This is a genomic window from Stenotrophomonas sp. AR029 (assembly GCF_047520695.2).
GTDB lineage: Bacteria > Pseudomonadota > Gammaproteobacteria > Xanthomonadales > Xanthomonadaceae > Stenotrophomonas > Stenotrophomonas sepilia.
This window is the reverse complement of the sequence record NZ_JAXBQQ020000004.1, coordinates 1-56607: the sequence shown is the minus strand read 5'-3', so window position 1 is coordinate 56607 and position 56607 is coordinate 1. Positions and strand designations below refer to the sequence as shown.

Sequence of the window (56607 nt, the reverse complement as noted above, 5' to 3'; positions counted from 1 at the left end):
GACAGCTGACTTCCACCGTGGTGTTGGCGGTGGGCTGCACCTGTAACGCCCCCCCGCACTTCGGCAGGCGCAGCGCATCGGCCACCTGGGCCTCGCCCTCGCTGCCCGCCGGCAGCGTCGACAAGGCCGCCGCGCGGATGCTTGCCACCGGCTGCCAGTCGGCGGCAGCCGCCCACGGCGAGGCCACGGCCAGCGCGATGGCGAATAGAGATGTGACCCGGCACATGGCGCCTCCTTCAATCGGCAAGAGCTGGCCCAGGTGCGTGCAAGGGGTGTGCCAGAGGGGCACTTGTAGAGTCAGGCCATGCTCGACCGCTTTGCGCCCAACAGCCAGCCGAGCATCGCTCGACGCTACAAGAGCCCCGGTCGAACATGGGGCGACGCCACAATTGCGGTGCGGAGCGCGCAGTGGCAGAGCGCCCTCAAGTTTGGCGCCCAACGCGCCGATACAGCAGCCATGTCCCATGACCTGCTCAACCGGATCGACCAGCGGACCCGCCTGGCCGGCCACAACCGCCTGGCGCTGCTGCTGTTCCGTCTCGGCGGACGTCAGCTTTTTGGCGTCAATGTCTTCAAGGTGCAGGAAGTCCTGCGGCGCCCGGAGCTGTTCCAGGTACCCGGCCTGCCCAGCCAGTTCGCCGGCGTGGCCGACGTGCGCGGCCGCTCGGTGCCGGTGCTGGACCTGGGCCTGGCCATCGGCCACCCCGAACGTGAGCCCGATGCCGATACCTCGCCGGGTTACCTGGTCGTCACCGAATTCAACCGCTCGATCCAGGGGTTCCTGGTCAGCGGCGTCGAACGCATCGTCAACATCGCAGTGGAAGACATCCACCCGCCGCCGGAGCTTGGCGCCGAGTCGAGCTACCTGACCGCGGTAACCCGCTTCCAGGGTGAGCTGATCCAGGTGATCGACGTTGAAAGCGTGCTGGCCGATATCGCCCAGGTCCGCGGTGACGCCGTACTCGATCCGGCGATGGCAATGCCCGCCGATGGCCCCCAGCTGCAGGTGCTGGTGGTGGACGACTCGCGCGTGGCCCGCCAGCAGATCCGCAGCGTGCTGGATCAGCTGGGCGTGGGTGCCACCCTGCTTTCCGACGGCAAGCAGGCTCTCGACCACCTCTTGCAGATCCAAGCCTCGGGCGAAAACCCCGCCGAACGCTATGCCATGGTCATCTCCGACATCGAGATGCCGGCCATGGATGGGTACACGCTGACGACGGAAATCCGGCGCCACCCGGGCCTGGCCGGCCTCTACGTGCTGCTGCACACCTCGCTGTCGGGTGTCTTCAACAACGCCATGGTCGAGCGTGTCGGCGCCAACGCCTTCGTCGCCAAGTACTCGCCGCACGAGCTGGCTGACTTCGTGCTGGACCGCCTGCGCAAGGTGGCGATGGCGGCCTGACGGCCACTGATCCGGTAGTGCCGGCCGCTGGCCGGCAACCGCAGATCCATCGGGGAGCCGGCCAGCGGCCGGCACTACCCTCTCGAATTTGGCACACCCCTTGCAGCTTCCCGGGCAACGTTCCCGTGGGAGTGCACCGTGCGCAACCTGATTACCGACTACCTGGGCGTCCACGCCCAGGCCATGCCGTTGCGCGAACAGCGGATGAAGCTGATCGCCAGCAACCTCGGCAATGCCGACACGCCCCGCTACAAGGCCCAGGACCTGGACTTCGATGCCGCCCTGCGCCATGCCCAGGGGCAGGATGCCAACGGCCTGATGGCCACCACCCATGAGCAGCACTACGAAATCAGTAGTGGCCTGAACCCGTTCCAGATCGCGCGCGAGGGCGTGCAGCCCAGCCTGGACGGCAACACCGTCGATCCCGATGCCGAGCGTGCCGCCTATGGCCGAGCCGCGCTCGAGTACCGCGCCTCGCTCAGCTTCGTCGAGAGCAAGGTGCGTTCCATGCTGACCGCGATCACGGGGCAATAAGCCATGAGCAACCTGCCGATCTTCGATATCGCCGGCTCCGCGCTGCAGGCCCAGTCGGTGCGCATGAGCACCATCGCCTCCAACCTCTCCAATGCCGACACCGTCGCCGGTTCTGCCGACGCCGTGTACAAGCCGCTGGAGCCGATCTTCCAGGCCGTCACCAGCAAGAACGATCCCAACATCACCTCGGTGAAGGTGAAGGAGATCACCCAGAGCGAGGCGGCGCCGATCAAGCGCTACGAGCCGGGCCACCCGCTGGCAGACGCCGATGGCTACATCTACCAGCCCGACGTCGATCCGGTGGCGCAGATGGTCAACCTGATCTCGACCTCGCGCAATTACCAGGCCGGCGTGGAGATGTTGACCACCGCCAAGGAACTGGCCCTGGCCACCTTGACCATGGGCCGCTGAGGCCCGCAGCACCGGATACCGCCATGACCACCGCCGTCAACAACCAGACCAGCCAGGACGTCTATTCCGCGCTGGGCCTGAACGCCCCCAACAGCAACGCCACGAAAAAGAAGAATACGCTCGACCAGGCCGACTTCCTGCGCCTGATGACCGAGCAGCTGCAGCACCAGGATCCGCTGAAGCCGATGGACAACACGCAGATGGTCGCGCAGATGGCGCAGATGTCCACCGTGCAGGGCATCACCGATCTGAACAAGACGGTGAAGGGCTTCCAGGAATCGATGGCCAGCGACCAGGTGCTGCGTGGCGCGGCGCTGGTCGGCCACCAGGTGCTGGTGCCATCGGAAAAGCTGGTGCTGGAGAAGGAAGGCAGCGTCGAGGGCACGGTGGCCGCGCCGTCGGCCGGCATCATCACCGTGGATATCACCGATGCCACCGGCGCCAAGGTCACCTCGCTGAGCGTGGAAGCCAAGGCAGCAGGCGAAACCGCCTTCCAGTGGGACGGCAAGGACGCCAACGGCAAGCGCATGGAGCCGGGCAAGTATTCCATCGTTGCCAACCATGTCGATACCGCCGGCAAGAGCACCAAGCTGTCCACCTATGTGCAGGCGCCGGTGGAAAGCGTGACCGTCGGATCCGACGGCCTGTACCTGAACCTCAAGGGCCTGGGCACGGCCCCGATCGACTACGTGCTCCGCGTCAGCTGAGCCGCACATCCCGCATCAACCAGGAGCATCCCATGGGCTTCAATGTCTCGCTGTCCGGCATCAATGCTGCCAACACCGACCTGAGCGTCACCGCCAACAACGTCGCCAACGTCAACACCACCGGCTTCAAGCAGTCGCGCGCCGAGTTCGCCGATCTGTTCGCCTCCACCAGCTATGGCCTGTCGAAGAACCAGACCGGCTCGGGCGTGCGCGTCTCCAACGTCGCCCAGCAGTTCATCCAGGGCCACAACGAGCAGACCGGGCGCAGCCTGGACATGGCCATTTCCGGTGAGGGCTTCTTCACCATGAACATGAACGGTTCGCGTGTGTACTCGCGTGCCGGCAACTTCCAGACCGATTCGGCCGGCTATGTGGTCAATCCGCAGGGCGCGCGCCTGCAGGTGTTCGCGCCGAATGCCGATGGCACCAACTTCGATGCCGGCCGCCTGGTCGACCTGCAGCTGTTGACCACCGACAGCCCGCCGAAGCAGACCAGCGAAGTGAAGGTGGGCTTCACCCTGCCGGCCAACGCCAAGCAGCCGACCGTGGCCACGTTCGACCCGACCGACTCCAACAGCTACAACCACTCCAGCGGCGGCATCACCGTGTACGACTCGCTGGGCGTGAGCCACATCCAGGTCTCGTACTTCGTGAAGGGCGCCAACCCCAACGAATGGACCGTGCACAACTATGTCGATGGCCAGCCCGCTGGCACCCCGACCGCGGTCACCTTCGACAACAGCGGCAAGCTGACCGCCCCGGCCAACGGCAAGGTTGGCCTCGGCACCTTCACCCCGACCACGGGCGCTGGCCAGCTGAACATGACGCTGGACATCAGCGGTTCGACCCAGTACGGCGAGAAGTTCGCCCTGCGCAACACCCAGCAGGACGGCTATGCCGCCGGCAAGCTCAACGAGATCACTGTGTCCGAGTCGGGCGTGGTCTATGCGCGCTACTCCAACGGCGACGACAAGCCGCTGGGCCAGGTCGCACTGACCACCTTCAACAACACCCAGGGACTGGAATCGAAGGGCAACAACCTGTGGGTGGAGACCTTCGAGTCAGGCACGCCGCGCACCGGAATGCCGGACACCTCCAATCTCGGCAAGATCCAGGCCGGCTCGCTGGAAGCGTCCACCGTCGATCTCACCGAGCAGCTGGTCAACATGATCACCGCGCAGCGCAACTTCCAGGCCAACGCGCAGATGATCACCACGCAGGACCAGATCACCCAGACCGTCATCAACATCCGTTGATGAGCTGCTGACCCTGTCACGGAACTCCCCCCATGGATAAAGCCCTTTACGTGGCGATGACCGGTGCCCGCGCCTCCCTGCAGGCGCAGGGAACGCTCAGCCACAACCTCGCCAACTCGGACACTCCTGGCTTCAAGGAAGCGCTGGCCAACACCGAAGCCTTCCCGATCAAGGGTCCGGGCTTTGCCTCGCGGGTGGATGCGCTGCACGTCGACGCCGGCTTCAACCGCCGGCCCGGCGCGCAGCACATCACCGGCAAACCGCTGGACCTTGCACTGCAGAGCGGCACCTGGCTGGCGGTGCAGGCGAGCGATGGCAGCGAAGCGTATACGCGTGGCGCAGCCCTGTCGGTGACGCCGAACGGCCAGCTGGTGACCTCTGGCGGCCGCACGGTGCTGGATGACAACAACAACCCGATCGCCATTCCGCCCTACCAGGCGATGGAGATCGGCGCCGACGGCACGATCTCGATCATCCCGCAGGGCGAAGGCCCGCAGACGATGGCGCAGATCGGCCGGATCAAGGTGGTGCAGGCGCCGGACGAGCGCCTCGAGCGCGGCCTGGATGGCCTGTTCCGCAACACCGACCCGCGCCAGCCGTTCGCACCGGCACAGGGCACTGCCGTGCACAGCGGGCAACTGGAGGGCAGCAACGTCGATGCCGCCGGTGCGCTGGTGCAGATGATCCAGCTGCAGCGCCAGTACGAAATGCAGGTTCAGGTGATCAAGCACGGCGACGACAACGCGCGCAGCGCCAACAGCCTGCTCCGCCTGGGCAGCTGACGGATTTCCGGCGCCGCCCGGGCGCGGCGCTGGCACACCGCTTGCACACCCGCTACCAAGGGCCGCATTGCGCGGCCGGCTTCACCCAGACAGGACTCCGAAGATGAACCAGGCATTGTGGATCGCGAAAACCGGACTGGATGCGCAGCAGATGCGCATGTCGGTGGTTTCCAACAACCTCGCCAACACCAACACCACCGGCTTCAAGCAGGACCGCGCCAGCTTCGAGGACCTGCTGTACCAGCAGGTGCGCCAGCCGGGCGGCTCTTCGTCGGCGCAGACGCAGCTGCCGACCGGCCTGCAGCTGGGTACCGGCGTGCGCGTGGTCGCCACCGCCAAGAACTTCGAGCAGGGTGGCCAGCAGCAGACCGGCCGCGCACTGGACGTGATGGTCAACGGACGCGGCTTCTTCGAAGTGCAGATGCCCGACGGCAGCTCGGCCTACACCCGTGATGGCTCGTTCAAGATCAACCAGGACAGCGAGCTGGTTACCAACAGCGGCTACCCGGTGCAGCCGGGCATCCAGATTCCCGAGGGCGCGCAGTCGGTCACCATCGGCAGCGACGGCACCATCAGCGTGAAGATGGCCGACAACGCCGCCTCGGTGGAAGTCGGTGCGCTGACCCTGACCGACTTCGTCAATCCGGCCGGCCTGCAGGCGCGTGGCGAGAACCTGTTCCTGGAGACCACGGCCTCGGGCCCGGCACAGAACGGCAATCCCGGCCTGAACGGCCTCGGCACCGTGGTGCAGGGTGCGCTGGAAGGCAGCAACGTCAATGTGGTGGAAGAGCTGGTGTCGATGATCGAAACCCAGCGCGCCTACGAAATGAATGCCAAGGCGATCTCCACCACCGACTCGATGCTCGGCTATCTCAACAACAAGATCTGACCGGCCCAACCGGGAAACCGCCATGTCGCCCATTTCCAACCTCGCCCGTACTGCCCTCGCCTGCACCGTGGTCGCCCTGCTCGGTGGCTGCGTGATCGCGGGCGACGTGCGCCCCTATCCGGCGATGGCACCGATCCAGCCGATCATGCCGCCGCAGGCCGCGCCCACCGCCGGTGCGATCTACGCCGCTGGCCCGACCCTGCAGCTGTATTCGGACCGCCGCGCACGCGATGTCGGCGACCTGCTGACGATCACCCTGCTGGAAAACACCACCGCGCAGACCAGCGCCAACACAGCCACCAACAAGGAATCCAACCTGAGCCTGGGCACGCCGTCCATCCTTGGTGCGCCGGTCACCCTGGGCGGCAAGGACATCCTCAGTGCGACGGCCAAGGGCGCGCGTGACTTCACCGGCAAGGGCAACAGCGCGCAGAGCAACCGCCTGCAGGGCAGCGTCACGGTCACGGTGATCCAGCGCCTGCCCAACGGCAACCTGGTGGTGCAGGGGCAGAAGAACCTGCGGCTGAACCAGGGCGATGAACTGGTGCAGGTGCAGGGCATCGTGCGCCCGGGCGACATCAGCCAGGACAACACCATTCCGTCCAGCCGCGTGGCCGAGGCCCGCATCGTCTACGGCGGCCGCGGCCCGGTCGCGCAGTCCAACGCGATGGGCTGGCTGAGCCGCTTCTTCAATTCCGGCCTGACGCCGTTCTGAGTATGGCCATGAAAGCTCTCTTCTCTTCTACGTGGCAGCGACGCATGGCGTCGCTCTACGGATCATTCTTCCTTCTGCTGGCAATGGCTGCGCCTGCCAGCGCCGAGCGCATCAAGGACCTGGCCCAGGTCGGCGGCGTGCGCGGCAATGCGCTGGTGGGCTATGGCCTGGTGGTCGGCCTGGATGGCAGCGGCGACCGTACCAGCCAGGCACCCTTTACAGTGCAGAGCCTGAAAAACCTGCTTGGCGAGCTGGGCGTGAACGTGCCGCCGAACGTCAATCCGCAGCTGAAGAACGTGGCCGCCGTGGCGATCCACGCCGAACTGCCGCCGTTCGCCAAGCCGGGCCAGCCGATCGACATCACGGTGTCTTCGATCGGCAACGCGGTGTCGCTGCGCGGCGGCTCGCTGCTGATGGCCCCGCTGCGCGGCGCCGATGGCCAGATCTATGCCATCGCCCAGGGCAATCTGATCGTGGGTGGCTTTGGCGCGCAGGGCAAGGACGGCTCCCGTGTCTCGGTGAACGTGCCCAGCGTCGGCCGTATTCCCAACGGCGCCACCGTGGAGCGTGCCCTGCCCGATCCGCTGGCCAACGGCGGCGACATCACCCTGAACCTGCACAACAACGATTTCACCACGGTCTCGCGCATGGTCGCCGCGCTGAACAACGCATTCGGCGAAGGCGCGGCGCGCGCGATCGATGGCGTGACCGTCGCCGTCACCGCACCGACCGATCCGGGCGCACGCATCGGCCTGCTGGCGCGCATCGAGAACCTGGAACTGACCGCGGGCAGCGCCCCGGCCAAGGTGGTGGTCAATTCACGCACCGGCACCGTGGTCATCGGCCAGCAGGTGCGCGTGGGGCCGGCCGCGATATCGCATGGTTCGCTGACCGTGACCATCCAGGAAAACACCAACGTCAGCCAGCCCAATGCGCTGTCGGGCGGCCGTACCGTTGCCAGCCCGCAGTCCACCATCACCGCCACCAACGACGGCAGCCGCATGTTCAAGTTCAGCGGCGGCACCACCCTGGACGAGATCGTGCATGCGGTGAACGCCGTAGGCGCGGCACCGGGCGACCTGATCGCGATCCTGGAAGCCCTGAAGCAGGCCGGCGCACTGAGTGCCGAGCTTGAGGTGATCTGACATGCGCATCAATCCCGCATTCGACCTGCACCCGGCGCAGCAGAACGATCCGGCGAAGATCGACAAGGTCGCTCGCCAGCTGGAAGGCCAGTTCGCACAGATGCTGGTCAAGAGCATGCGCGATGCCAGCTTCGGCGACTCGCTGTTTCCCGGCGAGAACAAGATGTTCCGCGACATGTACGACCAGAAGATTGCCGAGGCGATGACCCGCGGCAAGGGCCTGGGCCTGTCCGGCATGATCACCCGCCAGCTGTCCGGCCAGGCCGCCGAAGGTCCGGCACTGGATACCCGCGTGGATCCGGCCAAGGCCAGCCGCGCTTACCAGCTCAACGCGCCGGCCAGGCCGGCACCGTCGCTGCCCCTGGAAGATGGCAGCCAGGCCGTGCGCATGCTGCAGCAGATGGCCGCAGGCGCGCAGCACGGTGCGCAGGCCGCGCTGGCACCGATGGAGCAGGCACTGGACCTGATCGCCGGCCGTGAGAGCAGCGGCCTGCACCGCTCGCTGGGCACCGAGGATCCGTACATCGGCAGCCTGCAGGGCGAGGACTGGGCCGCCAACAGCGACCAGTGGACGGCGACGGCCAGCAATCGCGGCACGGCCGTGAGCCCGGCCGATGCCCTGGCCACGCGCACCGCGGTCGCCCAGCTCGGCGAGCATACCCCGGAGGGCTTCGTCGCCAGTATCTGGCAGCACGCACAGAGCGCGGCCAGGGAACTGGGCGTGGATGCCCGCGCCCTGGTCGCGCAGGCCGCGCTGGAGACCGGCTGGGGCAAGCGCCACATCAAGCATGCCGATGGCAGCACCTCGCACAACCTGTTCGGCATCAAGGCCACTGGCTGGAACGGCCAGCGCGCCACGGCCGGCACCCATGAATATGTCGATGGCGTGCGCCGCAACGAAACCGCCAGCTTCCGCGCCTACGGTTCAGCGGCCGAGAGCTTTGCCGACTACGTGCGCCTGCTGAAGACCAGCCCGCGCTACCAGCAGGCCCTGCAGGCCGGCACCGACGTGCAGGGCTTCGCCCGTGGCCTCCAGCGCGCCGGTTACGCCACCGATCCGCGCTACGCCGCCAAGATCGCTGCGATCGCCGGCGGCCCGACCATCGAGCGCGCCGTAGCCGCCGTGGCCGACGCCGGCTCGCGCCTTGGCCAGACCTTCGCCAGCACCGCGACCGCGGCGCTGGGTATCACCCGTCGTTGAGGAACACCATGTCCAGCGTACTTTCCACCGGTACCGGTGCCCTGCTCGCCTTCCAGCGAGCGTTGGCGACCACCAGCCACAACGTGGCCAACCTCAATACACCCGGCTACAGCCGGCAGAAGGTCAACTTCGCCACCGCCGATCCACAGAACTATGGCTACGGCACGGTCGGCAACGGCACCCGCATCACCGACATCCGTCGCACGGCCGACCAGCTGGCGATCTCGCGCCTGCTCGACAGCAGCGGTGAGCTGGCGCGCCTGAAGCAGCTTTCGGGCATGGCCGACCGGGTCAACGCCCTGTTCTCCGATGCTGCCACCAACGTGGCCGGCGTCTGGTCGAACTTCTTCGACTCGGTCAGTGGCCTGTCGTCCAACGCGGCCGGCACCGCCGACCGCCAGAACATGCTCGACGGTGGCAAGGCGCTGGCCAACCGATTCGTGCAGCTCAACACGCACCTGAACAATCTCAACAGCGAGGTCAACAACGGCCTGCTGGCCGGTGCGACCGAGGTCAACCGCCTTGCGCAGGAGATCGCGCAGATCAACGGTGCCATCGGCACCAACATTGCCTCGGCTGCACCGGACCTGCTCGACCGCCGCGATCAGCTGATCACCCAGCTGATCGGCTACACCGGTGGCACCGCGGTGATCCAGGACGGCGGCATCATGAATGTCTACACTGCCGGCGGCAACGCGCTGGTGGTGGGTACCACGGCCACCAAGGTCACCACCGTGGCCGATCCTTACCAGCCCGAGCGCCTGCAGTTGGCACTGGAGACCCAGGGCAACACCATCCGTCTCGACCCGAAGGCGGTCGGTGGCCAGATCGGTGGCCTGCTGGAATTCCGCGACACCGTGCTGACGCCTGCGCAGGCCGAACTGGGCAAGCTGGCGGTGGGCCTGGCCGAAAGCTTCAACCAGGTCCACCACCAGGGTGTGGATCTGTATGGCCAGATGGGCGGGGACTTCTTCAACATCGGCAGCCCGCGCGTGACCGGCAACAACAGCAATACCGGAACCGCCAGCCTCAGCGCCACCTATGGCGACCTGGGCAAACTGGACGCGCAGAACGTGGTGCTGCAGTTCGATGGCACCACCTGGAAGGCCAGCCGCGCCGACACCGGCGCCAGCATTCCCCTGACCGGTACCGGCACCGCCGCCGATCCGCTGGTGATCAACGGCGTGAACCTGGTCGTCGGCGGCACCCCGGCGGCCAATGACCGCTTCCTGCTGCAGCCCACCGCCGGCGTGGCCGGCAGCCTGGAGATGGCCATCACCGATCCGTCGCGCATTGCCGCGGCCGCCGCAGTCAAGGGCGCAGCCGCCACCGCCAACACCGGTACCGGCAAACTGAGCGGCGTCACCGTCACCGATTCGGCCAACGCGAACCTGCGCAATCCGTCGGCGATCGTGTTCACCTCGGCGACCACCTACACCATCGACGGTGGCCCGCCCCAGACCTATACGCCTGGCCAGACCATCAGTGCCAACGGCTGGAGCTTCGTACTGGACGGTGCGCCGAAGGTGGGCGATACCTTCAACATCACCCCGACCCCGGCTGGTTCGTCGGACAACAGCAACGCCTCCAGGTTGGTCAAGGTGGAAAGCACGAAGGCCTTCAACGCCGGAACGGTGACACTGAACGGTGCACTGGGTGGCCTGACCACCCAGGTCGGCGCCGCCGCCCGCTCGGCCGAGTACTCGCTCGATGCGCAGCTGGTGATCAATGACAAGGCACAGGAAGCCCGCGACGAGGTCTCCGGCGTGAATCTGGACGAAGAGGCCGCCGACATGCTGCGCCTGCAGCAGGCCTACCAGGCCGCCTCGCAGCTGATCTCCACCGCCGACAGCATGTTCCAGACCATCCTGGGAGCCGTCCGCCGATGAGCAGCCGAATCTCCACCAGCATGATGTTCAACCAGTCGGTGTCGCTGATGATGGCCAAGCAGGCCAAGCTCAGCCACCTGGAGCAGCAGATTGCTACTGGCAGCAAGATCGTCAGCGCCAAGGACGATCCGGTTGCCGCCGGCACTGCAGTCGGCCTTGACCGCAGCCTGGCCGCACTGGACCGCATGAAGCTCAACGCCGGCAATGTGCAGAACCGCCTGGGCGTGCAGGAAAACACCCTGGCGCAGGTCAACGACCTGATGGCGCGCGTCAATGATCTGACCATCCAGGCCAGCAATCCGGCGCTGAGCGCGGCGGACAAGAAGACGCTGATCACCGAAGTCAACCAGATCCGCGATGGCCTGCTTTCGCTGGCCAACGCCGACGATGGTACCGGCCGCTATGTGTTCGGTGGCACCAACGACGGTGACCCGCCGTTTGCCAAGATCAACGGCAAGGTCGTCTATCGCGGCGACCAGACCCAGCGCCAGGTTGAAGTCGGCCCCGATACCTATGTGCGCGACGCCCTGCCCGGCAGCGAGATCTTCATGCGTATTCCCACCGGCGACGGCTTCGTTGACGGCAGCGCCGCGGCCGGCAACACCGGCAACGGCGTGCTGACCAACATCACCCGCGACGGCAGCGACAGCTGGAACGGCCAGGGCTTCAGCGTGCGCTTCACCACCGGCACCCAGTACGAGGTGGTGGATGGTGCGGGCAACGTGACCGGCACCGGCACCTACAAGGCTGGCGACGACCTGGAAGTGAACGGTGTACGCCTGCGCATCACGGGTGCACCCGCAGCGGGCGACAGCTTCAGCGTACAGGCCGCCAGCAGCCGCGACATCTTCGCCACCATGGACAACCTGGTCGCCGCGCTGGGTGCCGACACCGGTACCACCGCGCAGATGACTGCGCAGCAGAATCAGCTGCAGAGCGCACTGCGCGACGTGGCGCGCGCCTCGGAGCGGATGATCGATTCGCGCGCTGCGGGAGGCGCGCAGCTGAAGGCACTGGACAACGCGGCGGACATGCGCGAGGCCAATGGCGTGACCCTGAAAACCACGCTGTCGCAGATGCGCGACCTGGATTACGCCGATGCGCTGAGCCAGTACCAGCTGCAGAGCACCGCACTGCAGGCGGCGCAGACGATCTTCTCGCAGATGCAGTCGATGTCGCTGTTCAACAAGCTGCGCTGACGCCACGCCCGAGTCACTCCCGAAAGGCCGCGATGCCCTGCATCGCGGCCTTTTTGGTTTGCGCGCCTGCCCGCCGCCACGCGGCCCTCTGGCCATCTCCGGCCGATTTTCCGTGATTGCCCATCAAGCCGGGTCGCACCTCGCCGATACCTTCATCAGCGCTGGTCAGGCCCTGCCCGACCGCCCCTCCCGGGGTCGCTTCCATCCTGGCAACAGGGCTGAAAACCCCGGGAAAACAGCTTCAGGCAACGAATTCCGGCTTCAGCGGAATTCACGGCTAAAGGTTGTTGACAAAGCGCCGTTATTCATTTGGCAACGGCGAAGCACACAGCCACACAAAAAAACAGGCGGCGCTTCGTTTCATTCACCAACGGGTTCCATATAAGAGGAGACGACCCCATGGCACAGGTAATCAACACCAATACGATGTCGCTCAACGCTCAGCGCAACCTGAGCACCAGCGGCAGCTCGCTCGCTACCACCATCCAGCGCCTCTCGTCCGGCCTGCGCATCAACAGCGCGAAGGACGACGCGGCCGGCCTGGCCATCAGCGAGCGCTTCACCACCCAGATCCGCGGTCTGGACGTGGCCATCCGCAACGCCAACGACGGCATCTCGCTGGCCCAGGTCGCCGAGGGTTCGCTGAACGAAGTCGGCAACAACCTGCAGCGCATCCGCGAACTGGGTGTGCAGGCCTCCAACGCCACCAACTCGGCCAGCGACCGCAAGGCCCTACAGGCGGAAGTGACCCAGCTGGTCTCGGAAATCGATCGTGTGGCCAAGCAGGCCGACTTCAACGGTACCAAGCTGCTGGACGGCAGCTTCACCAGCCAGCTGTTCCAGGTGGGCGCCAACGCCGGCCAGGCCATTGCCATCAACAGCGTGGTCAACGCCAAGGCCGATTCGCTGGGGGCTGCCACCTTCGCCAACGGCTACACCGGCACCGCGCTGGCGGTGGACAAGGCCACGGCCGACACCACCTACTCCGGTCTGCAGGTCTCGGTCACCCCGCCGGGCGGCACCGCCACCACGGTCACCATCAGCGACTTCACCGTGAAGGCCGGCGAGTCGATCACCTCGGCCACCGCTGCGGCGATCAACAACAAGCTGGGTGAAACCGGCGTGGTGGCCTCGGTCAATGCCGGCGTCATCAGCCTGGCTTCGGTCAAGGATGGCCAGACCTTCGCCCTGGGCGTCAGCGCGGCAACCCCGCCGGCCGGCGTCACCGCCGCGACCATCGCCGGCCTGGGCCTGACCGAGACCAGCACCAACGGCGGCACCCTGACCGGTGCAGCAGCCAGCTTCGTCAAGGACCTGAACGTCACCACCGCCGAAGGCGCACAGAAGGCGATGTCGATCGTCGACAAGGCCCTGGAATCGGTCAACAGCGTCCGCGCCGACCTCGGCGCGATCCAGAACCGCTTCACCTCGGTGGTCGCCAACCTGCAGACCTCCTCGGAGAACCTGTCCGCATCGCGCAGCCGCATCCGCGATACCGACTTCGCCAAGGAAACCGCCGAACTGACCCGCACCCAGATCCTGCAGCAGGCCGGTACGGCCATGCTGGCCCAGGCCAACCAGGTACCGCAGAACGTGCTCAGCCTGTTGCAGCGCTGACATGAGCCGCCCCCGGGGCACGTCGGGGGCGTCTGACCCAACTCACGTGCAACCGCTCAAGGACCTCTCCTCATGGCACAAGTCATCAACACCAATACGATGTCGTTGAATGCTCAGCGTAACCTGAGCACCAGCGGCAGCTCGCTGGCTACCACCATCCAGCGCCTGTCCTCCGGTTCGCGCATCAACAGCGCCAAGGACGACGCCGCCGGCCTGGCGATCTCCGAGCGCTTCGGCACGCAGATCCGCGGTACCGACGTCGCCATCCGCAATGCCAACGACGGCATCTCGCTGGCCCAGGTCGCCGAAGGCTCGCTGACCGAGATCGGCAACAACCTGCAGCGCGTCCGCGAGCTGTCGGTGCAGGCCGCCAACGCCACCAACTCGGCCAGCGACCGCAAGGCCCTGCAGGCCGAAGTGACCCAGCTCGTCTCGGAAATCGACCGCGTCGCCAAGCAGTCCGACTTCAACGGCACCAAGCTGCTGGACGGTTCGTTCTCCAGCCAGCTGTTCCAGGTCGGTGCCAACGCCGGCCAGGCCATCGCCATCGACAAGACCATCGATGCCAAGGCCAACGCCCTGGGCGGCGCCAAGTTCGACACCAACTCGCTGGCCCTGGCCGACCCGGGCACCAACGCCGACCTCAAGGTCACTGGCCTGCAGATCAATGGCGTGACCATCGCCGACGTCGATGTCAAGCAGGGTGCCGACGCCGCTGCCACCGGCAAGGCCTCCCGCGAGGCGCTGGTGACTGCCATCAACGCCAAGATCGGTGAGACCGGTGTCTACGCCGAAGTGAACGGCACCGCTGGCGTCACCCTGACCTCGGTCAAGGACAGCGTCAACGCCGATGGTTCGTTCAAGGCCATCACCGCATCGGTGGGCACCTGGACCGGCGCTACCGCACCGACCTTCACCGCCACGCTGGCGACCGCCGCACCGGCGTCCAAGTTCGCCAGTGACCTGGACGTCAGCACGGTCAAGGGCGCACAGCAGGCGATGGAAGTGGTCGACAAGGCCCTGAGTGCGATCAACAGCACTCGTGCCGACCTGGGCGCCGTGCAGAACCGCTTCACCTCGGTGGTGGCCAACCTGCAGACCTCGTCGGAAAACCTGTCGGCTTCGCGTAGCCGCATCAAGGACACCGACTTCGCCAAGGAAACCGCAGAGCTGACCCGCACCCAGATCCTGCAGCAGGCCGGTACGGCCATGCTGGCCCAGGCCAACCAGGTGCCGCAGGGCGTGCTCAGCCTGCTGCGCTGATCCGCTCCCTGATCGACCGCCGGGTGGCATCTGAACCGCCGCCCGGCTTCTGAAACACGTTCCACCTTCGCCAAAGGAAAAGCACCATGGCACAAGTCATCAACACCAACACCATGTCCCTGAATGCTCAGCGTAACCTGAGCACCAGCGGCAGCTCGCTGGCCACCACCATCCAGCGCCTGTCCTCCGGTTCGCGCATCAACAGCGCCAAGGACGACGCCGCCGGCCTGGCGATCTCCGAGCGCTTCGGCACGCAGATCCGCGGTACCGACGTCGCCATCCGCAACGCCAACGACGGCATCTCGCTGGCCCAGGTCGCCGAAGGTTCGCTGACCGAAATCGGCAACAACCTGCAGCGCGTCCGCGAGCTGTCGGTGCAGGCCGCCAACGCCACCAACTCGGCCAGCGACCGCAAGGCGCTGCAGGCCGAAGTGACCCAGCTGGTCTCGGAAATCGACCGCGTTGCCAAGCAGTCGGACTTCAACGGCACCAAGCTGCTGGACGGCTCGTTCTCCAGCCAGCTGTTCCAGGTCGGTGCCAACGCCGGCCAGGCCATCGCCATCGACAAGACCATCGACGCCAAGGCCAACGCCCTGGGCGGTGCCCAGTTCGCCACGGCCACTGCTGCCGTCACCGGTGCCGACAACGTTGATACCGCTGTTGCCGCGTTCACCATCACCGACAGCAAGGGCACCGTCGTCAACTTCGACGCGATGACCGTGAAGAGCGTCGGCGATGCGGCCGCCAACACCGCGGCAGCCGGCAAGGCCGTCGCAACCGCGATCAATGCCAAGATCGGCGAGACCGGCGTCTATGCCGAAGCCGACGCGGCCGGCGCGCTCACGCTGACCTCGGTCAAGGACAGCGTCAACAATGCCGGTGCTTTCACGGCCTTCAGCAGCACCATCGCTGGGTTCACCGCAGGTGCCGCGCCGACCGCCAAGTTCGCCGACAAGATCGACGTGTCCACCGTGAAGGGTGCACAGCAGGCGATGGAAGTGGTCGACAAGGCCCTGGGTGCGATCAACAGCACCCGTGCCGACCTCGGTGCGATCCAGAACCGCTTCACCTCGGTGGTGGCCAACCTGCAGACCTCGTCGGAAAACCTGTCGGCTTCGCGTAGCCGCATCAAGGACACCGACTTCGCCAAGGAAACCGCAGAGCTGACCCGCACCCAGATCCTGCAGCAGGCCGGTACGGCCATGCTGGCCCAGGCCAACCAGGTGCCGCAGGGCGTGCTCAGCCTGCTGCGCTGATCCACGGCAAGAGGGCGCCGCTACCGTCGGGTCGAACCGACGGTAGCGGCAACCGGGAAGCCACGATGCACGAAGGCGCGGGCCATGCCCGGCCCGGGATGAGTCCCGAACCGGCTTGGCATCGCCCGCTCCTGCGGACCTCTCTTTCAGCGCTGTACCTTTGACTGTACGTACCGGGCGGCTTCGTCTCCCCCCGATTGTCAGTAGTCTGATCCCTCCCCTGCATTGGGGGAGGGCTTTTTGCAGACTCCCGGCAGCCCGCGGTGAACCCACCCGCACCCTGCCCCAGCCCACCTGCAACCCGCGTGCCAGAACCCGCGCCAGGCGATTGGCACGGCACGTGCATCAACGAAGTCCTCAAGACCCAGCGGCGCAGGCCGCTATTTTCGTTGACGACGGGCCACCGCACGACGGCCGGGCCCGGATACCAGGAGAAACGACGTGGCAGACTTTGGATACGGTGGCATTGGCTCGGGGCTCAACATCTCGGACATCGTCAACCAGCTGGTCGCAGCCGACCGCAAGCCCGCCGACAATGCGCTGAACCTGCAGCAGTCCAAGGCCAAGATGCAGCTGTCGTCGATCGGCACCATCACCTCGGCCTTCGACAAGCTGAAGACGGCGCTGACCGCACTGAAGGCCACCACGGCGTTCGACACGCGCACCGTGACCGCAAGCAAAGGCGGCGACAAGGGCACCGACGAGATCCTGACGGCGTCGGTCGCGCTGTATGACGTCGGCACAACCAAGGCTGCCGCCTCCAATGGCACGCACGTGGTCAATGTCACCTCGCTGGCCACCGCGCACAAACTGATCGCCGATACCTCGGTACCCAAGACCGACACGTTTGCTGCCGGAACCTTGACGCTGACCGTTGGCGTGGGCGACAAGGCCAAGACCATGAACGTGGAGGTGGAGGACGGCGACACGCTGACCACCATCCGCAACAAGATCGATGCGGCTGGCCGCAAGGAAGGCGTGCAGGCCACCCTGATCAGCTCCGGCGACAACCAGTACCTGTCGATCGCCCAGGAGAAGACCGGTGCCGCCAACGCGATCAAGCTCGAATACGCAGGCAGCGACGCCAAGCTGGGGGGACTGGTCAACAGCCTCAAGCAGAACACCGCCGCCGCCGACGCCGAGCTGACCATCGATGGCGTGAAGGTCGTAAGCGCCAGCAATACGGTGGCCGATGCGGTTCCGGGCCTGACCCTGAACCTGAAGATGCCGGGCACCAGCACGGTGACCATCAGCACCGACACTGCGGCAGCCACCAAGGTGATGCAGGAGTTCGTCACCGCCTACAACGCCGCACTGGCGGCGATCAACACCGAAACCAAGTACGACGCCAAGACCAAAGAAGCCTCCACGCTGACCGGTGATGCGCAGATGCGCGGCGCCACCAGCCAGCTGCGCTCGGTGATGTCGAGCGTGCTCAAGGACCTGGCTGGTGACAAGCTCGATGCCAAGGCGATCGGTCTGGATACCCGCGGCTACCCCAATGCCGACGGCACGCTGATCCTGGACACCACCAAGTTCGCCGCCGCACTGGCCAGCCAGCCGGAGAAGATGCGCCAGGCGATCACCGGAGATACCGGCGGTGCCGGCAAGCTGTACACGCTGGTCGACGGCTATGTCAGCACCACGGTCGGCAAGGAAGGCGCGTTCGTCGCGCGGACCAAGGGACTGAACACCACGCTGGACAACATCGACAAGCGCCGCAAGGATCTCGACACGCGGATGAAGAGCGTGGAAGAGCGCTACAAGAAGCAGTTCATCGCGCTGGACAGCCTGATGGGCAAGTTGCAGCAGAGCAACACGGCGCTGCAGCAGCAGCTGGCACAGTTGAACCGCTGACGATGCGTGCGTGGCACTCAAGTTTGCCGCGCAATGCACCGATAACGGACGCAACAGCAATCATCGCCGCGCCGCCGGCACCGATCCCCACAATCGCCCGGCGGCACCCCGCGCAAGGAGAATCACGAATGTACGGTTCCAGCCGTCAATATGCCGAGCAGTACCGCCAGGTGGGAGTGACCAGTGCGGTCGCCGATGCCGATCCGCACAAGCTGGTGGCGATGCTGCTGGCCGGCGCGCTGGAGCGCGTGCGTCGCGCCCTGGCCAGCCTCGAGCGCGGCGACCAGGCCGGCAAGGGCAAGGCGATCGGCGAAGTCTGCGCGATCGTCGGCCACCTCAACGGCTCGCTGGACCATGAGGCCGGCGGCGAGATCGCCGGCAACCTGTCGGCCCTGTACGATTACGTGCTGCAGCGCCTGACCGAAGCCAACCTGCACAACGACCGCGCCGCGCTGGATGAATCGCTGCAGCTGCTGGGCGAGATCGACAGCGCCTGGAACGCGATCCCGCACGAACAGCGCCGCCCGGCCGCGGTGGCGCCATGAGCCTGCCCGAACTGCACGCGCAGCTGGATGCCTTCGAGAAGGCACTGGGCGATGACGCCCTGGACCAGGCCGACAGCCTGCTCGACGGGCACGACAGCACCCTGCATGCCCTGCTCAGCCAGCCGCTGACCGCTGCGGACCACGCGCCGCTGAGCGCCCTGTTCGAGCGCCAGCAGAGCCTTCTGGGCCTGCTGCGCCAGCGCCGCGATGCAGCAGCCGCACTGATGAATGACGGTCAGCGCTCTCTTCGCGCCGCCCATGCCTACCTGCAGGCAGAATCGCTGGCATGACCCAGCTGCCGACCATGTCGCTGCACCATCCTGCCGAAAGCGAGCTGTTCGACGAAACGCTCAGCTGCGAGCTGGCCCTGCCGGCCGAGTTCCAGGCGGGCAGCGCGGCCGGACGCACCAGCGGTGCCGAAGGCCTGCTGCGCAGCTTGGCACTGGTCGAAGACAGCCGTGTTGACGAGCACGACGAGCGCAACGAGGCCACCCTGCAGCTGCAACGCCTTGAAGCCAAGCTGGACCTGGCGATGGTGCTGCTCGGCCGCCTGGTGCGCCAGCAGGGCCTGGAACTGCCCCTGCGCCCGGTGCGCTGGTCGCGCCGTGGCATCCGCCTGCAGCTGGGCCCGCGCAGTGGTGCCAGGCCCGGACAGGCCGGCGTGGTCCGCCTGCAGCCCAGCGACTGGCTGCCCGACCACATCGACCTGCCGGTGGAAGTGATCGCCGAGGCAGCCGACGGCAGCGGCGGCCACTTCCTGTGGCTGCGCTTCCAGCGCCTGGGCGACGGCCTGGAAATGGCAATGGAACGGCACCTGTTCCGACTGCACCGCCGCCAGGTGGCCGAGGCGCGCCGGGCGCGCTGAAAGCTGCCACCATCACGCTTGGCGGGCAAGCCTTGGCGCGCCCGTTCAGCTAAGTTAAGGTGGACTCCCCTACTCGGATCTGTTGCGTGCCTGTGCGAGTTCTCATCGTCGACGATCACACCCTCGTCCGCGCCGGCCTGGCGCGGCTGCTGCACGGGTTTGCCGACGTGCAGCTCGTCGCCGAGGCCAGCAACGCCGAACAGGCACTGCAGCTGGCCCTGCAGCATGCGCCGGATGTGGTGCTGATGGATCTCTCGTTGCCGGGCCGCACCGGCCTGGAAGCGCTCAGCGACATCCGCCTGCGCGCCCCGGGCACCCGGGTGGTGATGATGACCATGCACGACGATGCCGCCCATGTGCGCGACGCCCTGGATCGCGGTGCGGTCGGGTTCGTGGTGAAGGATGCAGCACCGCAGGAGCTGGAACTGGCGCTGCGCGCCGCGCATGCCGGCCAGGTGTTCCTGAGTCCCCAGATCTCGGCCAAGATGCTGGCACCCATGCTGGGCCGCGAGAAGCCTACCGGCATTGCCGCGCTGTCGCCGCGTCAGCGCGAGATCCTGCGCCGCATCGGCAAGGGCGAAAGCAACAAGGAAATCGCCGCGGACCTCGGCATCAGCGTGAAGACGGTGGAAACCCATCGCGCACGCATGATGGAGTCGTTGGGCTGCCGCCGCGCCAATGACCTGTTGCTGCTGGCCGCGCGCCACCAGCACGAGCTGGAGTGATTGCCTGCGAATGGGGTCAGATCCCTTTCCGCAGGAAAGGGATCTGACCCCTGCCCGGCACTGCACCGGCGACGAATTCCCGTCACCCCGACCTTCCCTGACAGGAATCCGTACACCGGCCGCTGCAAAACCCGCTGCGTCGGCACGACGAATCAATGACTTGGCGGCCCGTTTCGTCAATATCCCGAGCCAATGTAGGGATAACCCCTACATCCTGTCGGGACAACCACGAATCCCCTCAGGAACCCCCCGATTCCGCCCACGCCGGATCAAAAGCAAGATGCGTTCCACAAGGCGCCGGGGAGCGGCGCCGGGGAACCACGATGAAGGCTGCACTCTCGACCCAGCTGGGCCAACAACTTCACCTCACCCCGCAGCTGCTGCAGTCGATACGGCTGTTGCAGCTTGATGGCCTGCACCTGGAACAGGAAATCCAGCGCCTGCTGGACTCCAACCCGCTGCTGGAGATCGAAGAGGCCGAAGCGCCTGCCGCTGATGCCACCGAGGTCAGCGCCACCACGCTGGAAACCGCCGCGTTCGACGAGCTGCCGGAGTCTTCGATGTGGGACGTGGCCGGCGCCAGCTGGCAGGACGGCGACGACGACCGCATGGCGCGCATTGCCGCCGGTGAGTCGACCGACCCTCAGCTGCGCGTGCTGCAGCGCCTGGCGCTGGACATGGACGACAGCGAACTGGCGGTGGCCGCGTTCTGGCTCGACCACTGCGACGAGGCAGGCTACCTGCAGGCGCCACTGGCGCAGCTGCAGCTGCTGGCCAGCGCCCAGTTCGACATCGCCGCCGAAGGCGTCGAGGCCATCCGCCAGCAGCTGCTGCACGGTGAACCGGCTGGCATGGCTGCGCAGGACCTGCGCGAAGGCCTGCAGGCACAACTGCGCAGCCTGCACGGCGTGGTCCCCGCGCGTCACCTGGCCGCCCGCATCCTCGATGGCGCGCTCGAGGCACTGGCCGCGCACGACTACCCCGCCCTCGCCCGCCAGCACGACGCCGAGATCGACGACGTGCGCGAGGCGGTGTGCCTGATCCTCTCGCTGCAGCCGCGCCCCGGCGACAGCCTGCTGCCCGAACGCAACGCTGTGGTAGTGCCGGACGTCGTCGCCTGGCACGCCGATGGGCAATGGAAGGTGGCACTGAACCCGGCCACCAGCCGCCGCGTCTCGATCAACAGCCAGTACGAACAGGCGCTGGCCGAAACCAGCGAAGCCGCGCCGGCACTGCGCGAGATGCTGCAGGAGGCGCGCTGGTTCAGCCGCGGCCTGTCGATGCGCTACGACACCCTGCTGCGCACCGCGCGCGTGATCGTCGAGCGCCAGGCCGCCTTCCTGGTGAGTGGCGAAGAGGCGATGGCGCCGCTGACCCTGAAGGAAGTGGCCGAGGAAATCGGCATGCACGAGTCCACCGTCTCGCGCATCACCACCGGCAAGTTCCTGCAGACCCCGCGCGGCACCTTCGAACTGAAGCACTTCTTCGCCGTGCGCCTGGAAGGCGCCAGCGTCTCCGGCCAGGCGGTGAAAGCCATGGTCCGCCGCCTGATCGACGCCGAACCCGCCGGCCGTCCGCTGGCCGACGAGGCCATTGCCGGCCTGCTGTCACGCCAGGGGGTGAACATTGCCCGCCGAACCGTCGCAAAATACCGAGAACAACTGGATATCGCCCCGGCCCGCGAACGGCGCCGGCTCAGCGCCAGGCAACCGCAGCTGGCCCGGGTGGGCTGAAAAGGATGTTGGACATGAACAAGCTCACGGTCCTGCTGGTCGATGACCACGAGGGCTTCATCAACGCGGCGATGCGCCATTTCCGCAAGATCGACTGGCTGCAGATCGTCGGCAGTGCCGGCAACGGCCTGGAAGCGATCGAGCGCTCGGAAACGCTGCGCCCGCAGGTGGTGCTGATGGACCTGGCCATGCCGGAGATGGGCGGCCTGCAGGCCACCCGCCTGATCAAGTCGCAGGACGATGCACCGTACATCGTGATCGCCAGCCACTTCGACGACGCCGAGCACCGCGAACACGCGCTGCGTGCCGGTGCCGACAACTTTGTCAGCAAGCTGTCCTACATCCAGGAAGTCATGCCGATCCTGGAAGGCCTCAGGGAGGAACAGTCGTGAGTGAATCGCGCATCCTGGTGCTGGACAACGACGCCGTGCGCGCAGAGCGCACCGTTGCCCTGCTGGAATTCATGGACTTCAATCCGCGCTGGGTCTCCGACGCGGCCGACTTCGACCTGGGCCGGCAGCGCCAGAACGACTGGATGGCGGTGATCGTCGGCAGCCTGGACGACAGCCCCGCCAGCACCGCGCTATACAACTGGCTGGGCGGCAGCAGCCTGCCGCCTCCGGTGCTGCTGGCCGATGGTGATGCCGCAATGTTTGCCCAGCAGCACGGGCTGCATGAAGCGAATATCTGGCCGCTGGAAACGCCGCTGCGCCACGCACAGATGGAAGCCCTGCTGCGCCGCGCCAGCCTCAAGCGCCTGGATGCCGAGCATCAGGCCGGCGCCGCGCAGGACCAGGGACCCACCGGCAACGGCCCGGCAGTGAGCGCCCTGCGCACCATGATCGAGCAGGTGGCCGCATTCGATACTACCGTGCTGGTGCTGGGTGAATCCGGTACCGGCAAGGAAGTGGTGTCGCGCGCCATCCACCAGCGTTCGCCACGCCGTGACGGACCGTTTGTGGCGATCAACTGCGGCGCCATTCCGGCCGACCTGCTGGAAAGCGAACTGTTCGGCCATGAGAAGGGCGCCTTCACCGGCGCGCTCACCGCGCGCAAGGGCCGTTTCGAAATGGCCGAGGGCGGCACCCTGCTGCTCGACGAAATCGGCGACATGAGCCTGCCGATGCAGGTGAAGCTGCTGCGCGTGCTGCAGGAGCGCAGTTTCGAGCGCGTGGGTGGCAACCAGACCATCCGCTGCAACGTGCGCGTGGTGGCCGCGACCCATCGCGACCTGGAGACCCGCATCGCTGAGGGCAAGTTCCGCGAGGATCTGTTCTACCGCCTCAACGTGTTCCCGATTGAAGTACCCGCGCTGCGCGAGCGTCGCGAAGACCTGCCGGCACTGGTGGAAACCATCGCCGCGCAGCTGGCCCGCACTGGCCGTGGCGAAGTGCGCTTCACCCCGGAAGCCCTGCAGGCGCTGGCCGGCTACGAATGGCCGGGCAACGTGCGCGAGCTGACCAACCTGGTCGAACGACTGGCCGTACTGCATCCGGGTGGCTCGGTGCGCGTACAGGACCTGCCGGCCCGTTATCGTGGCGATGCGGCACTGGCCGCCGTCGCTGCGCTGGCGCCGGCACCGCCCGCCGCCAGCGAAGAGCGACTGGACCTGCGCAGCTTCTCCTTCCACACACCCGGCAGCGGCAACCAGCCGGCGCTGGAACACGGTATCGCCGTCAATCGCCCGGCGGCACCGGCCGCACTGCCCGACGAGGGCATGGACCTGCGCAACCACATGGCCAGCATCGAACTGGGCCTGATCAACGAAGCACTGGAACGCACCCAGGGCGTGGTCGCCCACGCCGCCCAGCTGCTTGGCCTGCGCCGCACCACCCTGGTGGAAAAGCTGCGCAAGTACGGCATCGAACGCGAGCAGGCCGAACTGGCCGGCTGAACCGCGCCACCAGCATGAAGGGGGCACGAACGCCTGGGCTCGCCCGGGCGTTGGTGTTTTGGGCCCCTGGGCTCACATCCCCTTGCTGCGGAGCGGGATCTGAGCCCATTGCTTTTGCACGTTTTCCTAGAGACAACACCGCCGCAGTGCGGAGCATGGCGAGGACACCCCCAAGGAGGTTCCACCATGCATCGCCTTGCCCTGCTCGCCACCCTGCTCTGCCCGGCCCTGGCCACCGCGGCCAACTGCACGCTACCTGTCACGCTGGACCAGCGCCACTTCACCAACCTCAGCGATCCGTTGTATGCGCCGGACAATCCGAACGCCGGACGCATGGTGCAGGTCAGCTTCACCGGCAACCAGTACGTGCTGGATATCCTCGGCACCGACCTGCGCATCGGCGGCAGCTACCGCTACCAGCGCCTGGCCCCGCATATCGCGGAGATCCAGATGAGCGAAAGCCACCCGGCCGGCCCCGCACGCTACACCCTGCTGCTGACCTGCCTGAGCGACCGCCAGGGCCGCTTCATCTACACCCAGCACGACGGCCCCATCGCCCCGCGCCAGCGCCAGAATTCCGGCCACTGGACCCTGCAGCCGTAGGCCAGAAAACCGACGCCGGTTAAATGGCGCCTTCAATGGGGTCAGAGCCCGTTGCGTTGCAACGGGATCCGACCCCGTGCCGACCAACGGTCGGCACCCACCATCAGTAGCAGGTTTCAACAGATCGCGGCCACCTGTCGCCGGACCCAGCCCGCCACCCCACGGATAGCCCGCCGTTGACGTTGACGTTGATTCGGCGGGTGCAGGGCGCAGCCCTGCCAGCACACCCACAACCCTCACTTCACTGAATCGAAAACCGGTTTCGGCACGGCACTTGCACTGGTTCCAGCAGACAACCCCATCCCTGTTTCTGGAACCGTTGCAGATGTCCCACTCCGTCACTTCGATCCTTTCGCAGATCCGCTCCTATCAGACCCAGATGGGGCAGCCGGCGCTCAACCCGCTGGGCGAAACGCCGCGCAGCAACGCCCTGCCGGGCACGGTGCTGGACGCGCCGCAGGCCCAGCCGGCCAGCTTCACCGAAACCCTGCGTGGTGCGATTGCCGGCGTCAACGATGCGCAGCAGAAGTCCGGCGCCCTCGCCAAGGCCTTTGAAATGGGCGACCCCAGCGCCGACCTGGCCAAGGTGATGGTCGCCTCGCAGCAGTCCCAGATCGCCTTCCGCGCCACCGTGGAAGTCCGCAACCGTCTCGTCCAGGCCTACCAGGACGTGATGAACATGCCGCTGTAAGGAACATTGACGCATGGCACTGACGCTCTCCAAGGACAGCCTGAACGCCGAGAAGGCCGGGCAATGGTTCGACCGCCTGCAGAGTCTGCAGATCACCCGTCGGCTGGGCCTGATGGCGATGATCGCGGTGGCGGTGGCGGCAGGCCTGTCCGTGTTCTTCTGGTCACAGAAGCCGGGCATGGTCCCGCTGTACACCGGCCTGGACCAGAAGGCGACCGCTGAGGCGACCGACCTGCTGCGCGCCGCGCAGATTCCGTTCGCGCTCGATCCGGCCACCGGTGGCATCACCGTGCCGGAAAAGAACCTGCACGACGCCCGCCTGAAGCTGGCCGGCTCCGGCCTGACCGACAGTGGCAAGCTCGGCTTCGAGCTGATGGAACGCGACCCGGGCTTCGGCGTCAGCCAGTTCGTGGAAAGCGCGCGCTACCAGCACGCGCTGGAAACCGAGCTGTCGCGCACCATCAACACGCTGCGCCCGGTACGTGATTCACGCGTGCATCTGGCCATTCCCAAGCCCAGCGCCTTCACCCGCCAGCGTGACGTGGCCAGCGCCTCGGTCACCCTGGAACTGCGGGGCGGCCAGCAGCTGGAACGCAGCCAGGTGGACGCCATCGTGCACATGGTCGCGGCCAGCATTCCGGACCTGGCGCCGGAACGGGTGACCGTGGTCGACCAGAGCGGGCGCATGCTCAGCATCACCGACCCGAACAGCGAGGCGGCGGTCAACGCCGCGCAGTTCGAGCAGGTGCGGCGCCAGGAAACCTCGTTCAACCAGCGCATCCGCGAGCTGCTGGAGCCGATGACCGGCCCCGGCCGCGTCAACCCGGAAGTGAGCGTGGACATGGACTTCTCGGTGACCGAGGAAGCCCGTGAGCTCTACAACGGTGAACCGCAGAAGCTGCGCAGCGAGCAGATGAGCGAGAACACCACCAGCACGCCGGGTCCGCAGGGCGTGCCGGGTGCAACCAGCAACAGTCCGCCGGGCCAGCAGGCCGCGCCGGCCACCGCGCAGACCCCGACCGAAAGCAGCAAGAACGCCACCCGCAACTACGAGCTGGACCGCACCCTGCAGCACACCCGCCAGCCGGCCGGCCGCATCAAGCGCGTGTCGGTGGCGGTGCTGGTGGACAACGTGCCGCGCGCCGGCGCCAACGGCAAGATGAGCCCGCAGCCGCTGTCGGCCGCCGAACTGACCCGCGTCGAGGCGCTGGTCAAGCAGGCCGTCGGCTTCAACGCCGAGCGTGGCGACACCGTGTCGGTGATGAATGCCCCGTTCGTGCGCGAGACCACGCCCGAACAAGGCCCGGCCTGGTGGGAGCTGCCGTGGGTGCACGATGCCGGCCGCATGCTGCTGGGCGCGGTGGTGGTGCTGGCGCTGCTGTTCGGCGTGCTGCGTCCGGCGCTGCGCGCGATCACCGGCCAGAGCAGGAAGGCAGACGAGCAGGCGCTGGAGCCGCATACGGCGGATGTGCAGCTGGTCGATGACGATGGCATTGCGCTGCCAGCGCTGGGCACCGACCGGGCAAGCCTGGGCGGACCGGATGCGCTCGCACTGCCGGTGGATTCATATGAGGAACGACTGCGGATGGCGCGTGAAGCCGTGAAGACCGACTCCAAGCGCGTGGCCCAGGTGGTCAAAGGCTGGGTGGCCAATGACTGAGGCACAACTGACCGGAGTACAGCGCGCGGCCGTGCTGCTGCTTTCGCTGGGTGAGCTGGATGCGGCCGAAGTGCTGCGCCACATGGAACCCAAGGAAGTACAGAAGATCGGCATCGCCATGGCCACCATGACCGACATCACCCGCGAGCAGGTGGAGCGGGTGATGGACCAGTTCGGCCAGGAACTGGGCTCGAAGACCTCGCTGGGCGTGGGCTCGGATGACTACATCCGCAACATGCTGGTGCAGGCGCTGGGCAGCGAGAAGGCCGGCAACCTGATCGACCGCATCCTGCTCGGCCGCAACACCACCGGCCTGGACGCGCTGAAGTGGATGGACCCGCGTGCAGTGGCCGACCTGGTGCGCAACGAGCACCCGCAGATCATCGCCATCGTGATGGCGCACCTGGAAACCGACCAGGCCGCCGACGCGCTGAAGCTGCTGCCGGACCGTACCCGCGTGGATGTGCTGCTGCGCATCGCCACCCTCGACGGTATTCCGCCGAACGCGCTCAATGAACTCAACGAGATCATGGAGCGCCAGTTCGCCGGCAACCAGAACCTGAAGTCGTCGAACATCGGCGGCGTGCAGTGCGCGGCCAACATCCTGAACTTCATGGACAGCGGCCAGGACCAGGCAATCCTGGGCGAAATCGCGCGCATCGATGCGCCGTTGAGCAACCGCATCCAGGACCTGATGTTCGTGTTCGACGACCTGGTCGACCTGGACGATCGCGAGATGCAGCTGGTGCTGCGCGAGGTGAGCGGCGAGCGCCTGGGCCTGGCCCTGCGCGGCGCCGACATCAAGGTGCGCGACAAGATCACCCGCAACATGTCGCAGCGCGCGGCCGAGATCCTGCTGGAGGACATGGAAGCCCGCGGCCCGGTGCGCCTGTCCGACGTGGAAGGCGCACAGCGCGAGATCCTGGCGATCGTCAAGCGCATGGCCGATGAAGGCACCGTCACCATCGGTGGCAGCGCGGAGGCCATGCTGTGAGCAACGTCGTGCGCTGGCTTGCCCCGGACCTGCTGGCCCAGCCCGAACCAGTGCTGGAGCAGGAGTATGCGTTCGAACTCACCGAGCCGGATCCGGAACACGAACCGGAGCCGCCGCTGCAGCTGCCGACCCTTGAAGAGATCCAGGCGATCCAGGACAACGCCGAGAAGGAAGGGTTCGAACAGGGCCATGCCGACGGCTACGGCCAGGGCCAGGCCGAAGTACGTCGCCTCGCCGCGCAGATCGAAGGGATCCTGGACAACTTCAGCCGGCCGCTGGTGCGGCTGGAGAACGAAGTGGTCGGTGCACTCGGCGAACTGGCGGTTCGCATCGCCGGCGCACTGGTCGGCCGCGCCTACGAAGCCGAGCCGGCACTGCTGGCGCAGCTGGTCGGCGAAGCGATCGACGCCGTGGGCGGCAGCACCCGCGAGGTGGAAGTGCGGCTGCATCCGGATGACATCGCTGCCCTCGCCCCGCTGTTGAATCTTTCGCCGACGCAGCGCCTGGTACCGGATACCAGCCTCAGCCGTGGCGACCTGCGCGTGCACGCCGAAGCCGTGCGCATCGACGGCACCCTGGAAGCCCGCCTGCGCGGTGCGCTGGATGCGGTGATCCGCCAGACCGGAGCGACGGCATGAGTGCCGGACCACAAACCACTCCGCCGCCGGCCGACTGGGCCGTAGCCCGCAACCTGCGCCTGGCGCGGCGCCTGGATGGCCTGCGCGTGGACACCGCGCATGGTCGCGGCCTGATCCGCGAGGGCGTGTTGCGCCGTGCGGTCGGGCTCACCCTGGAAGCGGTCGGCTGCGAAGCGCCGCTGGGTGCCAGCTGCAAGGTGGAAGTGGTCGACGGTGGCTGGGTCGATGCAGAAGTGGTCGGCTTTGCCGGCGAGCGCACCTACCTGATGCCCAGCGCCGAACTGCATGGCCTGCTGCCCAATGCCCGGGTGGTGCCATCGGCGCGCCGGGGCGGCGTGGAAGTGGGCGAAGGCCTGCTCGGCCGCGTCATCGACAGCGACGGCGTGCCGCTGGATGGCAAGGGCCCGATCCGCACCGAAGGCCATGTTGGCATGGCCGGCGTGTCGATCAATCCGCTGGCGCGTGAACCGATCACCCAGCCGCTGGACGTGGGCGTGCGCGCGATCAACGCGCTGCTGCCGATCGGCCGCGGCCAGCGCGTCGGCCTGTTCGCCGGATCCGGCGTCGGCAAGTCGACGCTGCTGGGCATGATGACCCGCTACACCGCCGCCGACGTGATCGTGGTCGGCCTGATCGGTGAACGCGGCCGCGAAGTGCGCGATTTCGTCGAGACCACGCTGGGCGAGGAAGGCCTTCGCCGCGCCGTGGTGGTCGCCAGCCCTGCCGACCGGCCGCCGCTGGCGCGTCTGCATGGTGCCTACCGCGCCACCGCCATTGCCGAGTGGTTCCGCGACCAGGGCCTGAACGTGCTGCTACTGATGGACTCGCTGACCCGCTTCGCCCAGGCGCAGCGCGAGATCGGCCTGTCGGTCGGCGAACCGCCGACCACCCGCGGCTATCCGCCGTCGGTGTTCGCCAAGCTGCCGGCACTGGTCGAACGCGCCGGCAATGGCGCCAAGGGCCGTGGCTCGATCACCGCGTTCTACACGGTGCTGACCGAAGGCGATGATCCGCAGGATCCGATCGCCGATGCCGCGCGCGCGATCCTCGACGGCCACATCCTGCTCTCGCGCCGCGTGGCCGACAGCGGCTTGTACCCGGCCATCGACGTCGAGTCGTCGGTCAGCCGCGTGGTCACGGAAATCGCCGACGAACCGTGGCGCCTGCGCATCCGCAAGTTGAAGCGACTGGTCTCGGCCTATTCGGCCAACCGGGACCTGATCGCGATCGGTGCTTACCAGCGCGGCAACGACGCGGCCACCGACGAAGCCCTGGAACGCTGGCCGGAAATCATGGAGTTCCTCGGCCAGGACGTTGCCAAGGCCGCAGATCTCCCGCACAGCCAGGCGGCGCTGCAGCGCCTGGTGGAACAAGAGAGTTAAGCCATGAACCAGTCCAAGCGCATCGATCCCCTGCTCAAGCGGGCCCAGGAACATGAGGACGCGGTCGCCCGCGACCTGGCCGAACGCCAGCGCGTGCTCGACACCCATCTGTCGCGACTGGACGAACTGCGCCGCTATGCCGAGGAGTACGCCAACGCACAGATGGCGGCGACCAGCCCGGCACAGTTGCTCAACCGCCGCGCCTTCCTCGATCGACTGGACAGCGCGGTCGAGCAGCAGCAGGCCACGGTCAATGGCAACCGCGAAAAAGTGGAGGCCGAGCGCGCACGCCTGATCCTGGCCAGCCGTGACAAGGCGGTGCTGGAGCAGCTGGCCGCCAGCTACCGGGCGCAGGAAAAGGTGGTGACCGACCGCCGCGACCAGCGCGAGATGGACGACATTGGCGCACGGCGTGCACGCCTAGTGCAGGCCGAAGACCAGGACGGCGCCGAGCAGGGAGGCCGCTCGTGATGCCCGCCCCGCTCGCCAGCAGCGCCAACACGGCCACGCCCGCCACCAGCAACAGTGCCGCACGCGCCTCGCGCAGCGAAGGCGGAAAGGACTTCAGCCAGCTGCTGCAGGGCGGCGCACCGTCTGCACCCACGCCAGCCGGGAGCGCCACGACACCGATGCCATCCACGCCGAGCCAACCATCGACCGCCGACAGCAATGGCCAGGCACCGGGTGAACGCACCGCGGACGCCGAAGCGGCAACTGCTGAAACGCCGTCGCTGCCGCCCGTTGTCGTGACCCCGGCTGGACCCGGCACCGAAAAGGACAAGCCCGCCCCGACCGAGGACGCCCCGTGGCCACCGCCCGGCCTGGCCGGCCTGGTGCTGGCGATGCCGATGCCTGCCGATCCGGCCGCTGCTCTGCCGACCACCGCTGCACCGGCGCTGGCCAGCGACGGTAGCGCGCTGCCTGCTGCTGCCCCCGCCACGAACCCGACACTGCCTGCAGACGCACCGGCGACGGCCACCACAACCCCAGTGGCGGCTGACGCCAAACCGGCGGCGACCAGTGCGGACGATGCCACGGCGCTGCCACTGCCGGAGATGATCCTGCCCGGCAAGCGCAGCGAGCGCGGCGAAGGCAGTGACGTGGCCGCCGTTGGCGACCGCGCCAGCACACCCCTGCTGCACGCTCCGGCAGCAGCCGCCGTACAGGACCTCAAGGCGGCGCTCGCCGCCGGCAATGCGATCTTCAATGGCGAGCCGACGCCGAAACCCGTGCTGGGTGACGATCGCTTCGACCAGGCCATCGGCGCACGCCTGGGTTGGCTGGCCGACCAGAAGATCGGCCACGCCCACATCCGCCTGAGCCCGGACGACATGGGCCCGGTCGACGTGCGCCTGCAGTTGAACGGCGACAAGGTGCATGCCAGCTTCAGCAGCCCGCACGTGGACGTGCGGCAAGCGCTGGAAAGCAGCCTGCCGCGCCTGCGCGAGCTGCTGGGCGAACAGGGCTTCCAGCTGGCCCACGCCGATGTCGGCCACCAGTCCCCGGGTGGTGAGGGCAATGCGCCGGGCCAGCCCGGTGGCAGCGGCATCATCGGCGACGGAGAACCGACGCCGGGCGATGCCAGCGTGTCGTCGGCGCAGTTGATCCGCCAGCGCGGACTGCTGGACGCCTACGCCTGACAGCCGTGCCGACCAGGGTCGGCACCCACCAGCGCAGAGCGGTCGGCACCCACCAGGGCAGCCGGGCAATAGAGCCGCACCCACCGGTATCGCGTTGGTGGGTGCGGAGCTTGCTCCGCTCGGCCCCACCCACACCCTGACGGAATTCCGTCGCGTCCCGCTGCCCGGCCTTCGGCACGCCCCTTGCATATCCCGGTGAAGCAACCCTCAGGAGCTTCACCCGTGGCCGCAGCCGCTGACAAAACCAAGAAGACCGCAGAGAAGGACAAGGCCGCCAAGCCGCGTAGTCCGATCCTGATCACCGCGCTGGTGGCCGTACTGGCCGCCGCTGCCGCCGGTGGCGGCGTGTGGTTCTTCACCCAGTCCAAGCATGAAGAGAAGACCGCGCAGGCGCCGAAGAAGAGCGCGACCCCAGCCCCGGCACAGTACTTCGCGCTGGACCCGGCCTTCGTGGTCAACCTCAATGGCCCGGTCGACGGCCCGCGTTACCTGCAGCTGGAGGTCCAGCTGATGACCCGCGACCCGGCCGCGCTGGAAGCGATCAAGACCCACGCCCCGGCCATCCGTGCGCGCCTGCTGATGCTGTTCTCGCAGGTCAGCCCGGACCAGATCGCCGATGTCGCCGGCAAGCAGAAGCTGCAGGCCGCCTCATTGGCCGAGGTGCAGAAGGTACTCAAGGCCGAGACCGGCAGCAACGGCGCCGACGATCTGCTGTTCACCAGCTTCGTGACCCAGTAAGGGCCCACCGATGAATGATCTGCTGTCCCAGGACGAGATCGATGCCCTGCTCCACGGCGTGGACAGTGGCGCGGTCGAGACCGATGCGGAACCCCCGTCAGGCGAAGCGCGCTCGTACGACTTCGCCAGCCAGGACCGCATCATCCGTGGTCGCATGCCGACCCTGGAAATGGTCCATGAGCGCTTCGCGCGCCTGTGGCGGATCGGCCTGTTCAACCTGATCCGCCGCTCGGCCGAACTGTCGGTGCGCGGCATCGAACTGATCAAGTTCAATGACTACATGCACTCGCTGTATGTACCGACCAACCTGAACCTGATCCGCTTCAAGCCGCTGCGCGGCACCGGCCTGATCGTGTTCGAGCCGACCCTGGTGTTCGCCATCGTCGACAATTTCTTCGGCGGCGACGGGCGCTACCCCACCCGCATCGAGGGCCGCGAGTTCACGGCTACTGAAATGCGGGTCATCCACCTGCTGTTGAAGCAGACCTTCGCCGATCTGCGCGAAGCGTGGGCACCGGTGATGGATGTCGACTTCGAGTACATCAACTCGGAGATCAACCCGCATTTCGCCAACATCGTGACCCCGCGCGAATATGTGGTGGTGTGCCGCCTGCACGTCGAGCTCGACGGTGGCGGCGGCGACATCCACGTCACCCTGCCCTACTCGATGCTGGAACCGATCCGCGAACTGCTCGACGCCGGCATCCAGAGCGACCGCAACGACCGCGACGAGAGCTGGGGCAAGACCCTGCGTGAGCAGCTCAACGTCGCCGAAGTCACCCTGTCCAGCGTGCTGGCCAGCAAGCGCATGACCCTGCGCGACCTGACCCAGCTGAAGGTCGGCGACATCCTGCCGATCGAGCTCAGCCCGCAGGTGCCGCTATGCGTGGAGAACATCCCCGTGTTCACCGGCGAGTTCGGCATCGCCAACGGCATGAACGCCGTGAAGATCACCGCTACCCATCCGCCGGGCACCCGCCCGCGCGTACCCGTCATCCAGGAAGACCCGCAATGAACGATATCGACGCCCTCGAACCGACCCCGGCCCAGTTCAGCAGCCTGCAGGCCGATGAGGCAAATGGTCCGGACCTGAACCTGGACGTGATCCTCGATGTGCCGGTGACCCTGTCGCTGGAAGTCGGTCGTGCCCGCCTGCCGATCCGCAACCTGCTGCAGCTCAACCAGGGCTCGGTGGTGGAACTGGAACGCGGTGCAGGCGAATCGCTGGACGTGTTCGTCAACGGCACCCTGATCGCCCACGGCGAAGTGGTGGTGATCAACGACCGCTTCGGCGTGCGCCTGACCGACGTGGTCAGCCCCAGCGAGCGTATCCGGAGACTGCGTTGAGCCTGCTGGCCTCCACCCTGCTCGCGGTCGGCAAGGCCGCCGCGCCGATCGGCCCGCAGGTCGGCCAGCATGCGGCCGCCGCACCCAGCCTGTTCGGTGCGGTGCTGGCGCTGCTGGCGGTGCTGGCCCTGGTGATCGGCCTGGGCTGGCTGCTCAAGCGCATGCCTGGCAGCGGCTTCCGCCCGGCCGAAGGCATGAAGCTGGTAGCCAGCCTCAGTGTCGGCGCCAAGGAGCGCGTGGTGGTGGTGGAGGTCAATGGCCAGCAACTGCTGCTGGGCGTCACCGCCGGCGGCATCAATACCCTGCATACCCTGCCCGAGCCGCTGCCGCCACCGGCACCGGTGCGCGTGCCGGACTTCAAGAACCTGCCGAATTTCGCCCAGCTGCTGCAGCAGCGGCTGCGCAAGGATCCCTGACATGCGTGTCACCCGTACCCGACTTGCCACCCTGATGCCGTGGCTGCTGTTGCTTGCCCTGTGCCTGTTGCCGGCGCTGGCGTTGGCCGCGCCCGGCGCGCCGGCCACCCCTCTGCCGGACGTCAACGTCGGCAAGATCGGCGGCCAGCCGGTCAGCCTGCCGCTGCAGACCCTGCTGCTGATGACCGCGATCACCCTGATCCCGTCAATGCTGCTGGTGCTGACCTCGTTCACCCGCATCATCATCGTGCTGGGCCTGCTGCGCCAGGCGCTGGGCACCGGCCAGACGCCGTCCAACCAGGTGCTGCTGGGCCTGGCCCTGTTCCTCACCGCGATGGTGATGATGCCGACCTGGGACAAGGCGTGGAGCGCGGGCATGGCGCCCTACCTCAACGGCGACATCGACTTCCAGACCGCATGGACGCTGACCACGCAGCCACTGCGCGGCTTCATGCTGGCGCAGATCCGCGAGACCGACCTGATGACCTTTGCCGGCATCGCCGGGCATGGCACCTACGCCAGCCCCGACGCGATCCCGTTCCCGGTGCTGGTCGCTTCGTTCGTCACCAGTGAACTGAAGACCGCCTTCGAGATCGGATTCCTGATCTTCATCCCGTTCGTGATCATCGACCTGGTCGTTGCCAGCGTGCTGATGTCGATGGGCATGATGATGCTGTCGCCGATGCTGGTCTCGGCGCCCTTCAAGATCCTGCTGTTCGTGCTGGTCGATGGCTGGGTGCTGACCGTGGGTACGTTGGCGGCGAGCTTCAATCCGGCCTGATATCCCCCGTAACGCGCAGTCGAGCAGGGCTCGACTCTACATGAGCAGATGGAATCCGAATGTCTCCCGAACTTGCCTTGACTGAACTGCGTGGCGGCCTGATCACCGTATTGTGGGTGGCCGGCCCGCTGCTGCTCACCGTACTGGTGGTGGGCGTGGTGGTCGGTGTCGTGCAGGCCGCGACCCAGCTCAACGAACCGACCATCGCCTTCGTCGCCAAGGCGGCAGCGCTGACCGCAGTGCTGTTCGCGCTGGGCAGCTTGCTGATCGGCCACCTGGTTGAATTCACCACGCTGCTGTTCCAGCGCATCCCACACCTGATCGGCTAGGACACGCGCTTCGATGGACGCCGCGACACAGATGGCGGCCGACGGCCTTCAGGCCTTCGGCATGATCGGCACCCTACTGTGGACCATGCTGCGCATCGGCGCTGTGGCCATGGCCATGCCCATGGTCGGGACCCGCGCCGTCCCGTCACGGGTGCGCGTGGTGCTGGCTGGCACCCTGGCCATCGCACTGGCCCCGCTCCTGCCCCCGGTGCCGGACTGGACCGGCTTCGACGCCGCCACGGTGCTGACCATCGCGCGCGAGCTGGCCATTGGCGTATCCATCGGCTTCCTGCTGCGGCTTGTGTTCGAAGCCGGTGCGATGGCGGGCGAACTGATCGCGCAGGGCACCGGCCTGGCCTTCGCGCAGATGAGCGACCCGCTGCGCGGTGGTACCTCCGGCGTGATCGGACAGTGGTTCTATCTGCTGTTCGGGCTGCTGTTCTTCACCGCCAACGGCCACCTGGCGCTGATCTCGCTGCTGGTGGACAGCTATCGCGCGCTGCCGATTGGCGCCCCGCTGCCTGATCCCCATGCCTTCTTCAGCATCGCTCCGGCCTTCCTGCTGACCGTGCTGCGCGGTGCGCTGACCCTGGCCATCCCGCTGACCGTGGCGATGCTGGCGGTGAACCTGGCCTTCGGTGTCCTGGCGCGAGCCGCCCCTGCGCTGAACCCGATCCAGCTGGGCCTGCCGGTTTCGCTGCTGCTGGGCCTGTTCCTCCTGGCGCTGCTGGCCGGGGAAATGGGGCCGCCGGTACAGCGCCTGTTCGACGCCGCCTTCCAGGCCGCGGACGCGGTCACACGCTGACCCGGTCATCACGTATTGCCGCTTGAAGTCCCCCCCGGTCTGCGCGTTAGAGTGAATGCGCGGCAACCGGGGGGATGCCGCACCTGGCCGGCGCCCGTTCGCGTTGGCCTGCCTCATGCATGCCCCACCGTGGTTTCCGTCGACAGGCAGGTCCGGGAGACTGACGAATGCTGGTAGGCACGTACAACCCGTGGCTGGTGGCGATCTCGCTGTTGGTCGCCGTGATGGCGTCGTACACGGCGCTGGCCATGGCAGGACGCACGGTCACCGCCCCGGGCAGGGCAGCCGCCTGGTGGTGGCGCCTGGGGGGCGGATTCGCCATGGGCCTGGGTGTCTGGTCGATGCACTTCATCGGCATGCTGGCCTTCGATCTGCCCATTGCACTGGGCTACGACCTGCCCATCACCCTGCTCTCGCTGGCCCTGGCGATCGCCTCGTCGGTGTTCGCACTGTGGCTGGTCTCACTGCGTACCCTGCCCCATCCTCGATTGGCCGGTGGTGCCCTGCTGATGGGCACCGGCATTGCCGGCATGCACTACGTCGGCATGGCAGCGATGCGCATGCAGCCCGGGATCGACTACGACCCGGGCTGGCTGCTGCTCTCCCTGGTGGTGGCGGTGGCCGCTTCGTGGACCGCGCTGTACGTGGCGTTCCGCCTGCGCGCGCAGCGCACCCGCGTCGGTGACCGGTTGGCGGCCGCCGGCCTGCTCGGCCTGGCCATCGTCGGCATGCACTACACCGGCATGGCCGCCGCGCGTTTCCCGGAAGGCAGCATCTGCGGCGCCGCTGTCGGTGATGGCCTGCAGAGCGAGTGGCTGGCGATGCTGGTGGTGGTGTTGACGGTTGCGATCCTGGCGGTGGTGCTGGTGGTCTCGTGGCTGGACCAGCGTGTGGAGGCGCAGCTGCTGCGGCTTCGCAACTCGATGCTGAGCACCTCGTTGACCGATGCCCAGCAGGAATTGACCCAGGCCGCGCTGCACGACCCGCTGACCCGCCTGCCGAACCGCCTGCTGCTGCAGCGGCGCATGGTGCAGGCGCTGGCCGAAGCCGAACAGGGCGGCAGCCGTTTCGCGGTGATGTTCATGGACCTGGACGGATTCAAGCAGGTCAATGATGCCTACGGCCATCAGGCCGGCGACGCACTGCTGGTGGCGGTGGCCGAGCGTACCCGCCAGCTGCTCCGGCCCAACGATATGCTCGCCCGTCTGGGCGGCGACGAATTCGTGCTGGTGGTGCGCATCGAGCACGACGAGGACCTGCCCACCCTCGCCCGGCGCATCCTGCAGGCGGTGGGCAGCGGCCCGTTGCTGCCGGACAACGAACTTCAAGTGACCGCCAGCATCGGCGTGGCGATCTGCCCCGACCACGCTGCCAGCGAGCGCCAGTTGATGGCCTTCGCCGACGCGGCGATGTACCAGGCCAAGGAATCCGGACGCAACGCCTTCGTGCTGTTCGCCGACTGGATGAACGACAGTGCCGAGCAGCAGTTCCGGCTGCTGGCCGACCTGCGCCGTGCGATCGGCAGCGAGCAGCTGTTCCTGCACTATCAGCCGAAGATCCGCGTGGCCACCCAGCAGGTGGCCGGTGCCGAAGCGCTGATCCGCTGGAAACACCCGGAGCACGGACTGATCCCACCGGACCGCTTCATCCGCCTGGCCGAACGCAGCGGCGCGATCAACGAGATCGGTCGCTGGGCACTGGACCAGGCCTGCCAGCAGCTGCGCCGCTGGCGCGACGCCGGGCATGAAGGCTGGTCGATGTCGGTGAACCTGTCGCCGGTGCAGTTCAGTTCGCCACACCTGCTGCAGGATGTGCGTGAAGTGATCGAACGCTATGGCATTGCCCCGCGCCACCTGGTGCTGGAGATCACCGAAAGCACGGTCATGCGCGATACCGATACCAGCCTTCGCCTGCTGCAGGCGCTGTCGGCGCTGGGCGTGGGCATCTCCATCGACGATTTCGGAACCGGCTATTCCAGCCTGCTGTACCTGAAGCGGCTGCCCGCCACGGAGATCAAGATCGACCACGCGTTCGTGCGTGACCTGGAACACAGTGCGGAGGACGTGGTGATCGTCTCGGCGATCGTGGCGCTGGGCCATGCCCTGGACATGGACATCGTCGCCGAAGGCGTGGAAACCGCTGCGCAGCGCGCCTACCTGGAGCGCCTGGGCTGCGACTTCCTGCAGGGTTATCTGCTCGGCCGCCCGGTCGACGCGGCGCGCTTCATGCAGCTGCACGACCTGCCCCGGCCGCGGGTGGAACTGGCGCAGAGCCCACCGCCGCAACACCCGCCCGGCTGACTCCGGGCCGCGCGCGCCCCATCACGCAACAGTTCCTGCGACACGTTCCTGTAGAGCCGAGCCGACACTCGGCTGCGCTTCTCGCCTGGACCCAACCGCAGCCGAGCGTGGGCTCGACCCTACAACACCGGCGGTCGGCAGCACCACGCCACGCGTGGAACAGTTCTTGCACGCACCTGGGCAACCCCAGCCGCAGTGCCCGTGATGTCCGAGAACGAATCCGCCGGAGAAAAGACCGAACAACCGACCGAAAAACGCCTGCGCGACGCCCGTGAACAGGGCAACCTGCCGCGCTCGCGCGAACTCGGCACCGCCGCCGTGTTCGGCGGCGGTGTGCTGGCGGTGATGGCCATGAGCGGCTCGATCGGCCGTGGCGCCACGGCCTGGATGAAGCAGGCGCTCAGCCCGGAACAGAGCCTGCGGCAGAACCCGAAGGAACTGTTCGGCCACTTCGGCGACCTGCTGTTGCAGTTCATGCTGGTGATCGCACCGCTGGTGCTGGTCTGCCTGCTGGCCAGCTTCGTCGCCCCGCTGGTGATGGGCGGCCTGCGCTGGTCGCAGAAGGCGTTGCTGCCTGACATCAACCGCATGAACCCGATGAGCGGGCTCAAGCGCCTGTATGGCCCCGAGGCGATTGCCGAGTTCACCAAGTCGCTGCTGCGCGTGGCCTTCGTCGGTGTGGCCGCAGGGCTGGTGGTCTGGACCGGCTTTGACACCCTGCGCGGGCTGATCCACCACCCGCTGGAGACCGCCATCACCGACGGCCTCGGCTTCACCCTGCGCCTGCTGCTGGCCACCGCCGGCGCGATGCTGGTGCTGGCCGCCATCGACGCGCCGTACCAGCGCTGGAACTGGATGCGCAAGCTGAAGATGACCCGTGAAGAGCTGCGCCGGGAAATGAAGGAAAGCGAAGGCAGCCCCGAGGTGAAGGGCCGCATCCGCCAGCTGCAGCAGCAGATGGCCAACCGCCGGATGATGGAAGCGGTGCCCACCGCCGACGTGGTGGTGGTCAACCCCACCCATTACGCGGTGGCCCTGAAGTACGAAGGCGGCGCCATGAACGCCCCCACCGTGGTCGCGCTGGGCGTGGACGAGACCGCCCTGCGCATCCGTGAAGTGGCCGACGGCAACAAGGTCGCGATCGTCTCCGCCCCGCCTTTGGCACGCGCCTTGTATCGGGAAGGCCAACTCGGAAAGGAAATTCCCGTGAGACTGTATTCGGCCGTCGCCCAGGTCCTGTCCTACGTCTACCAGCTGCGCGCCTGGCGCACTGGCCCGATGCCGGACGCCCCGCACATCCAGGTGGATGAATTCGGCAAGGGAGGCCGCCCGTGAGCGCCCAGCCCGCCACCGGATTCAACACCCGCCGCGCCCTGGAAATGATCCGCCAGGGCCTTGGCGCGCCGCTGATCGTGCTGGCCCTGCTGGCCATGGTCGTGGTGCCACTGGCCGCGCCTGTCCTCGATGCGCTGTTCACCTTCAACATCGCCATCTCGCTGATGGTGCTGCTGGCGGTGGTCTACGTGAAGCGCCCGCTGGATTTCACCATCTTCCCGATCGTGCTGTTGATCACGACCATGCTGCGGCTGGCGCTGAACGTGGCCTCCACCCGCGTGATCCTGCTCAATGGCCAGAACGGGCACGATGCCGCGGGCAAGGTCATCGCCGCCTTCGGTGAATTCGTGATCGGCGGCAACTACGCGGTCGGCATCGTGGTGTTCGCGATCCTGACCATCATCAACTTCGTGGTCATCACCAAGGGCGCCGGCCGCGTCTCGGAAGTGACCGCGCGCTTCATCCTGGACGCGATGCCCGGCAAGCAGATGGCGATCGACGCCGACCTCAACGCCGGTTTGCTGACGCGTGAAGAAGCCAAGCTGCGCCGCGAGGAAGTCCGCGAGGAAGCCGACTTCTACGGTGCGATGGACGGTGCCAGCAAGTTCATCCGCGGCGACGCCATCGCCGGCATCCTGATCCTGTTCATCAACATGCTCGGCGGCCTGGCCGTGGGCGTGCTGCAGCATGGCATGCCGTTCGGCGAAGCCGCCGCCACCTATACCCTGCTGTCGATCGGTGACGGCCTGGTGGCACAGCTGCCGGCGCTGCTGGTCTCCAGCGCGGTGGCGATGCTGGTCACCCGCGCCTCGCGCTCGCAGGACATGGCCCAGGCCATGACCGGGCAGGTGTTCGGCCAGTACCGGGCGCTGGCGATCACCGCCGGCATCATCGGCCTGGTGGGCCTGGTGCCGGGCATGCCCAACGTCGCTTTCCTGACGCTGGCCTCGATCCTTGGCTTCATCGCCTGGAAGCTGTATCGCAAGACCAAGGCACCGGCTGCCGATGCGACAGGCAGTGGCACCGATGCCGCCGCGCTCACTGCGCTCGGCCGCCCGGCCGCCGCGGCCCCCACTGCCGAACTGAGCTGGGACGAACTGCGCCCGGTCGATCCGCTGGGCCTGGAGGTCGGCTATCGGCTGATTCCGCTGGTGGACAGCAACCAGGGCGGCGAACTGATGGCGCGCATCAAGGGTGTGCGTCGCAAGCTGACCCAGGATGTCGGCTTCCTGATCCCGTCGGTGCACATCCGCGACAACCTGGAACTTCCCGCCAACGGCTACCGCGTGCTGGTGCACGGCGTACCGGTGGCCACCGCCGAGATCCACCCCGACCGCGAGCTGGCCCTGGATCCAGGCAGCGCGCTCGGCGCACTGGAGGGCATTGCCGGCAAGGATCCCGCGTTCGGCCTGGATGCCACCTGGATCCAGCCGCACCAGCGCGCCCAGGCCGAAACGCTGGGCTACACGGTGGTCGACCCGGCCACCGTGGTCGCCACCCATCTGTCGCACTTGATCCGCGAACACGCGCCGGAACTGCTCGGCCACGAAGAAGTGCAGCACCTGCTGGCCAACCTGGCCAAGAGCGCGCCCAAGCTCGTCGAAGATCTGACGCCCAAGGCGCTGCCGCTGTCGGCGGTGGTGCGCGTGCTGCAGAACCTGCTGGTCGAGCGCATTCCGATCCGCCAGCTGCGCAAGATCGCCGAGGCACTGGTCGAACATGCGCCCAGCAGCCAGGACCCGGCCGTGCTGACCGCCGCGGTGCGCACCGCACTGGGCCGCTTCATCGTGCAGGAGATCGCCGGAATGTCGGCGGAGCTGCCGGTGTTCACCCTCAACCCGCAATTGGAACGTGTCTTGCAGGAGTCCACGCAGGGCAACGGCGCCGCGCTGGAACCCGGACTCGCTGAGCGACTGCACCAGAGCCTGGCCGAATGTGTCAGCAAGCAGGAAGCCCGCAACGAGCCCGCGGTCGTGCTGGTACCTGGCCCGGTGCGCGCCGCGCTGGCCCGCCTGGTCCGCCACAGCGTTCCGTCGCTGTCGGTGCTGGCCTACAGCGAGGTGCCGGAGGACAAGCGCCTGAAGCTGGTCGGAACGATCAGCTGACGCCCGCCCGCCGATGCGCCAGAAAACAGACACCACTTTCGAACCAACGCAACTGACAGACACCAAGGGGAACCCGCACCGTGCAGACCACCGACCACCCGAGTTCCCCGACCGCCACCCCGCCGTCTTCGCCCCGTGACCACAGCATGAAAATCAAACGATTCGTCGCCGCCGACATGCGCTCGGCCATGAACCTGGTGCGCAAGGAACATGGTCCTGACGCCGTGATCCTGTCCAACCGCCGGATCGAGGAAGGCATCGAGATCGTCGCCGCCGCCAACTACGACGAGAGCGCGGTACAGCGTGCACTGGAAGCCTCGCGCCGTGACGTCGCACCGCCGCCGGCACCCAAGCCGCGCACCGCCGCCGACGCGGTGATCGCCGCCGTCACCCGCCGCCGCAGCAGCACCCCGGCACCGGAACCGGTTGCCGCCACCACCTCGGCGGTGGCCGCCCTCGCCCGTGCAGCAGTGGGCGCTACCGGCCGCACCCTCGACAGCGCCGACGAGATCGTGCCGACCCGCGGCAGCACCGGCTTCGCCGCCACGCTGGCACGCGCCGCCGTCAATGAACCGGCGCTGCCGGACCAGATCTTCGCCCCGTTCGCCGAAGCCATCGTCGCACCGGCACCCGCCAGCGCCACGCCGGCCAACCGCGCCCGCTTCCAGATCGACCCGCCGCACGAGGCGCATCACGAAAGCGCGGCCCCGGCCGTGCAGCCGCCGCCGCTGCCAACCGCAGCCCTGGCCGAAACGCAGCCGGAGGTCGCCGCAAGCGAACCGGCGCTGGCCGATGCCACCGTCGAAACCGCGCCGACGCCGACGCTCGCCCCAGCCCCGGTCCTGACCGTGGTCGCCCAGGACGACGCCGAGATCCGCCAGCTGCGCCAGGAAGTGGCCGGCATGCGCCAGGTGATCGAGCGCGAAATGAACCGCTTCACCGACGAGCGCCTGCGCGGCTGCCCGGTGCGCGCCACCGCGCTGGACCTGATGGACGAGTACGGCTTCGATGCTGGCCTGGCCCGCGACGTCGCCATGCAGATTCCGCTGGAGACCGAGGCGCACCGAGGCCGCGGCCTGATGCTGGGGCTGATCTCGCGCAAGCTGCCGATCGCCCCGGTCGACCCGCTGGAGGAAGGCGGCGTGATCGCGCTGGTAGGCCCGACCGGCGCCGGCAAGACCACCACCATCGCCAAGCTGGCCTCGCGCTTCGCCGAGAAGCACGCGCCGCGTGACGTCGCCCTGGTCACCACCGACACCACCCGCATCGGCGCCCGCGAGCAGCTGTATGGCTATGGCAGGCAGCTCGGCATCGCCGTCCACGAGGCCAACAGCGGCACCGACCTGGATCAGCTGCTGGAACGCCTGAAGGACTACAAGCTGGTACTGATCGACACCGCCGGGCTGGGCCCGCGCGACCGCGCGCTGGCCGCCCAGCTGCAGTGGCTGCGCGCCGCCCGCCAGGTGCGTACCCTGCTGGTGCTGCCGGCCAACACCAGCTTCGGCGACATGGACGAGGTGGTCCGCCGCTTCGGTGCCGCCAACCTGCAGGGCCTGGTGCTGAGCAAGCTGGACGAAACCGGCCGCTTCGGCAACGCCCTGTCGGTGGCCGTGGACCATGCCCTGCCGATCACCTGGGTGACCGATGGCCAGGACGTTCCGGACGACCTGCACCGGGCCAGTGCGGCCAATCTCGTACTTCGCCTTGAAGATTTGCGCCGAGCGGCCGATATGCCCTGCAACCCGGAGTTGAACCATGCCGTCGCGTGAGTACGCCAAGCTGACCAAGACCTTCCCGCTGTCGGCCACCCGCAGCGAGCCGCTCGGCCCTGTGCGCACCATCGCCGTGACCGGCGGCAAGGGCGGCGTGGGCAAGACCAACGTGTCGGCCAACCTGGCCGTGGCGCTGGCCGGCATGGGCAAGCGCACGCTGCTGCTGGACGCCGACCTCGGCCTGGCCAACATCGACGTGATCCTGGGCTTGAACCCCACCTTTACGCTGGCCGACCTGGTTGCCGGCCGCTGCTCGCTGGACGATGTCATCGTCGAAGGCCCGAACGGCGTGCTGGTGGTCCCGGCCGCGTCCGGCCGCCGGCACATGGCCGAGCTGGCCCCGGCCGAGCACGTCGGCCTGGTCAACGTGTTCTCCGAGCTGGAGCGCGAGCTGGACATCATGGTGGTGGACACCGCCGCGGGCATCACCGACGGCGTGCTGACCTTCTGCCAGGCCGCGCAGGACACCGTGGTGGTGGTCTGTGACGAGCCGGCTTCAATCACCGACGCCTACGCGCTGATCAAGGTGCTGTCGCGTGAACGGGGCGTGGACCGCGTCCAGGTGGTGGCCAACATGGTGCGCGACCCCAACGAGGGCCGCGTGCTGTACGAGAAGCTGACCCGCGTCTGCGAGAAGTTCCTCGCCGATGTCTCGCTGAACTACCTGGGCTGCGTGCCGCAGGATGACTGGCTGCGCCTGTCGGTGCAGCGCCAGCAGCCGGTGGTGAAGGCCTACCCGTCCAGCCCGTCCGCACTGGCGATTACCGAGATCGCGCGCCGCACGGCCCGCTGGCAGGCGCCGACCGAACCACGCGGCGGCGTCGAGTTCTTCCTCGAACGCATCCTCAAGCAGCGCGGGGTGGCGGCATGAAAGGCGCGGCCCAGTACAGGGAAGTCCAGCGCTCGGCGGCCAACGACGTCATCGCCCAGCACTCGGACCTGGTGCGGCGCATCGCCCACCATCTGGCCGCGCGCCTGCCGGCCAGCGTCGAAGTCGACGACCTGATCCAGGCGGGCATGATGGGCCTGATCGAGGCTTCGCGCAGCTACGACGCCGACCAGGGCGCCTCGTTCGAGACCTATGCCTCGATCCGTATCCGTGGCTCGATGATTGACGAGATCCGTCGTGGCGACTGGGTGCCGCGCTCGGTGCACCGCCGTGCACGCGATGCTGCGGCCACCATCCGCCGCCTGGAACAGAGCAGCGGCCGAGCCGCCAGCGCCACCGAAGTGGCCGCCGCGATGGAGATGCCACTGCCCGAGTACCTGCGCCTGATGGAAGACGCCGCGCGTGGCCAGGTGCTGAGCCTGGAGTCGCGCATCGAGGACCAGGGCGAGCTGGACACGGTCGCCCAGGGTGGCCCGACCCCGCAGCAGGTACTGGAGCGCAGCGAGTTCGGCCGCGAGCTGGGCAAGGCCATCGGCCATCTGCCCGAGCGCGAACAGCTGGTGCTCTCGCTCTACTACGAGCAGGAACTCAACCTGAAGGAGATCGGCGCGGTGCTCGGCGTGAGCGAGTCGCGGGTCTGCCAGATCCACGGCCAGGCCGTGCTGCGCCTGCGCGGCCGGCTGAAGGTATTCGAGGCCGTCGACGCCGGCCTCGAAGAATGAACATCCCCGAGGCAGCTGCCCCCGGCCGCCCGGAATGAACAACAAAGGAACTCTGCTTTGAACAAGAACATGCGCATCCTGATCGTGGACGACTTCTCGACCATGCGTCGCATCGTCAAGAACCTGCTGGGCGATCTGGGCTTCACCAACACCGCCGAAGCCGAGGACGGGCATGCCGCGCTGTCGCTGCTGCAGAGCCAGCCGTTCGATTTCGTGGTCACCGACTGGAACATGCCGGTCATGACCGGCATCGAGCTGCTCAAGGCGATTCGTGCCGACGCCAAGCTGAAGACCCTGCCGGTGCTGATGGTCACCGCCGAAGCCAAGCGCGAGCAGATCATCGAAGCGGCCCAGAACGGCGTGAACGGCTACATCATCAAGCCGTTCACCGCGCAGACGCTGGAAGAGAAGCTCGGCAAGATCTTCGAACGCCTGGCGGCCAGTGCCTGATGGATACCACGGTCGACAGGAATGCCCTCGCCCTGCGCCTGCAGGAAGCACTGGACGCACTGGAGTCCGGTGACGAAACCGCCTGGCGGCAACGCATCGACGGACTGGTCGCGCTGCGCACGCAGCCGATGATGAGCGGTCTCTCGCGGCTGGCCCGCGAGCTCGGGCAGGCCCTGGGTGAACTGCCGACCGTGCCCAGCGAGGCCGGCGAACTGGACGATGCCTGCGCACGCCTGGACCACGTGGTGGCGATGACCGAACAGGCGACGCACCGCACCTTGGACCTGGCCGAGGAATGCCGCAGCCTGACCGAACAGCTGCGCGCCGAAGGCCTGCAGCCCGGCCAGGATGCACAGCTCGAGCGCATCCGCCACAACCTCACCGAGATCGCCCTGACCCAGAGCTACCAGGACCTGACGGGGCAGATCATCCGTCGCGTGGTCGGCATCGTCCGCCGTGTGCATGAGGGCTTCGGCGCGCTCGGCCTGCCGCCGGAACAGCATCGCACCGATCCGGAACTGGCCGGGCCGGCACTGAAGGGACTGGACCGCCACGCGGTCTCGCAGAACGACGCCGACGACCTGCTGTCGGACCTGGGGCTGTAAGCATGAGCGCGGTATCCGACGACATCACTGCCGATTTCATCATCGAGGCGCAGGAAATCCTGGATCGCCTGGGCGAACAGCTGGTGTCGCTGGAGCAGGCACCACAGGACACCGAGCAGCTCAACGCGGTGTTCCGGGGCTACCACACGCTCAAGGGCGGCGCCGGCTTCCTCGGCGTCACCGCCATGGTCGAGTTGTGCCACGCCGCCGAAGAAGCGCTGGGCATCGCGCGCGCGGGCCAGGCCGTGCTGCAGGCCCATCACTTCGATGCCGCCCAGCAATCGCTGGACTACCTGCAAGCGATGCTGGATGCAGTTTCCTCCGGCACCGAGCCGGGCTATGCGCCGCCGGAGCTGATCGCCCAGTTCGACATGCACGGAGGCGCCACCGCGCCGGCCGCCCCGACCGCCGTAGCGGCGGCCGGTAGCGGCGACCTGATCACCGACGACGAATTCGAGGCCCTGCTCGACCAGCTGCACGGTGGTAACGCGCCGACTGCGGTCGCGCCGGCAAGGAAGGCTGACGACGGCCTGATCAGCGAAGACGAGTTCGAAGCCCTGCTCGACCAGCTGCACGGTGGCGCCGCACCCGGCGCCAAGCCCATCGCTGCGGTAGCGCCCGCACCGATCGCGGCACCACGCCCACTGGCCGCACCGGCCGCACCGGCAACTGCAGCGGCGACCAAGCCGGCCGCCAAGCCGCTGGCCGAAGCCGAACATACCGTGCGCGTGGACACCAAGCGCCTGGACGCGATTGTCAATCTGATCGGCGAACTGGTGCTGTCACGCAACCGGCTCAAGACCCTGCGTGCGCGCCTGCGCGACGAGGAACTGGACCGCGCCGTGTCCACCCTGGACATCGCCACCGCGCGCCTGCAGTCGGCGGTGATGCGTACCCGCATGCAGCCGGTGGGCAAGGTCTTCTCGCGCTTCCCCAAGGTCGCCCGAGACGTTGCCCGCTCGCTGAAGAAGGAAGTGGACCTGGAGCTGATCGGTGCCGAGACCGAGCTCGACCGCAACCTGGTCGAAGCGCTGGCCGACCCGCTGGTGCACCTGGTCCGCAACGCCATCGACCATGGCGTGGAAATGCCCGATCTGCGCGAAGCACAGGGCAAGCCGCGGATGGGCCATGTACGCCTGTCGGCCCAGCAGGAAGGCGACTACGTCAGCATTGAAGTGCAGGACGACGGTGCCGGCATCGATCCGGAGAAGCTGCGCGCGAAGGCACGCGAGAAGGGCCTGATCGATCCGGAGGCCGCCGCCCGCCTGAGCAGCGAGGAGTGCCTGCACCTGGTGTTCCTGCCCGGCTTCTCGACCAAGCAGCAGGTCACGGATATCTCCGGCCGCGGCGTTGGCATGGACGTGGTGCAGTCGCGCATCCGCGAACTGAGTGGCCAGATCCAGATCCAGTCGGAGCTGGGCCGCGGCAGCCGCTTCCTGATCCGCGTGCCGCTCACCCTGGCGATCCTGCCGACCCTGCTGGTGCAAGCCGGCGAAGACGTCTATGCGCTGCCGCTGGCGCGCGTGATGGAAGTGCTGCACGCACCGCGCACCTCGCTGGGCTGGTTCGATGGCCGCGCCGTGCTCGACCGCCGTTCGCACACGCTGCCACTGGTCGATCTGCGCCAGTGGCTGGATGTGACGCCCGCCGCGTCGACCCTGCTGACCATCGTGGTGCTGCAGGCCGGCGAAGCGCGCTTCGGCCTGGTCGTGGACCAGGTCCGTGGGCGCGAGGAAGTGGTCATCAAGCCACTGCCGAAAGCCCTGCGCGGCCTGCGCGGTTACGCCGGTGCAACCCTGATCGGCGATGGTCGCATGGCGCTGATCCTGGATGTGGACGGCCTGCGCAGCCCGCACGACTGACCCGCTTGCTGAACCCGTAAAACCGTGAAGTCGCACCAGTAGCCTGTACCGGTGTCTCAAGTCCCATTCATACAAGCCGATACCGGATCCATGGATAGACTCAGCCTCATTGGACTCTTTCTCGCCCTGGCCTCGCTGGTCGGCGGCAGCATCCTCAAGGGCGCCGGCCTGGCGTCGCTGTGGTCGCCTGCGGCGTTTGTGATCGTCATCGTCGGCACCGTAGCCGCGATCCTGCTGCACACCTCGCCGGCGGTGTTCAAGCACGCGTTCAGCATCGTGCGCTGGGTCGTGCGTCCACCGCACAGCGACCGCCGCGAGCTGATCCAGCAGATCGTCGAGTGGAGCAACATCGCCCGCCGCCAGGGCCTGCTGGGCCTGGAATCGCAGGTGGAAGCGCAGCAGGACCCGTTCCTGCGCAAGGGCCTGCAGCTACTGGTGGACGGCGTCGAGCCCGAATCCATGCGGCACATGCTGGAAATCGAACTGGGCAGCCAGGAGCACCAGGACCAGGCCGGCGCCAAGGTGTTCGAGGCGATGGGCATCTATGCACCGACGCTCGGCATCATCGGTGCCGTGCTGGGCCTGATCGCGGTGATGAAGAACCTGGCCGACCCGAGCAAGCTCGGCCACGGCATCGCCGCCGCGTTCACCGCCACCATCTACGGCATCGCTTCGGCCAACCTGCTGTTCCTGCCGATCGCCGCCAAGCTCAAGAGTGTGATCTCGCACAACACGCGCGACCGCGAGATGGTCATCGAAGGCCTGATCTCGATCGCCCAGGGCGAGAACCCGCGCAACATCGAAACCAACCTCTCCGGCTTCCTGCACTGACATGGCCCGCCGCAAGCACCACGAAGAGCACGCCAACCACGAAGCATGGGCGATCCCCTATGCCGATCTGATGACGCTGCTGCTCGCCTTCTTCGTGGTCATGTACGCGATCTCCTCGGTGAACGAGGGCAAGTACCGGATCATGGCCGACGCGCTGACCGATGCCTTCGGTGGCGCACCGCGCACCATCAACCCGGTGCAGGTGGGCAACAAGCAGGTGCAGGGCGGCGGCTGGGACAGCCCCTCGGTGATCAAGTCCGGCACCAAGATCGGTCCCTCCGCGCCGGCGCCCTCGCACGACCCGACCCTGCTGCCGTCGATGGCCTCGCAGATGCGCATGCCGGTGTCGGTGCACAACCAGGAGCAGATCGCCCGTGCCGAGCGCCAGCTCAACACGATTGCCGATCGCCTCACCGCCGCACTGGCGCCGCTGATCGACCGCGGCATGATCAGCGTGCGCCGCACCGAACTGTGGATCGAAGTCGAGATCAACAGCGACATCCTGTTCCCCACCGGCTCGGCCGCGCTTGACGTGCATGCGCGGCAGACCCTGGCCAGCCTGGCCGAGGTGCTGCGCGACGTACCCAACAGCGTGCGCGTGGAAGGCCACACCGACAACGTGCCGATCGCCACCGCCACTTTCCCGTCGAACTGGGAACTGTCGGCCGGGCGCGCAGCCAGCGTAGTGCACCTGTTCGCCGACCAGGGCGTGCAGCCGTCGCGGCTGGCGATGGTCGGCTATGGCCAGTTCCGCCCGCGCGAAGAGAACGACAGCGCGCAGGGCCGCAACCGCAACCGCCGGGTGATGGTCATCATCCTGGCCGACACGTCGCACTCGGTGGATCCGCTCGGCCAACGCCTGAACGCAGCCACCGGCGCCACCGACAGCACCGTCACCGAACAGGCCGACGCAACTCCGGCCAGCGCCCCCACCTCCCCCATCGCACCGGTGAAGTTGCCGCCGATGCCGGCTGGCAGCCGCGTCGGCGCCGCCGTTCCCCCGGCAATGAAGGAGTAATCCGATGCGCATCTGGGCAGTCGCCAACCAGAAGGGCGGAGTCGGCAAGACCACCACCACCCTCGCCCTCGGCCGCGGTCTGGCCGCGCTCGGCCATCGCGTGCTGCTGATCGACCTCGATCCGCATGCCTCGCTCAGCCGCGCCTTCGGCGTGCCGGTGGACCCGCCGCCGGCCGGCGTACTGGAATTGTTCGGCACACCGCCAGCGGACCTGTCCAGCCTGTGCCATGCCAGCAACATCCATGGCCTGGACTACGTCTGCGCACAGTCGGCGCTGGCCACGCTGGAACGCCGCAGCGCCAACCAGCCCGGCCTCGGCTTGGCCCTGCAGAACGCGCTGGCGCGCCACCAGGGCCAGCACGACTACATCCTGCTGGACTGCGCACCCACCCTCGGCCTGCTGATGATCAACGCACTGGCTGCCGCCGATCGCCTGATCATCCCGACCCAGGCCGAACCCCTGGCCCTGCACGGCCTGGATGGCATGGTCCGCACCGGCGAGATGGTCGAGCGTTCGCGCCGCCGCCTGCTGCCGATCTCGATCCTGCCGACCCTGTTCGACCGACGCACCCGCGCCGGCAACGAGTCGCTGCGCACCATGCAGGACCGCCATGGCAGCCGCGTGTGGGAAGACGCCATTCCGATCGATACCCGCATCAGCAACGCCGCCGGGCTGACCCTGCCGAGCGCCGGCGAGGACTACCCGGGCCGTGGCCTGGCCGCCTACCGGCGCGCCTTGAACTGGATCCTCGGCGAGGATGCCCGCGCCCTGGAGCAGGCCGCATGAACAGCACCGGCATCCTCGACGATTACCTGGACGAACTGCTGGGCGAAGCGATGGTCGCGCCGCCGCCTGCCGTGCTGCCGCACGCAGGCGCCGGGCAAGGCCCGGCGATCGAAGCAGTCGCCGAACGCGAACCGACCTGGGACGACCTGCCGGCCGAAGTGATCTACGAAACCGAAACCATCGCCGCCACGCCGAGCGGGGACAGCGCTGCGCTGGAAGCCGCCTTCGAGAGCGCCGCACCACCCACGCGCGAACCCACCTGGGATGACCTGCCCGCCGAGGTGATCTACGAAACAGAATCCGTCGCCGCCGCGCAAAGCCGGGACGACGCAGCACTGGAAGCGGCCTTCGAGAGCGCTGCCGCTTCCGGTAGCGCTGGGCAGGGTCCGGCGGGAGAAGCGGTTTCCGAACGCGAGCCGACCTGGGATGACCTGCCTGAGGAGGTCATCCACGAAACCGCGCCGGCACCCGCCGTCGTTGCAAACGCCGGTCCGGAACCTACCTGGGACGACCTGCCGGACGAGGTGATCTACGAGACCGATCCGGCCGACAGCCATCGCCTCGCCCACACCGACAGCCCCGGCCTGCAGGCCGCGTTCGAAGCGGCCGCCGGTGGCGAAGACGTAGCCACGCCACCGCCCGCCGTGGTCGCAGCTCCGGTGGCCCCGACGGTTGCACCTGCAGCCCCGGCCCCGGCCGCGCGCACCGCCACTCCGCCGCCGCGCGCCGCCGTCGATGCCCCGGCAGGCAACCGTCCCGGCACCTGGCAGGAGCTGCAGGCGCAGGCCCACCAACCGGCTCGCAGCCCGCATCCGCAGAACCGACGCGCCGGCGAACGCACTTCACGCTGGCTGCGCCTTCGCTGCGGCACCCAGGCCTATGCGCTGGAACTGCTGAAGGTGCAGGAAGTGGTGCTGCCGGTGCCGCTGCTGCCACTGCGTGGCACTGCAGCGGCCATGCTCGGCATCATGAACCTGCGCGGCCAGGTGGTACCGGTGATGGATCTGGGCCTGCACCTTGGCGCCGCGGCCGCCGAAGACGACGCACAGACCCGCATCGTGGTCCTGGAGGAGGACGGCGAAACCATCGGCCTGCGCGTGTCAGCGGTCGAAGATGTCGCCAACCTCACCGATTCGCAGATCGAACCGCCCGATACCGCGCGCATCTGCCAGATCTCAAACGACCTGTTCCGCGGCGTGGCCCGGGTCAGCCAGCGGCCGATGATCCTGCTCGACGCCACCCGGCTGTTGAGCTGAGCCGCCAAGAAAAAGGGGACGGAGGGGATTAAGTCGCGACTGACCCGGCGCTTTGCGCCGAAGGGGTGCCTGTCGGGGACGCAAGGAGTTGATCCGTTGGATCAACACCTTACGTCCCCACTGCGCGGTCGCCGTTGCCGAGGGAGCTGCAGTAGAGCCAGGTCGATTGCGACTTGATTCCCTCCGTCCCCTTTTAAGCAGCGACCGCATCGACGTACCGCGTCGATTCTTCTAAAGAACCCCACCGGGGTGCCGTTATGGATCACGGAACCGTTTGTCCGGAGCAACGATGAGCACTGTCGAACTGGGTGGGGATCTCGGCATCGAGAGCACTACCGAGCTCAAGAACCGCCTCGCCCCACTCGTGGACCAGGCTGGCGAGCTGACCCTGGATGCCAGCCAGGTCGCCCGCATCCACACGGCCGCCGTGCAGGTGCTGTGTGCGTTCGTGCAGGCCCGCCGCGAGGCAGGCCTGGGCACCGGCTTCCACGGTTGCACTGCAACCTTCAGTGACGCCGCGCGCCTGCTGGGCGTCACCCAGGCCCTGGGCCTGGACGTAACCCATGACAACCTGAAATCTGTGGAGAACGCTGCATGAGCGCACGTATCTTGGTGGTGGACGATTCGGCGTCGATGCGCCAGATGGTGTCCTTCGCCCTCACCTCGGCCGGTTTTGCCGTCGAAGAAGCTGAAGACGGCGCGGTCGCGCTCGGTCGTGCCAAGGGCCAGCGCTTCAATGCGGTGGTGACCGACGTCAACATGCCGAACATGGACGGCATCGCGCTGATCCGCGAACTGCGCCAGCTGCCGGACTACAAGTTCACCCCGCTGCTGATGCTGACCACCGAATCGGCCGCCGACAAGAAGTCCGAAGGCAAGGCCGCCGGTGCCACCGGCTGGCTGGTCAAGCCGTTCAATCCCGAACAGCTGGTCGCCACCGTGCAGAAAGTGCTGGGCTGATCGCCCGGCGCCGCTCCCCCTCTTCGCTTCCGGATCACCACTGCCATGAGCATGGACCTGCAACGCTTCCACGCCACCTTCTTCGAGGAGAGCCGCGAAGGCCTCGATGCGATGGAGGCTGGCCTGCTGGCCCTGGAATCGGGGCAGCAGGACGCGGAGATCATCAATTCGGTATTCCGCGCCGCCCACTCGATCAAGGGCGGCGCCGGCACCTTCGGCTTCGACGCGATCGCCGGCCTGACCCACGTGCTGGAAACGCTGCTCGATGAGCTGCGCGCCGGCAAGCGGGCCCTGGAAGGCCACGCCGTCGACGCCATGCTGTCCTCGGTGGACGTGCTGCGCGCCCTGCTGCGCGAAGCCGAACACGGCCAGGCTGCCGATCCGGCTGCAGTCGCTGCGGTGAAGGCGCGCCTGGAAGCGGTTCTTTCCGGCCAGGCCGCAGCGAGCGCCCCGTCGGCCGCCGCAGCCAAGGTGGACGATACGCCGGAAGCCTGGCAGATCGGTTTCACTCCGGCGCCGTCGCTGTTCATGAGCGGCAACGATCCGCTTCGCATCATCCGCGAACTGGAACACCTCGGTTCGCTGCAGGTCGCCGCGCGCATGGAGCGCCTGCCGGGCTTCGCCCAGCTTGATCCGCTCGAAGCGCATCTTGCGTGGGACCTGGGCCTGGTTGGCAAGGTGCCGCGCAGCAAGATCGAAGACACCTTCGCCTGGGTGCTGGACGATTGCGAGCTGGACATCCGTCCCGCCGCGCCGCCGAGCCTGGCCACCCAGGCGCCGGCCGCGGCGGCTCCCGCTCCGGTCGCAGCGGCCCCGTCTGCACCTGCCACGCCTGCTGCCAACGGTGGTGCCAGCCAGGAAGCGGAAACCTCGATCCGCGTCAGCGTCGACAAGGTCGATGCGCTGATCAACCTGGTTGGCGAACTGGTCATCACCCAGGCCATGCTCAAGCAGGTCTCGCACGCACTGGACCCGGTCCACGCCGAGAGCCTGTTCGCTGGCCTGGACCAGCTTGAACGCAACACCCGCGACCTGCAGGAAGCGGTGATCGGCGTGCGCATGCTGCCCGTCGATGCGGTGTTCCGCCGCTTCCCGCGCCTGGTTCGTGACCTGTCCAGCCGCCTCGGCAAGCAGGTGCGCCTGCGCACCGTCGGCGAAGGCACCGAACTGGACAAGGGTCTGATCGAAAAGATCGCCGATCCGCTGGTGCACCTGGTGCGCAACTCGATCGACCACGGCCTGGAAATGCCCGACGTCCGCCGCGGTGCGGGCAAGGACGAGACCGGCACGATCACGCTGGCAGCTTCGCATCAGGGCGGCCATATCGTCATCGAAGTCAGCGACGACGGTCGCGGCCTGGACCGCGCCAAGATCCTGGCCAAGGCTCACGAACGCGGCCTGGCCGTGCCGGACAACCCGACCGATTCGCAGGTCTGGGACCTGATCTTCCAACCTGGCTTCTCCACGGCCGATGCGGTCACCGACCTGTCCGGGCGTGGCGTCGGCATGGACGTGGTCCGCCGCAACATCCAGGCACTGGGCGGCGAGGTGCAGATCGAAAGCAGCCTCGGTACCGGCACCCGCACGCTGATCCGCCTGCCGCTGACCCTGGCCATCCTCGATGGCATGACGGTGGCCGTGGCCGGCGAAACCCTGATCCTGCCGCTTGCCTACGTGCTTGAGGCGTTGCAGCCGCAGCCCGAGGATATCCGCAGCATGGCCGGCGAAGGCCGCGTGCTGCGCGTGCGCGGCGAGTACCTGCCGATCCTGTCGTTGAGCGAGTACTACGGCTACGGCAACCGCGCACCGGGCAGCGAATCGCTGGTGGTGGTGGTGGAAGGCGATGGCCAGAAAATCGCGCTGGAAGTGGACGAACTGGTCGGCCAGCAGCAGGTGGTGGTGAAGAACATCGAGAACAACTACCGCCGTATCGGCGGGGTGTCCGGTGCCACCATCCTTGGCGACGGCCGCGTCGCGTTGATCGTCGACATCGGCGGACTGGTGCGCTCGCTGCGGATGCCGCAGGCCGCCTGATCCACGCCGCATGCGGGTAATGGACCGCCGCCCTTCGGGGCGGCGGTTTTGTTTGTGTGCTCCATTCCAGCCGGGGTCAGATCCCTTTTCAGGGAAAAGGGATCTGACCCCATCCCTTCTGTGAACTCCGTCGAGGCGATGGTTTCGCGCGCAACCACGTCATCCGAGCGCAAGCCCCGCCAGACCAGCACTTTCGCGCCGTCATCCCTACGCAACCGAATGTGATCTGCGTCCATAAAGTCCGCGCGGACGGCGCCGTTATTTCGCTTTGACGGTCGTCACCGAACCCCACCGGGCACCCCCGTTCGCTCTGCAACCACCCCCGAACCGGCGCACAGACGCCGGCACTCTGCCCACCTGGAGCACCCTGCATGAAGTGGTTCCAAGATCTGCCCATCGCCCGCAAGCTGGCCGTGGGGTTCACCCTCACCACCTTGATGACCCTGATCCTCGGCGCCTTCGCACTGGTGCGCCTGAGCGAGGCCAACGCGCAGTTGCGCGAGATGGCTGGCAACGATATCCCCTCGGTCCAGCACCTGGGCGAGGCACGCTCGCAGCTGGGCGAGTTCCGCACCTACGAACTGGCCCAGCTGAGCATGCTCGACCAGCCGGACAAGGTCGCCGACTACAACAAGCGCATGGACGACACCGCCAAGGCCGTGCATGACGAGTTGGCGGCGTACGCGGCGCTGCCGGCGCTGGACAAGGAGCGTGAACTGTATCGCGCGGCCAGCGCGCAGCTGGACCGCTACTTCGCCGCAAACAAGGCGATGCGCGACGCCGTGGCCGCCGGTGATGGCACACAGGCCCAGCAGATCTCCGACGAGCAGTCGCGCCCGGCGCGTCGCGACCTCTTCGCTGCAATGAAGGCACTGGGAACCCACATCGCCGGCCAGATGGACGGCAAGATTGCCGACGCCAACGCCACCCACCGCACCAGCATGATTGCCATCATCGGCTGCATCGTGCTGCTGTCGCTGGTCGCTGCCGCGCTGGCCATCGTCATCTCGCGGGCAGTGACCGGCCCACTCGGCAAGGCCGTGCATGCCATCCAGGCCGTTGCCCGCGGTGATCTCAGCGTCAGCACCCAAGCCACCAGCAAGGATGAAGCCGGCAGGATGCTCGCTGCCACCGCCGAGATGACGGCGATGCTGCGACGCTTCAGCGAGCAGACACAGCTGATGGCACAGATGCACGCTGGCCCGGACATCAGCCATCGCATCCCGGAAGATTTCCCGGGTGTCTACGGCCAGCTGGCCAACGGCATCAACACGGTGATCTTCGAGCACCTCGATGCGATCGTCGATGCCATTGAAGTACTCAACCAGTACGCCATCGGCAACCTGAGCCCTGACGCACGCCGCCTGCCCGGCAGCCGCGCGATCCTGCACGAATCCATGGACGCGGCCAAGGCCAGCCTGCTGGCCATCAATTCGCAGATCCAGCACCTGGCTGCGGCGGCCGCCGCCGGTGACTTCAGCCAGCGCGGCGACGCACAGCGGTTCCAGCACGACTTCAAGCTGATGATCGAGCACCTCAACACCATGATGCAGGTGGCTGACGGCAACCTGGGCCAGCTCTCGCAGCTGCTGCAGTCGATCGCCACCGGCGACCTGACCGCGCGCATGGAAGGTCAGTTCAATGGCGTGTTCGCCCGCATGCGTGATGATGCCAACACCACGGTCGCGCAGCTGACCCAGATCGTCGGCCAGATCCAGGCCAGCGCCTCCAGCATCACCCTGGCCGCCGGCGAGATCGCCTCGGGCAACAGC

56 protein-coding genes (1 of these 56 only partly in view) are annotated in these 56607 nt (G+C 67.4%); 55 read left to right on the top strand and 1 reads right to left on the bottom strand.

Annotated features, from left to right (window positions below; all coding sequences use genetic code 11):
• Window positions 1–226, bottom strand: partial view of a flagellar basal body P-ring formation chaperone FlgA gene (gene flgA, locus ACM0PB_RS14265; RefSeq protein WP_005416463.1) — the beginning only. The gene continues 431 nt to the left of window position 1, outside the view; the window shows 226 of its 657 coding nt (coding positions 1–226); the start codon lies at window positions 224–226; its stop codon lies off the left edge, out of view.
• 231 nt (window positions 227–457) lie between these two features.
• Between flgA and ACM0PB_RS14260 the strand changes: the two genes are divergently transcribed.
• The 55 genes from ACM0PB_RS14260 to ACM0PB_RS13990 all read left to right on the top strand — a co-directional run.
• Entirely contained in the window at window positions 458–1402 is a 945-nt protein-coding gene (locus tag ACM0PB_RS14260) for a chemotaxis protein (RefSeq protein ID WP_005416462.1), read from the top strand.
• A 138-nt stretch (window positions 1403–1540) separates the two neighbouring features.
• Entirely contained in the window at window positions 1541–1936 is a 396-nt protein-coding gene (gene flgB, locus ACM0PB_RS14255; protein ID WP_414604385.1) for a flagellar basal body rod protein FlgB, read from the top strand.
• 3 nt (window positions 1937–1939) lie between these two features.
• Entirely contained in the window at window positions 1940–2347 is a 408-nt protein-coding gene (gene flgC, locus ACM0PB_RS14250) for a flagellar basal body rod protein FlgC (protein WP_005416461.1), read from the top strand.
• Between the two features lie 23 nt (window positions 2348–2370).
• Entirely contained in the window at window positions 2371–3054 is a 684-nt protein-coding gene (locus ACM0PB_RS14245) for a flagellar hook assembly protein FlgD (RefSeq protein WP_005416460.1), read from the top strand.
• A 32-nt stretch (window positions 3055–3086) separates the two neighbouring features.
• Complete coding sequence (gene flgE / locus ACM0PB_RS14240) at window positions 3087–4310, top strand: flagellar hook protein FlgE (protein ID WP_005416459.1); 1224 nt, start codon at window positions 3087–3089, stop codon at window positions 4308–4310.
• 32 nt (window positions 4311–4342) lie between these two features.
• On the top strand, window positions 4343–5092 hold the full coding sequence (locus ACM0PB_RS14235) for a flagellar basal body rod protein FlgF (protein WP_049412405.1): 750 nt from the start codon (window positions 4343–4345) through the stop codon (window positions 5090–5092).
• 103 nt (window positions 5093–5195) lie between these two features.
• Entirely contained in the window at window positions 5196–5981 is a 786-nt protein-coding gene (gene flgG / locus ACM0PB_RS14230) for a flagellar basal-body rod protein FlgG (RefSeq protein WP_005416457.1), read from the top strand.
• Between the two features lie 22 nt (window positions 5982–6003).
• Window positions 6004–6696: a flagellar basal body L-ring protein FlgH gene (flgH, locus tag ACM0PB_RS14225; RefSeq protein ID WP_005416456.1), complete on the top strand. Its 693-nt coding sequence runs from the start codon at window positions 6004–6006 to the stop codon at window positions 6694–6696.
• Between the two features lie 2 nt (window positions 6697–6698).
• A complete protein-coding gene (locus ACM0PB_RS14220) occupies window positions 6699–7841 on the top strand; it encodes a flagellar basal body P-ring protein FlgI (protein ID WP_414604384.1) in 1143 nt (380 codons plus the stop codon).
• A gap of 1 nt (window position 7842) precedes the next feature.
• Window positions 7843–9042, top strand: a complete 1200-nt coding sequence (gene flgJ, locus ACM0PB_RS14215) for a flagellar assembly peptidoglycan hydrolase FlgJ (RefSeq protein WP_005416454.1) — start codon at window positions 7843–7845, stop codon at window positions 9040–9042.
• 8 nt (window positions 9043–9050) lie between these two features.
• Window positions 9051–10931, top strand: coding sequence for a flagellar hook-associated protein FlgK (flgK, locus tag ACM0PB_RS14210; protein ID WP_139727062.1), 1881 nt, complete (start codon window positions 9051–9053; stop codon window positions 10929–10931).
• Window positions 10928–12130 carry a flagellar hook-associated protein FlgL gene (gene flgL, locus ACM0PB_RS14205; RefSeq protein ID WP_005416452.1) on the top strand — a complete coding sequence of 401 codons (1203 nt, stop codon included), beginning with the start codon at window positions 10928–10930 and terminating at the stop codon, window positions 12128–12130. The genes flgK and flgL overlap by 4 nt, the downstream gene beginning before the upstream one ends.
• 399 nt (window positions 12131–12529) lie before the next feature.
• The gene (locus ACM0PB_RS14200; RefSeq protein ID WP_005416451.1) at window positions 12530–13747 is read left to right on the top strand and encodes a flagellin; all 1218 of its coding nucleotides are present in this window, start codon (window positions 12530–12532) and stop codon (window positions 13745–13747) included.
• A 72-nt stretch (window positions 13748–13819) separates the two neighbouring features.
• Entirely contained in the window at window positions 13820–15010 is a 1191-nt protein-coding gene (locus ACM0PB_RS14195; RefSeq protein ID WP_061478705.1) for a flagellin, read from the top strand.
• Between the two features lie 86 nt (window positions 15011–15096).
• Window positions 15097–16266: a flagellin gene (locus ACM0PB_RS14190; protein ID WP_061478706.1), complete on the top strand. Its 1170-nt coding sequence runs from the start codon at window positions 15097–15099 to the stop codon at window positions 16264–16266.
• Between the two features lie 441 nt (window positions 16267–16707).
• Complete coding sequence (gene fliD / locus ACM0PB_RS14185; RefSeq protein WP_005416448.1) at window positions 16708–18123, top strand: flagellar filament capping protein FliD; 1416 nt, start codon at window positions 16708–16710, stop codon at window positions 18121–18123.
• Window positions 18124–18251: 128 nt separating this feature from the next.
• On the top strand, window positions 18252–18668 hold the full coding sequence (fliS, locus tag ACM0PB_RS14180; RefSeq protein ID WP_005416447.1) for a flagellar export chaperone FliS: 417 nt from the start codon (window positions 18252–18254) through the stop codon (window positions 18666–18668).
• Window positions 18665–18958 (top strand): hypothetical protein, encoded by a 294-nt coding sequence (locus ACM0PB_RS14175; protein ID WP_005416446.1) that lies wholly within the window; start codon window positions 18665–18667, stop codon window positions 18956–18958. Before fliS ends, ACM0PB_RS14175 begins: the two co-directional genes overlap by 4 nt.
• Complete coding sequence (locus ACM0PB_RS14170) at window positions 18955–19533, top strand: PilZ domain-containing protein (protein WP_414604811.1); 579 nt, start codon at window positions 18955–18957, stop codon at window positions 19531–19533. Before ACM0PB_RS14175 ends, ACM0PB_RS14170 begins: the two co-directional genes overlap by 4 nt.
• A 92-nt stretch (window positions 19534–19625) precedes the next feature.
• Entirely contained in the window at window positions 19626–20258 is a 633-nt protein-coding gene (locus ACM0PB_RS14165; protein ID WP_414604812.1) for a response regulator, read from the top strand.
• Window positions 20259–20581: 323 nt separating this feature from the next.
• The gene (gene rpoN, locus ACM0PB_RS14160; RefSeq protein ID WP_414604810.1) at window positions 20582–21991 is read left to right on the top strand and encodes an RNA polymerase factor sigma-54; all 1410 of its coding nucleotides are present in this window, start codon (window positions 20582–20584) and stop codon (window positions 21989–21991) included.
• A gap of 14 nt (window positions 21992–22005) precedes the next feature.
• Window positions 22006–22383, top strand: a complete 378-nt coding sequence (locus ACM0PB_RS14155) for a response regulator (protein WP_005409556.1) — start codon at window positions 22006–22008, stop codon at window positions 22381–22383.
• Window positions 22380–23885 (top strand): sigma-54 dependent transcriptional regulator, encoded by a 1506-nt coding sequence (locus ACM0PB_RS14150; protein WP_065178549.1) that lies wholly within the window; start codon window positions 22380–22382, stop codon window positions 23883–23885. The genes ACM0PB_RS14155 and ACM0PB_RS14150 overlap by 4 nt, the downstream gene beginning before the upstream one ends.
• 186 nt (window positions 23886–24071) lie before the next feature.
• Window positions 24072–24488, top strand: a complete 417-nt coding sequence (locus ACM0PB_RS14145) for a hypothetical protein (RefSeq protein WP_049460596.1) — start codon at window positions 24072–24074, stop codon at window positions 24486–24488.
• Between the two features lie 325 nt (window positions 24489–24813).
• Entirely contained in the window at window positions 24814–25179 is a 366-nt protein-coding gene (gene fliE / locus ACM0PB_RS14140) for a flagellar hook-basal body complex protein FliE (protein WP_005409552.1), read from the top strand.
• A gap of 13 nt (window positions 25180–25192) precedes the next feature.
• Window positions 25193–26839 (top strand): flagellar basal-body MS-ring/collar protein FliF, encoded by a 1647-nt coding sequence (gene fliF, locus ACM0PB_RS14135; RefSeq protein ID WP_049412900.1) that lies wholly within the window; start codon window positions 25193–25195, stop codon window positions 26837–26839.
• Between the two features lie 7 nt (window positions 26840–26846).
• Window positions 26847–27833: a flagellar motor switch protein FliG gene (gene fliG, locus ACM0PB_RS14130; RefSeq protein ID WP_024958226.1), complete on the top strand. Its 987-nt coding sequence runs from the start codon at window positions 26847–26849 to the stop codon at window positions 27831–27833.
• Window positions 27830–28471 (top strand): FliH/SctL family protein, encoded by a 642-nt coding sequence (locus tag ACM0PB_RS14125; RefSeq protein WP_414604809.1) that lies wholly within the window; start codon window positions 27830–27832, stop codon window positions 28469–28471. The genes fliG and ACM0PB_RS14125 overlap by 4 nt, the downstream gene beginning before the upstream one ends.
• The gene (locus tag ACM0PB_RS14120) at window positions 28468–29853 is read left to right on the top strand and encodes a FliI/YscN family ATPase (protein WP_414604808.1); all 1386 of its coding nucleotides are present in this window, start codon (window positions 28468–28470) and stop codon (window positions 29851–29853) included. Before ACM0PB_RS14125 ends, ACM0PB_RS14120 begins: the two co-directional genes overlap by 4 nt.
• 3 nt (window positions 29854–29856) lie before the next feature.
• On the top strand, window positions 29857–30324 hold the full coding sequence (gene fliJ / locus ACM0PB_RS14115; RefSeq protein ID WP_005416437.1) for a flagellar export protein FliJ: 468 nt from the start codon (window positions 29857–29859) through the stop codon (window positions 30322–30324).
• A complete protein-coding gene (locus tag ACM0PB_RS14110) occupies window positions 30324–31493 on the top strand; it encodes a flagellar hook-length control protein FliK (protein ID WP_414604807.1) in 1170 nt (389 codons plus the stop codon). The genes fliJ and ACM0PB_RS14110 overlap by 1 nt, the downstream gene beginning before the upstream one ends.
• A gap of 222 nt (window positions 31494–31715) precedes the next feature.
• Window positions 31716–32231 (top strand): flagellar basal body-associated FliL family protein, encoded by a 516-nt coding sequence (locus ACM0PB_RS14105; RefSeq protein ID WP_005416435.1) that lies wholly within the window; start codon window positions 31716–31718, stop codon window positions 32229–32231.
• Between the two features lie 10 nt (window positions 32232–32241).
• Window positions 32242–33246, top strand: coding sequence for a flagellar motor switch protein FliM (gene fliM / locus ACM0PB_RS14100; protein ID WP_005416434.1), 1005 nt, complete (start codon window positions 32242–32244; stop codon window positions 33244–33246).
• Window positions 33243–33578 carry a flagellar motor switch protein FliN gene (gene fliN / locus ACM0PB_RS14095; RefSeq protein ID WP_005409543.1) on the top strand — a complete coding sequence of 112 codons (336 nt, stop codon included), beginning with the start codon at window positions 33243–33245 and terminating at the stop codon, window positions 33576–33578. The genes fliM and fliN overlap by 4 nt, the downstream gene beginning before the upstream one ends.
• A 17-nt stretch (window positions 33579–33595) precedes the next feature.
• Window positions 33596–33994, top strand: coding sequence for a flagellar biosynthetic protein FliO (gene fliO / locus ACM0PB_RS14090; protein ID WP_171956126.1), 399 nt, complete (start codon window positions 33596–33598; stop codon window positions 33992–33994).
• A 1-nt stretch (window position 33995) separates the two neighbouring features.
• Entirely contained in the window at window positions 33996–34775 is a 780-nt protein-coding gene (gene fliP / locus ACM0PB_RS14085; protein ID WP_049460579.1) for a flagellar type III secretion system pore protein FliP, read from the top strand.
• 59 nt (window positions 34776–34834) lie between these two features.
• Complete coding sequence (locus tag ACM0PB_RS14080) at window positions 34835–35104, top strand: flagellar biosynthetic protein FliQ (protein WP_005413254.1); 270 nt, start codon at window positions 34835–34837, stop codon at window positions 35102–35104.
• 13 nt (window positions 35105–35117) lie between these two features.
• On the top strand, window positions 35118–35909 hold the full coding sequence (gene fliR, locus ACM0PB_RS14075) for a flagellar biosynthetic protein FliR (protein WP_414604806.1): 792 nt from the start codon (window positions 35118–35120) through the stop codon (window positions 35907–35909).
• A 167-nt stretch (window positions 35910–36076) separates the two neighbouring features.
• Window positions 36077–38209 carry a putative bifunctional diguanylate cyclase/phosphodiesterase gene (locus ACM0PB_RS14070; RefSeq protein ID WP_414604805.1) on the top strand — a complete coding sequence of 711 codons (2133 nt, stop codon included), beginning with the start codon at window positions 36077–36079 and terminating at the stop codon, window positions 38207–38209.
• Between the two features lie 204 nt (window positions 38210–38413).
• Window positions 38414–39544 (top strand): flagellar biosynthesis protein FlhB, encoded by a 1131-nt coding sequence (gene flhB / locus ACM0PB_RS14065; protein WP_065184906.1) that lies wholly within the window; start codon window positions 38414–38416, stop codon window positions 39542–39544.
• 44 nt (window positions 39545–39588) lie between these two features.
• Complete coding sequence (gene flhA, locus ACM0PB_RS14060; RefSeq protein ID WP_171956125.1) at window positions 39589–41649, top strand: flagellar biosynthesis protein FlhA; 2061 nt, start codon at window positions 39589–39591, stop codon at window positions 41647–41649.
• Between the two features lie 146 nt (window positions 41650–41795).
• Window positions 41796–43418 (top strand): flagellar biosynthesis GTPase FlhF, encoded by a 1623-nt coding sequence (gene flhF / locus ACM0PB_RS14055; RefSeq protein WP_065196750.1) that lies wholly within the window; start codon window positions 41796–41798, stop codon window positions 43416–43418.
• Window positions 43405–44292, top strand: coding sequence for a MinD/ParA family ATP-binding protein (locus ACM0PB_RS14050; RefSeq protein ID WP_032959426.1), 888 nt, complete (start codon window positions 43405–43407; stop codon window positions 44290–44292). Before flhF ends, ACM0PB_RS14050 begins: the two co-directional genes overlap by 14 nt.
• Entirely contained in the window at window positions 44289–45032 is a 744-nt protein-coding gene (locus tag ACM0PB_RS14045) for an RNA polymerase sigma factor FliA (RefSeq protein ID WP_053498623.1), read from the top strand. The genes ACM0PB_RS14050 and ACM0PB_RS14045 overlap by 4 nt, the downstream gene beginning before the upstream one ends.
• 57 nt (window positions 45033–45089) lie before the next feature.
• Window positions 45090–45482: a chemotaxis response regulator CheY gene (gene cheY / locus ACM0PB_RS14040; RefSeq protein ID WP_005413247.1), complete on the top strand. Its 393-nt coding sequence runs from the start codon at window positions 45090–45092 to the stop codon at window positions 45480–45482.
• A complete protein-coding gene (locus ACM0PB_RS14035) occupies window positions 45482–46087 on the top strand; it encodes a protein phosphatase CheZ (protein ID WP_005416422.1) in 606 nt (201 codons plus the stop codon). The genes cheY and ACM0PB_RS14035 overlap by 1 nt, the downstream gene beginning before the upstream one ends.
• A gap of 2 nt (window positions 46088–46089) precedes the next feature.
• On the top strand, window positions 46090–47949 hold the full coding sequence (locus ACM0PB_RS14030) for a chemotaxis protein CheA (protein ID WP_329889523.1): 1860 nt from the start codon (window positions 46090–46092) through the stop codon (window positions 47947–47949).
• A 90-nt stretch (window positions 47950–48039) separates the two neighbouring features.
• Window positions 48040–48780 (top strand): flagellar motor protein, encoded by a 741-nt coding sequence (locus ACM0PB_RS14025; protein WP_049413360.1) that lies wholly within the window; start codon window positions 48040–48042, stop codon window positions 48778–48780.
• 1 nt (window position 48781) lies between these two features.
• Window positions 48782–49798: a flagellar motor protein MotD gene (motD, locus tag ACM0PB_RS14020; RefSeq protein WP_414604804.1), complete on the top strand. Its 1017-nt coding sequence runs from the start codon at window positions 48782–48784 to the stop codon at window positions 49796–49798.
• A gap of 4 nt (window positions 49799–49802) precedes the next feature.
• Entirely contained in the window at window positions 49803–50585 is a 783-nt protein-coding gene (locus ACM0PB_RS14015) for a ParA family protein (RefSeq protein ID WP_065184912.1), read from the top strand.
• Entirely contained in the window at window positions 50582–51841 is a 1260-nt protein-coding gene (locus ACM0PB_RS14010; protein ID WP_065184914.1) for a chemotaxis protein CheW, read from the top strand. Before ACM0PB_RS14015 ends, ACM0PB_RS14010 begins: the two co-directional genes overlap by 4 nt.
• 289 nt (window positions 51842–52130) lie before the next feature.
• Window positions 52131–52439, top strand: coding sequence for an STAS domain-containing protein (locus ACM0PB_RS14005; protein WP_065184917.1), 309 nt, complete (start codon window positions 52131–52133; stop codon window positions 52437–52439).
• The gene (locus ACM0PB_RS14000; RefSeq protein ID WP_005409521.1) at window positions 52436–52801 is read left to right on the top strand and encodes a response regulator; all 366 of its coding nucleotides are present in this window, start codon (window positions 52436–52438) and stop codon (window positions 52799–52801) included. The genes ACM0PB_RS14005 and ACM0PB_RS14000 overlap by 4 nt, the downstream gene beginning before the upstream one ends.
• Before the next feature lie 45 nt (window positions 52802–52846).
• Window positions 52847–54835, top strand: coding sequence for a chemotaxis protein CheA (locus ACM0PB_RS13995; RefSeq protein WP_005416415.1), 1989 nt, complete (start codon window positions 52847–52849; stop codon window positions 54833–54835).
• 371 nt (window positions 54836–55206) lie between these two features.
• Window positions 55207–56607: MCP four helix bundle domain-containing protein (locus tag ACM0PB_RS13990; protein WP_495495127.1), on the top strand; the 1401-nt coding region annotated here is incomplete at its 3' end.

What these genes read in the sequence shown, in the direction of transcription:
- fliE (WP_005409552.1), top strand. Translation starts at nt 24,814, where the DNA reads ATGTCCCACTCCGTCACTTCGATCCTTTCGCAGATCCGCTCCTATCAG.
- flgH (WP_005416456.1), top strand. Translation starts at nt 6,004, where the DNA reads ATGTCGCCCATTTCCAACCTCGCCCGTACTGCCCTCGCCTGCACCGTG.
- ACM0PB_RS14235 (WP_049412405.1), top strand. Translation starts at nt 4,343, where the DNA reads ATGGATAAAGCCCTTTACGTGGCGATGACCGGTGCCCGCGCCTCCCTG.
- fliP (WP_049460579.1), top strand. Translation starts at nt 33,996, where the DNA reads ATGCGTGTCACCCGTACCCGACTTGCCACCCTGATGCCGTGGCTGCTG.
- ACM0PB_RS14155 (WP_005409556.1), top strand. Translation starts at nt 22,006, where the DNA reads ATGAACAAGCTCACGGTCCTGCTGGTCGATGACCACGAGGGCTTCATC.
- fliF (WP_049412900.1), top strand. Translation starts at nt 25,193, where the DNA reads ATGGCACTGACGCTCTCCAAGGACAGCCTGAACGCCGAGAAGGCCGGG.
- ACM0PB_RS14015 (WP_065184912.1), top strand. Translation starts at nt 49,803, where the DNA reads ATGCGCATCTGGGCAGTCGCCAACCAGAAGGGCGGAGTCGGCAAGACC.
- ACM0PB_RS14245 (WP_005416460.1), top strand. Translation starts at nt 2,371, where the DNA reads ATGACCACCGCCGTCAACAACCAGACCAGCCAGGACGTCTATTCCGCG.
- flgC (WP_005416461.1), top strand. Translation starts at nt 1,940, where the DNA reads ATGAGCAACCTGCCGATCTTCGATATCGCCGGCTCCGCGCTGCAGGCC.
- ACM0PB_RS14260 (WP_005416462.1), top strand. Translation starts at nt 458, where the DNA reads ATGTCCCATGACCTGCTCAACCGGATCGACCAGCGGACCCGCCTGGCC.
- flgJ (WP_005416454.1), top strand. Translation starts at nt 7,843, where the DNA reads ATGCGCATCAATCCCGCATTCGACCTGCACCCGGCGCAGCAGAACGAT.
- ACM0PB_RS14120 (WP_414604808.1), top strand. Translation starts at nt 28,468, where the DNA reads ATGAGTGCCGGACCACAAACCACTCCGCCGCCGGCCGACTGGGCCGTA.
- ACM0PB_RS14000 (WP_005409521.1), top strand. Translation starts at nt 52,436, where the DNA reads ATGAGCGCACGTATCTTGGTGGTGGACGATTCGGCGTCGATGCGCCAG.
- ACM0PB_RS14050 (WP_032959426.1), top strand. Translation starts at nt 43,405, where the DNA reads ATGCCGTCGCGTGAGTACGCCAAGCTGACCAAGACCTTCCCGCTGTCG.
- flhA (WP_171956125.1), top strand. Translation starts at nt 39,589, where the DNA reads ATGATCCGCCAGGGCCTTGGCGCGCCGCTGATCGTGCTGGCCCTGCTG.
- ACM0PB_RS14030 (WP_329889523.1), top strand. Translation starts at nt 46,090, where the DNA reads ATGAGCGCGGTATCCGACGACATCACTGCCGATTTCATCATCGAGGCG.
- flhB (WP_065184906.1), top strand. Translation starts at nt 38,414, where the DNA reads ATGTCCGAGAACGAATCCGCCGGAGAAAAGACCGAACAACCGACCGAA.
- flgL (WP_005416452.1), top strand. Translation starts at nt 10,928, where the DNA reads ATGAGCAGCCGAATCTCCACCAGCATGATGTTCAACCAGTCGGTGTCG.
- ACM0PB_RS14200 (WP_005416451.1), top strand. Translation starts at nt 12,530, where the DNA reads ATGGCACAGGTAATCAACACCAATACGATGTCGCTCAACGCTCAGCGC.
- ACM0PB_RS14010 (WP_065184914.1), top strand. Translation starts at nt 50,582, where the DNA reads ATGAACAGCACCGGCATCCTCGACGATTACCTGGACGAACTGCTGGGC.
- ACM0PB_RS14005 (WP_065184917.1), top strand. Translation starts at nt 52,131, where the DNA reads ATGAGCACTGTCGAACTGGGTGGGGATCTCGGCATCGAGAGCACTACC.
- ACM0PB_RS14045 (WP_053498623.1), top strand. Translation starts at nt 44,289, where the DNA reads ATGAAAGGCGCGGCCCAGTACAGGGAAGTCCAGCGCTCGGCGGCCAAC.
- ACM0PB_RS14070 (WP_414604805.1), top strand. Translation starts at nt 36,077, where the DNA reads ATGCTGGTAGGCACGTACAACCCGTGGCTGGTGGCGATCTCGCTGTTG.
- fliR (WP_414604806.1), top strand. Translation starts at nt 35,118, where the DNA reads ATGGACGCCGCGACACAGATGGCGGCCGACGGCCTTCAGGCCTTCGGC.
- flgK (WP_139727062.1), top strand. Translation starts at nt 9,051, where the DNA reads ATGTCCAGCGTACTTTCCACCGGTACCGGTGCCCTGCTCGCCTTCCAG.
- ACM0PB_RS14035 (WP_005416422.1), top strand. Translation starts at nt 45,482, where the DNA reads ATGGATACCACGGTCGACAGGAATGCCCTCGCCCTGCGCCTGCAGGAA.
- ACM0PB_RS14110 (WP_414604807.1), top strand. Translation starts at nt 30,324, where the DNA reads ATGCCCGCCCCGCTCGCCAGCAGCGCCAACACGGCCACGCCCGCCACC.
- ACM0PB_RS14195 (WP_061478705.1), top strand. Translation starts at nt 13,820, where the DNA reads ATGGCACAAGTCATCAACACCAATACGATGTCGTTGAATGCTCAGCGT.
- ACM0PB_RS14080 (WP_005413254.1), top strand. Translation starts at nt 34,835, where the DNA reads ATGTCTCCCGAACTTGCCTTGACTGAACTGCGTGGCGGCCTGATCACC.
- fliN (WP_005409543.1), top strand. Translation starts at nt 33,243, where the DNA reads ATGAACGATATCGACGCCCTCGAACCGACCCCGGCCCAGTTCAGCAGC.
- ACM0PB_RS14220 (WP_414604384.1), top strand. Translation starts at nt 6,699, where the DNA reads ATGGCCATGAAAGCTCTCTTCTCTTCTACGTGGCAGCGACGCATGGCG.
- flgE (WP_005416459.1), top strand. Translation starts at nt 3,087, where the DNA reads ATGGGCTTCAATGTCTCGCTGTCCGGCATCAATGCTGCCAACACCGAC.
- fliM (WP_005416434.1), top strand. Translation starts at nt 32,242, where the DNA reads ATGAATGATCTGCTGTCCCAGGACGAGATCGATGCCCTGCTCCACGGC.
- ACM0PB_RS13995 (WP_005416415.1), top strand. Translation starts at nt 52,847, where the DNA reads ATGAGCATGGACCTGCAACGCTTCCACGCCACCTTCTTCGAGGAGAGC.
- flgG (WP_005416457.1), top strand. Translation starts at nt 5,196, where the DNA reads ATGAACCAGGCATTGTGGATCGCGAAAACCGGACTGGATGCGCAGCAG.
- ACM0PB_RS14175 (WP_005416446.1), top strand. Translation starts at nt 18,665, where the DNA reads ATGAGCCTGCCCGAACTGCACGCGCAGCTGGATGCCTTCGAGAAGGCA.
- fliS (WP_005416447.1), top strand. Translation starts at nt 18,252, where the DNA reads ATGTACGGTTCCAGCCGTCAATATGCCGAGCAGTACCGCCAGGTGGGA.
- rpoN (WP_414604810.1), top strand. Translation starts at nt 20,582, where the DNA reads ATGAAGGCTGCACTCTCGACCCAGCTGGGCCAACAACTTCACCTCACC.
- motD (WP_414604804.1), top strand. Translation starts at nt 48,782, where the DNA reads ATGGCCCGCCGCAAGCACCACGAAGAGCACGCCAACCACGAAGCATGG.
- ACM0PB_RS14025 (WP_049413360.1), top strand. Translation starts at nt 48,040, where the DNA reads ATGGATAGACTCAGCCTCATTGGACTCTTTCTCGCCCTGGCCTCGCTG.
- ACM0PB_RS14145 (WP_049460596.1), top strand. Translation starts at nt 24,072, where the DNA reads ATGCATCGCCTTGCCCTGCTCGCCACCCTGCTCTGCCCGGCCCTGGCC.
- ACM0PB_RS14190 (WP_061478706.1), top strand. Translation starts at nt 15,097, where the DNA reads ATGGCACAAGTCATCAACACCAACACCATGTCCCTGAATGCTCAGCGT.
- flhF (WP_065196750.1), top strand. Translation starts at nt 41,796, where the DNA reads ATGAAAATCAAACGATTCGTCGCCGCCGACATGCGCTCGGCCATGAAC.
- ACM0PB_RS14170 (WP_414604811.1), top strand. Translation starts at nt 18,955, where the DNA reads ATGACCCAGCTGCCGACCATGTCGCTGCACCATCCTGCCGAAAGCGAG.
- fliJ (WP_005416437.1), top strand. Translation starts at nt 29,857, where the DNA reads ATGAACCAGTCCAAGCGCATCGATCCCCTGCTCAAGCGGGCCCAGGAA.